At 68.8% G+C, this 55511-nt stretch carries 63 protein-coding genes and 1 pseudogene (1 of these 64 running past the window's edge); 31 read left to right on the forward strand and 33 right to left on the reverse strand.

Annotated elements, in window-relative coordinates; all coding sequences use genetic code 11:
* On the forward strand, positions 1-769 hold a 769-nt coding region (locus tag M7D61_RS07540), incomplete at its 5' end, for a ParA family protein (RefSeq protein WP_298229114.1).
* Positions 766-1701 (forward strand): ParB/RepB/Spo0J family partition protein, encoded by a 936-nt coding sequence (locus M7D61_RS07545; protein ID WP_298229258.1) that lies wholly within the window; start codon positions 766-768, stop codon positions 1699-1701. The genes M7D61_RS07540 and M7D61_RS07545, both read left to right, overlap by 4 nt.
* Positions 1702-1744: 43 nt before the next feature.
* On the opposite strand, the gene M7D61_RS07550 is transcribed toward M7D61_RS07545, so the two are convergent.
* The 6 genes from M7D61_RS07550 to M7D61_RS07575 all read right to left on the reverse strand — a co-directional run bounded on the left by M7D61_RS07550 (position 1745) and on the right by M7D61_RS07575 (position 8673).
* Entirely contained in the window at positions 1745-2722 is a 978-nt protein-coding gene (locus tag M7D61_RS07550; protein ID WP_298229116.1) for a D-alanine--D-alanine ligase, read from the reverse strand.
* Between the two features lie 11 nt (positions 2723-2733).
* Positions 2734-4032: a PLP-dependent aminotransferase family protein gene (locus M7D61_RS07555; protein ID WP_298229117.1), complete on the reverse strand. Its 1299-nt coding sequence runs from the start codon at positions 4030-4032 to the stop codon at positions 2734-2736.
* 16 nt (positions 4033-4048) lie between these two features.
* Positions 4049-4375 (reverse strand): thioredoxin, encoded by a 327-nt coding sequence (gene trxA, locus M7D61_RS07560; RefSeq protein ID WP_298229119.1) that lies wholly within the window; start codon positions 4373-4375, stop codon positions 4049-4051.
* Positions 4376-4401: 26 nt separating this feature from the next.
* Positions 4402-5364, reverse strand: coding sequence for a thioredoxin-disulfide reductase (gene trxB, locus M7D61_RS07565; RefSeq protein WP_298229120.1), 963 nt, complete (start codon positions 5362-5364; stop codon positions 4402-4404).
* Between the two features lie 86 nt (positions 5365-5450).
* A complete protein-coding gene (locus tag M7D61_RS07570; RefSeq protein WP_298229122.1) occupies positions 5451-7067 on the reverse strand; it encodes a lipid II flippase MurJ in 1617 nt (538 codons plus the stop codon).
* A complete protein-coding gene (locus M7D61_RS07575; RefSeq protein ID WP_298229125.1) occupies positions 7060-8673 on the reverse strand; it encodes a DUF6049 family protein in 1614 nt (537 codons plus the stop codon). Before M7D61_RS07575 ends, M7D61_RS07570 begins: the two co-directional genes overlap by 8 nt.
* 83 nt (positions 8674-8756) lie before the next feature.
* On the opposite strand from M7D61_RS07575, the gene M7D61_RS07580 reads away from it, so the two are divergent.
* Positions 8757-10184 carry a CCA tRNA nucleotidyltransferase gene (locus M7D61_RS07580; RefSeq protein ID WP_298229127.1) on the forward strand — a complete coding sequence of 476 codons (1428 nt, stop codon included), beginning with the start codon at positions 8757-8759 and terminating at the stop codon, positions 10182-10184.
* On the opposite strand, the gene M7D61_RS07585 is transcribed toward M7D61_RS07580, so the two are convergent.
* From M7D61_RS07585 to M7D61_RS07600, 4 genes are read right to left on the reverse strand one after another with little or no spacing between them, the layout of a single operon-like run.
* Positions 10171-11235 (reverse strand): inositol-3-phosphate synthase, encoded by a 1065-nt coding sequence (locus tag M7D61_RS07585; RefSeq protein WP_298229129.1) that lies wholly within the window; start codon positions 11233-11235, stop codon positions 10171-10173. The two genes, M7D61_RS07580 and M7D61_RS07585, sit on opposite strands and share 14 nt — an antisense overlap.
* A 4-nt stretch (positions 11236-11239) precedes the next feature.
* Positions 11240-11950, reverse strand: a complete 711-nt coding sequence (locus M7D61_RS07590) for a PIG-L family deacetylase (RefSeq protein WP_298229131.1) — start codon at positions 11948-11950, stop codon at positions 11240-11242.
* A complete protein-coding gene (locus tag M7D61_RS07595; RefSeq protein WP_298229133.1) occupies positions 11947-12771 on the reverse strand; it encodes an aldo/keto reductase in 825 nt (274 codons plus the stop codon). Before M7D61_RS07595 ends, M7D61_RS07590 begins: the two co-directional genes overlap by 4 nt.
* Positions 12768-13835, reverse strand: coding sequence for a glycosyltransferase (locus tag M7D61_RS07600; protein ID WP_298229135.1), 1068 nt, complete (start codon positions 13833-13835; stop codon positions 12768-12770). The genes M7D61_RS07595 and M7D61_RS07600 overlap by 4 nt, the downstream gene beginning before the upstream one ends.
* Before the next feature lie 150 nt (positions 13836-13985).
* Between M7D61_RS07600 and rpsF the strand changes: the two genes are divergently transcribed.
* The 7 genes from rpsF (at position 13986) to M7D61_RS07635 (ending at position 18403) form a co-directional block, all read left to right on the forward strand.
* Positions 13986-14354: a 30S ribosomal protein S6 gene (rpsF, locus tag M7D61_RS07605; RefSeq protein WP_298229137.1), complete on the forward strand. Its 369-nt coding sequence runs from the start codon at positions 13986-13988 to the stop codon at positions 14352-14354.
* A 4-nt stretch (positions 14355-14358) separates the two neighbouring features.
* Complete coding sequence (locus tag M7D61_RS07610; protein ID WP_298229139.1) at positions 14359-14853, forward strand: single-stranded DNA-binding protein; 495 nt, start codon at positions 14359-14361, stop codon at positions 14851-14853.
* Positions 14854-14882: 29 nt separating this feature from the next.
* A complete protein-coding gene (gene rpsR / locus M7D61_RS07615; RefSeq protein ID WP_298229141.1) occupies positions 14883-15146 on the forward strand; it encodes a 30S ribosomal protein S18 in 264 nt (87 codons plus the stop codon).
* 9 nt (positions 15147-15155) lie between these two features.
* Positions 15156-15608, forward strand: a complete 453-nt coding sequence (gene rplI / locus M7D61_RS07620) for a 50S ribosomal protein L9 (protein WP_298229143.1) — start codon at positions 15156-15158, stop codon at positions 15606-15608.
* A 480-nt stretch (positions 15609-16088) separates the two neighbouring features.
* Positions 16089-17465, forward strand: coding sequence for a replicative DNA helicase (gene dnaB / locus M7D61_RS07625; protein ID WP_298229146.1), 1377 nt, complete (start codon positions 16089-16091; stop codon positions 17463-17465).
* A gap of 72 nt (positions 17466-17537) precedes the next feature.
* Positions 17538-18095: a hypothetical protein gene (locus M7D61_RS07630; protein ID WP_298229148.1), complete on the forward strand. Its 558-nt coding sequence runs from the start codon at positions 17538-17540 to the stop codon at positions 18093-18095.
* Positions 18092-18403: a hypothetical protein gene (locus M7D61_RS07635; protein WP_298229150.1), complete on the forward strand. Its 312-nt coding sequence runs from the start codon at positions 18092-18094 to the stop codon at positions 18401-18403. The genes M7D61_RS07630 and M7D61_RS07635 overlap by 4 nt, the downstream gene beginning before the upstream one ends.
* On the opposite strand, the gene purB is transcribed toward M7D61_RS07635, so the two are convergent.
* On the reverse strand, positions 18391-19773 hold the full coding sequence (gene purB / locus M7D61_RS07640) for an adenylosuccinate lyase (RefSeq protein WP_298229260.1): 1383 nt from the start codon (positions 19771-19773) through the stop codon (positions 18391-18393). The two genes, M7D61_RS07635 and purB, sit on opposite strands and share 13 nt — an antisense overlap.
* A gap of 127 nt (positions 19774-19900) precedes the next feature.
* Here purB and M7D61_RS07645 point away from each other — a divergent pair, with 127 nt between their 5' ends.
* The 5 genes and pseudogenes from M7D61_RS07645 to M7D61_RS07665 all read left to right on the forward strand — a co-directional run bounded on the left by M7D61_RS07645 (position 19901) and on the right by M7D61_RS07665 (position 25123).
* Positions 19901-20119 carry a hypothetical protein gene (locus M7D61_RS07645; RefSeq protein WP_298229152.1) on the forward strand — a complete coding sequence of 73 codons (219 nt, stop codon included), beginning with the start codon at positions 19901-19903 and terminating at the stop codon, positions 20117-20119.
* Positions 20116-21294, forward strand: a complete 1179-nt coding sequence (locus M7D61_RS07650) for a hypothetical protein (RefSeq protein ID WP_298229154.1) — start codon at positions 20116-20118, stop codon at positions 21292-21294. The genes M7D61_RS07645 and M7D61_RS07650 overlap by 4 nt, the downstream gene beginning before the upstream one ends.
* 92 nt (positions 21295-21386) lie before the next feature.
* The gene (locus M7D61_RS07655) at positions 21387-21599 is read left to right on the forward strand and encodes a hypothetical protein (protein ID WP_298229156.1); all 213 of its coding nucleotides are present in this window, start codon (positions 21387-21389) and stop codon (positions 21597-21599) included.
* Positions 21600-21644: 45 nt separating this feature from the next.
* A pseudogene (locus M7D61_RS07660) lies at positions 21645-21833 on the forward strand (HAD family hydrolase); the annotation flags it as partial.
* Between the two features lie 107 nt (positions 21834-21940).
* Entirely contained in the window at positions 21941-25123 is a 3183-nt protein-coding gene (locus M7D61_RS07665) for a beta-phosphoglucomutase family hydrolase (RefSeq protein ID WP_298229158.1), read from the forward strand.
* Positions 25124-25174: 51 nt separating this feature from the next.
* Here M7D61_RS07665 and M7D61_RS07670 read toward each other — a convergent pair whose 3' ends face one another.
* On the reverse strand, positions 25175-25567 hold the full coding sequence (locus tag M7D61_RS07670) for a phage holin family protein (RefSeq protein ID WP_298229160.1): 393 nt from the start codon (positions 25565-25567) through the stop codon (positions 25175-25177).
* A gap of 18 nt (positions 25568-25585) precedes the next feature.
* Here M7D61_RS07670 and M7D61_RS07675 point away from each other — a divergent pair, with 18 nt between their 5' ends.
* From M7D61_RS07675 to M7D61_RS07695, 5 genes are read left to right on the forward strand one after another with little or no spacing between them, the layout of a single operon-like run.
* Positions 25586-26653, forward strand: a complete 1068-nt coding sequence (locus M7D61_RS07675; RefSeq protein ID WP_298229162.1) for a histidinol-phosphate transaminase — start codon at positions 25586-25588, stop codon at positions 26651-26653.
* Between the two features lie 33 nt (positions 26654-26686).
* Positions 26687-27616 (forward strand): zinc ABC transporter substrate-binding protein, encoded by a 930-nt coding sequence (locus M7D61_RS07680; protein WP_298229163.1) that lies wholly within the window; start codon positions 26687-26689, stop codon positions 27614-27616.
* Between the two features lie 10 nt (positions 27617-27626).
* Entirely contained in the window at positions 27627-28460 is an 834-nt protein-coding gene (locus M7D61_RS07685) for an ATP-binding cassette domain-containing protein (protein WP_298229165.1), read from the forward strand.
* Positions 28457-29311, forward strand: coding sequence for a metal ABC transporter permease (locus M7D61_RS07690; protein WP_298229167.1), 855 nt, complete (start codon positions 28457-28459; stop codon positions 29309-29311). The genes M7D61_RS07685 and M7D61_RS07690 overlap by 4 nt, the downstream gene beginning before the upstream one ends.
* Positions 29308-29706 (forward strand): transcriptional repressor, encoded by a 399-nt coding sequence (locus M7D61_RS07695; protein ID WP_298229169.1) that lies wholly within the window; start codon positions 29308-29310, stop codon positions 29704-29706. The genes M7D61_RS07690 and M7D61_RS07695 overlap by 4 nt, the downstream gene beginning before the upstream one ends.
* A gap of 10 nt (positions 29707-29716) precedes the next feature.
* Here M7D61_RS07695 and M7D61_RS07700 read toward each other — a convergent pair whose 3' ends face one another.
* Complete coding sequence (locus M7D61_RS07700) at positions 29717-30775, reverse strand: cation diffusion facilitator family transporter (RefSeq protein ID WP_298229171.1); 1059 nt, start codon at positions 30773-30775, stop codon at positions 29717-29719.
* Positions 30772-31140: a metalloregulator ArsR/SmtB family transcription factor gene (locus M7D61_RS07705; protein WP_298229173.1), complete on the reverse strand. Its 369-nt coding sequence runs from the start codon at positions 31138-31140 to the stop codon at positions 30772-30774. The genes M7D61_RS07700 and M7D61_RS07705 overlap by 4 nt, the downstream gene beginning before the upstream one ends.
* Before the next feature lie 261 nt (positions 31141-31401).
* Here M7D61_RS07705 and rpmB point away from each other — a divergent pair, with 261 nt between their 5' ends.
* The 11 genes from rpmB to csrA all read left to right on the forward strand — a co-directional run bounded on the left by rpmB (position 31402) and on the right by csrA (position 39741).
* Positions 31402-31638 (forward strand): 50S ribosomal protein L28, encoded by a 237-nt coding sequence (gene rpmB, locus M7D61_RS07710; RefSeq protein WP_298229175.1) that lies wholly within the window; start codon positions 31402-31404, stop codon positions 31636-31638.
* On the forward strand, positions 31638-31805 hold the full coding sequence (rpmG, locus tag M7D61_RS07715) for a 50S ribosomal protein L33 (protein WP_120789044.1): 168 nt from the start codon (positions 31638-31640) through the stop codon (positions 31803-31805). Before rpmB ends, rpmG begins: the two co-directional genes overlap by 1 nt.
* 2 nt (positions 31806-31807) lie before the next feature.
* A complete protein-coding gene (gene rpsN, locus M7D61_RS07720) occupies positions 31808-32113 on the forward strand; it encodes a 30S ribosomal protein S14 (protein WP_298229184.1) in 306 nt (101 codons plus the stop codon).
* 172 nt (positions 32114-32285) lie between these two features.
* Complete coding sequence (locus M7D61_RS07725; RefSeq protein WP_298229185.1) at positions 32286-32573, forward strand: HU family DNA-binding protein; 288 nt, start codon at positions 32286-32288, stop codon at positions 32571-32573.
* A 114-nt stretch (positions 32574-32687) separates the two neighbouring features.
* On the forward strand, positions 32688-34652 hold the full coding sequence (locus M7D61_RS07730; protein WP_298229187.1) for a cytochrome c oxidase assembly protein: 1965 nt from the start codon (positions 32688-32690) through the stop codon (positions 34650-34652).
* Positions 34653-34715: 63 nt separating this feature from the next.
* Positions 34716-35996 (forward strand): AAA family ATPase, encoded by a 1281-nt coding sequence (locus M7D61_RS07735; protein ID WP_298229189.1) that lies wholly within the window; start codon positions 34716-34718, stop codon positions 35994-35996.
* Positions 35997-36197: 201 nt separating this feature from the next.
* Positions 36198-36686, forward strand: a complete 489-nt coding sequence (gene flgN, locus M7D61_RS07740) for a flagellar protein FlgN (protein WP_298229191.1) — start codon at positions 36198-36200, stop codon at positions 36684-36686.
* Between the two features lie 5 nt (positions 36687-36691).
* Positions 36692-38119, forward strand: a complete 1428-nt coding sequence (gene flgK / locus M7D61_RS07745) for a flagellar hook-associated protein FlgK (protein WP_298229193.1) — start codon at positions 36692-36694, stop codon at positions 38117-38119.
* Positions 38116-39000 carry a flagellar hook-associated protein FlgL gene (flgL, locus tag M7D61_RS07750; protein ID WP_298229195.1) on the forward strand — a complete coding sequence of 295 codons (885 nt, stop codon included), beginning with the start codon at positions 38116-38118 and terminating at the stop codon, positions 38998-39000. Before flgK ends, flgL begins: the two co-directional genes overlap by 4 nt.
* The gene (locus M7D61_RS07755; protein ID WP_298229197.1) at positions 38997-39392 is read left to right on the forward strand and encodes a flagellar assembly protein FliW; all 396 of its coding nucleotides are present in this window, start codon (positions 38997-38999) and stop codon (positions 39390-39392) included. The genes flgL and M7D61_RS07755 overlap by 4 nt, the downstream gene beginning before the upstream one ends.
* 109 nt (positions 39393-39501) lie before the next feature.
* Positions 39502-39741: a carbon storage regulator CsrA gene (csrA, locus tag M7D61_RS07760; protein WP_298229199.1), complete on the forward strand. Its 240-nt coding sequence runs from the start codon at positions 39502-39504 to the stop codon at positions 39739-39741.
* A 94-nt stretch (positions 39742-39835) separates the two neighbouring features.
* Here the strand turns inward: csrA and M7D61_RS07765 are convergent, their stop codons facing one another.
* From M7D61_RS07765 to fliG, 19 genes are all read right to left on the reverse strand, one after another.
* A complete protein-coding gene (locus M7D61_RS07765; protein WP_298229201.1) occupies positions 39836-40012 on the reverse strand; it encodes a hypothetical protein in 177 nt (58 codons plus the stop codon).
* Positions 39990-42044 (reverse strand): flagellar biosynthesis protein FlhA, encoded by a 2055-nt coding sequence (locus M7D61_RS07770; RefSeq protein WP_298229262.1) that lies wholly within the window; start codon positions 42042-42044, stop codon positions 39990-39992. Before M7D61_RS07770 ends, M7D61_RS07765 begins: the two co-directional genes overlap by 23 nt.
* Complete coding sequence (locus M7D61_RS07775) at positions 42044-43120, reverse strand: EscU/YscU/HrcU family type III secretion system export apparatus switch protein (protein ID WP_298229264.1); 1077 nt, start codon at positions 43118-43120, stop codon at positions 42044-42046. Before M7D61_RS07775 ends, M7D61_RS07770 begins: the two co-directional genes overlap by 1 nt.
* A 2-nt stretch (positions 43121-43122) precedes the next feature.
* Positions 43123-43884 (reverse strand): flagellar biosynthetic protein FliR, encoded by a 762-nt coding sequence (locus M7D61_RS07780; protein WP_298229203.1) that lies wholly within the window; start codon positions 43882-43884, stop codon positions 43123-43125.
* A gap of 11 nt (positions 43885-43895) precedes the next feature.
* Positions 43896-44168 (reverse strand): flagellar biosynthesis protein FliQ, encoded by a 273-nt coding sequence (fliQ, locus tag M7D61_RS07785; protein WP_298229205.1) that lies wholly within the window; start codon positions 44166-44168, stop codon positions 43896-43898.
* Positions 44168-44833, reverse strand: a complete 666-nt coding sequence (fliP, locus tag M7D61_RS07790; protein WP_298229207.1) for a flagellar type III secretion system pore protein FliP — start codon at positions 44831-44833, stop codon at positions 44168-44170. Before fliP ends, fliQ begins: the two co-directional genes overlap by 1 nt.
* Entirely contained in the window at positions 44830-45381 is a 552-nt protein-coding gene (locus tag M7D61_RS07795; protein WP_298229209.1) for a flagellar biosynthetic protein FliO, read from the reverse strand. Before M7D61_RS07795 ends, fliP begins: the two co-directional genes overlap by 4 nt.
* A gap of 2 nt (positions 45382-45383) precedes the next feature.
* Positions 45384-46103, reverse strand: coding sequence for a flagellar motor switch protein FliN (gene fliN / locus M7D61_RS07800; RefSeq protein WP_298229211.1), 720 nt, complete (start codon positions 46101-46103; stop codon positions 45384-45386).
* Positions 46100-47014: a flagellar motor switch protein FliM gene (locus tag M7D61_RS07805; RefSeq protein ID WP_298229213.1), complete on the reverse strand. Its 915-nt coding sequence runs from the start codon at positions 47012-47014 to the stop codon at positions 46100-46102. Before M7D61_RS07805 ends, fliN begins: the two co-directional genes overlap by 4 nt.
* Complete coding sequence (locus M7D61_RS07810; RefSeq protein WP_298229215.1) at positions 47014-47808, reverse strand: flagellar motor protein MotB; 795 nt, start codon at positions 47806-47808, stop codon at positions 47014-47016. The genes M7D61_RS07805 and M7D61_RS07810 overlap by 1 nt, the downstream gene beginning before the upstream one ends.
* Entirely contained in the window at positions 47805-48587 is a 783-nt protein-coding gene (locus tag M7D61_RS07815; protein ID WP_298229217.1) for a MotA/TolQ/ExbB proton channel family protein, read from the reverse strand. Before M7D61_RS07815 ends, M7D61_RS07810 begins: the two co-directional genes overlap by 4 nt.
* Before the next feature lie 9 nt (positions 48588-48596).
* Entirely contained in the window at positions 48597-48860 is a 264-nt protein-coding gene (locus M7D61_RS07820) for a flagellar FlbD family protein (RefSeq protein WP_298229219.1), read from the reverse strand.
* 2 nt (positions 48861-48862) lie between these two features.
* Entirely contained in the window at positions 48863-50038 is a 1176-nt protein-coding gene (locus tag M7D61_RS07825; protein ID WP_298229221.1) for a flagellar hook protein FlgE, read from the reverse strand.
* A 20-nt stretch (positions 50039-50058) separates the two neighbouring features.
* Entirely contained in the window at positions 50059-50529 is a 471-nt protein-coding gene (locus M7D61_RS07830; RefSeq protein ID WP_298229223.1) for a flagellar hook capping FlgD N-terminal domain-containing protein, read from the reverse strand.
* Entirely contained in the window at positions 50526-52010 is a 1485-nt protein-coding gene (locus tag M7D61_RS07835; RefSeq protein ID WP_298229225.1) for an NlpC/P60 family protein, read from the reverse strand. The genes M7D61_RS07830 and M7D61_RS07835 overlap by 4 nt, the downstream gene beginning before the upstream one ends.
* A gap of 115 nt (positions 52011-52125) precedes the next feature.
* Entirely contained in the window at positions 52126-52545 is a 420-nt protein-coding gene (locus M7D61_RS07840) for a flagellar FliJ family protein (protein ID WP_298229228.1), read from the reverse strand.
* Entirely contained in the window at positions 52545-53876 is a 1332-nt protein-coding gene (locus M7D61_RS07845) for a FliI/YscN family ATPase (RefSeq protein ID WP_298229230.1), read from the reverse strand. Before M7D61_RS07845 ends, M7D61_RS07840 begins: the two co-directional genes overlap by 1 nt.
* Positions 53873-54523, reverse strand: a complete 651-nt coding sequence (locus M7D61_RS07850) for a FliH/SctL family protein (protein ID WP_298229231.1) — start codon at positions 54521-54523, stop codon at positions 53873-53875. Before M7D61_RS07850 ends, M7D61_RS07845 begins: the two co-directional genes overlap by 4 nt.
* A gap of 226 nt (positions 54524-54749) precedes the next feature.
* Positions 54750-55511 carry the 3' portion of a flagellar motor switch protein FliG gene (fliG, locus tag M7D61_RS07855; RefSeq protein ID WP_298229233.1) on the reverse strand. 258 nt of this gene lie beyond the right edge of the window, so only the last 762 of its 1020 coding nucleotides appear in the window; its start codon lies beyond the right edge, outside the window; the stop codon is at positions 54750-54752.

Consider the following 55511-nt stretch of genomic DNA (forward strand, 5'->3'; position numbering starts at 1 on the left):
CTTCACGATCTCCAACCAGAAGGGCGGGGTGGGAAAGACGACGACTGTCGTCAATCTGGCCGCGGCGCTCGCCCGGTACGGATCGAAGGTGCTCGTCATCGACCTCGATCCGCAGGGCAACGCGTCGACGGCGCTCGGCGCAGAGCACCGCGAGGGCACACCCAGCGTCTACGACGTCATCGTGGGCGACAGCGAGATCGCCGACGTCGTGCAGGCGAGCCCTGAGAGTCCGAGTCTGTTCTGCGTGCCCGCGACGATCGACCTCGCGGGCGCCGAGATCGAGCTCGTGTCGATGGTCGCCCGAGAACAGCGCCTCGCCCGGGCACTGGCCGCGTATCTCGAAGGGACCGCGTTCGACTACGTCCTCATCGACTGCCCGCCGTCACTGGGATTGCTCACCATCAACGCCTTCGTCGCGGCATCCGAGGTGCTCATCCCGATCCAGTGCGAGTACTACGCGCTGGAGGGCCTGAGTCAGCTCCTCAAGAACATCCAGCTCATCGAAAAGCACCTCAACCCGCGCCTCGCCGTGTCGACGATCCTGCTCACCATGTACGACAGCCGCACCAACCTGGCGCACCAGGTCGCGGCGGAGGTGCGCGAGCACTTCCCCGAGGAAACCCTGAAGGCCACGATCCCGCGCTCGGTACGGGTCTCCGAAGCGCCGAGCTACGGGCAGAGCGTCATCGCCTACGACTACAACTCATCGGGCTCGCTCGCCTATCTCGAGGCGGCAGTCGAGATCGCACAGAGGGGAGCACCGCGCTGATGGCAAAACGCACCGGCCTCGGTCGCGGAATCGGAGCGCTCATTCCCACCGGAGACACCGGCGAGCGTGCTGTGGACGTGTTCTTCCCCTCCGCGGCGAGCGAGCACGTCGGCGTGGATCTCGTCGCCGTCCCCGGCGCGCGGCTCGCGAGTCTGAATCCGGACGACATCGTCCCCAACGCGAAGCAGCCGCGCACGGAGTTCGATCAGGAGCAGCTCGACGAGCTCATCGCGAGCATCCGGGAGGTGGGCGTGCTGCAGCCGGTGGTCGTCCGCCCGATCGCGGGCGACAGCGGCAAGTACGAGCTCATCATGGGCGAGCGTCGCCTCCGCGCCACCAAGGCGCTCGGTCTCGACGCCATCCCGGCGGTCGTCAAGGACACCAAGGACGACGCCATGCTGCGCGACGCGCTGCTGGAGAACCTGCACCGTGCCCAGCTCAACCCGCTCGAGGAGGCGTCGGCATACCAGCAGCTGCTTCAGGACTTCGGCATCACCCAGGAAGCCCTCGCCGCGCGCATCGGGCGCTCGCGCCCGCAGATCAGCAACACCCTGCGTCTGCTGCGCCTGCCCGCGACCGTGCAGGCGAAGGTGGCCGCTGGCGTGCTCAGCGCCGGCCATGCCCGGGCGATCCTCGCCGCCGGCGACGTCGAGGCCATGCTGAGGCTCGCAGACAAGATCGTCAACGAGGACCTCTCGGTGCGGCAGGCCGAAGCGCATGCGAGTCGGTCGCCGAAGCCGACCAAGACGAAGCCGGTCGCCGGGAAGATCACGGCCCACCTCGACGAGCTCGCTCAGCGCATCGGTGACCGCCTCAACACGCGGGTCCGCATCACCCTGTCGAGCCGAAAAGGCCAGATCAACATCGATTTTGCGACGATCGAAGACCTTAATCGCATCACCGATCAACTCGGCATAGACCGAAACCCATAGGCCCGGCTCGCGGCGCATAAGGAAAGAGCCAGCCGTTGCAGTGCTAGCGCTCGAGCAGGGCCACGTCGAAGTCGCGGATGGCGAGCTCCGCCAGACCCACGTAGACCGCGCCGAGGTCGAATCCGGCTGTTTCGATCGCGAGGGGAACCGACGAGGTCTCCGTGAGGCCTGGAAGCACATTGGCCTCGAGGAACCACGGGATTCCGTCGTGATCGACGATGAGGTCGATGCGCGAGAGATGTCGCAGGCCTAGCGCATTGTGGGCCGCGACCGCGATCTCGGCCGCTCGCTGAGCGACGGGCGGATCGAGGCGGGCAGGCGTGTAGAAGCGGGTTTCACCGGCGTTGTAGCGGGCCTCGAAGCTGTAGACGCCATCATTGGGCGCGATCTCGACCGCGGGCAGCGCCTGGGGGCCATCCCCCGCGTCGAGCACCGTCACGGCGATCTCGACACCGTCGACCTTGCGCTCGAGCAGCGCGACGTCGCTATAGGTGTAGGCGTTCACCATGGCACGAGGCAGATCCTCGTCGGAGTCCACGATCGTGACCCCCTGCGCTGAGCCGCCCTGAGCGGGTTTGACGACAAGAGGGGCGCCGAGATAACCGCGCAGCGTACCGAGCACGGCATTCGCCCCGAGCTCGCGGAACGTCTCGCGGGGAAGGGTCACGGATTGCGGCGTCGGAACGCCGGCGCGTGCCACCACCGTCTTGGCGACCGGCTTGAGCCAGGCGAGCCGTGCGGCGTCGGGCTGGGCGCCGACGTACGGTACTCCCGCGGCCTCGAGGAGGGCCCGCAGGGCGCCGTTCTCGCCGCTGGCGCCGTGCAGGGCCGGCCATACGACGTCGGGGCGGGTCTCCCTGAGAGCGTCGAGCAGTGAAGCGTCGGGCTCGCGGACAGTCACCGTGTGGCCATGGGCGATCAGGCCGTCCGTGACACGGCGGCCGGAGCGCAGCGACACCTCGCGCTCGTGTGAGATGCCCCCGGCGAGCACCAAGACGTTGAGAGGCTCGAATTCCGTCACGAGCAGGCCTCTTAGCGCATATCCGTCGGGGGCAGGATGCTCTGCTCCTGATGGACCGGCGTAAGCGATCCGGTGCCTTCAAACGTGTCGAGGAGGTCGAGCTCGCCGTTGACGACGGTCGCAAGCCGCTTGATGCCGATCCGGATTTGCTCGGGCGTGGGATAGCAGAACGACAGCCGGATGTTGTTGGCGCCGTTGCCGTCGGCGTAGAAGGCGGTGCCCGGGGTGTAGGCGACGAGCTCTTTGACGGCGCGCGGCAGCATCGCCTTGGAATCCAGGCGATCCGGCAGCGTCAGCCAGACGTAGAAGCCGCCGTTGGGGTTCGTCCACGACAGGCTCGGCAGATTCTCCTGGAGCGCGGAGAGCATCGCCTCCTTGCGCTCGCGGTAGACGCCGCGGAAGGTGCCGATCTGGCTCTTCCAATCGGCGTCCGAGAGGTACTGCGATACCACGAGCTGCGTGAACGAGCTCGGACTCAGCACCGCGGCCTCGTTGGCGAGGATGAGCTTCTCGCGGATCGCGTGCGGCGCGAGGGCCCAGCCGAGCCGGAATCCCGGCGCGAGGGTCTTCGAGAAGGTGCCGAGATAGACGACGCCCTCGGTCTCGATGGAGCGCATCGCCACGGGCGGGCGCTCCCCGAAGTAGAGCAGCCCGTAGGGGTTGTCTTCGAGGACGAGGATGCCGTTCTCGCGGCAGATCTCGAGGACTTCGAGGCGGCGCTCCCAACTCAGCGTCACACCGGCCGGATTGTGGAACGTCGGCACCGTGTAGAGGAGCTTGATGGTGCGGCCCGCCGAGCGCAGGCGTGAGATGTGCTCGCGCAGTGCGCCGGGGATGAGGCCGTGCTCGTCCATCGGCACCTGGTCGACCTCGGCCTGGTACGACTTGAAGATCACGAGAGCCGTGACATAGCTCGGCCCCTCGGCGATGACGACATCGCCCGGGTCGAGGAAGATCTTGGCCATGAGCTCGAGTGCGTGCTGCGAGCCCGTCGTCACGACGACGTCGTCGGCGCTGCCGCTGATGCCCTCCAGTGCCATGACATCGAGGATCTGCTCGCGCAGGAGCGGCACCCCCTGACCGGAGCCGTACTGCAGCGCGACCGGGCCCTGCTCGCGCATGACCCGGCTCATCGCCCCGACGACGAGATCTTCGGGAAGGGCGCTGACGTACGGCATCCCGCCAGCGAGCGACACCACCTCGGGGCGCGAGGCCACGGCGAAGAGCGCGCGGACCTCGCTGGCCGCCAACCCGCCCGTGCGCTGGGCGTAGTTGTAATACCAGGGGTCGAGGTTTGTCCCGTTGGTCACCTGACCAGCGTAGGACTTACGCGATGAACTCGGCGAGATCGTGCTCGAGGGCCGGCTTCGGCTTGGCGCCGATGACGGTCTTGACGACCTTGCCGCCCTGGAACACCTTGAGCGCCGGAATAGAGGTGATCTGGTATTTCGCGGCGGTCGCCATGTTCTCGTCGACGTTGAGTTTGACGATCTCAAGCTTGTCGCTATGCTCGGCGGCGATCTGGTCGAGGATCGGGGCGACGGCGCGGCAGGGGCCGCACCACTCGGCCCAGAAGTCGACGAGAACGGTCTTTTCGCTGTTGATGACATCGGTCTCGAACGAGGCGTCAGTCACGGCCTTGGAAGCAGACATCGTGTTTCTCTCCTTGTGTATGCGGATCAGTGAGTGGAGGCGAGCCCGGCGCCGGCCGTCTGGCCTTGTGCGAGGGCGGCGAGGTAATGCTCGGCGTCGAGAGCGGCGACCGTGCCTGACGCCGCGGCAGTGATGGCCTGGCGGTAGGTCGGGTCGATGACGTCGCCGGCGGCGAAGACGCCGGGGACATTGGTGCGCGACGAGCGGCCGTCGACCTTGATCGTGCCCGCATCGGTGAGCTCGACCTGGCCGTGGAAGAGGTGCACGCGCGGCTCGTTGCCGATGGCGACGAAGAGGCCGTCGACATCGAGGTGGGACCGCGAGCCGTCCACCGTGCTTCGTAGGGTGACGCCGGTGACCGAGGAATCCCCATCGATGCCGTCGACGGCGCTGTTCCAGACGAAGTCGATCTTGTCGTTGCTGAAGGCGCGATCCTGCATGATCTTGGAGGCGCGCAAGGCGTCGCCGCGGTGGATGACGGTGACCTTGTTCGCGAATCGGGTGAGGAACGTCGCCTCTTCCATCGCCGAGTCGCCGCCGCCGACGACCGCGATGTTCTTCTGGCGGAAGAAGAAGCCGTCGCAGGTGGCGCACCATGAGACGCCGTGGCCGCTGAGGCGGTCTTCGTCGGCGAGGCCCAGGCGGCGGTATGCCGAGCCGGTGGCGATGATGACGGTTGTGGCCTCGACGACCTCGCCGGAGCCGAGGGTGACGGTCTTGACGTCGCCGGTGAGATCGACGGACGTGACATCGTCGAGGACGACCTCCGTGCCGAACTTCTCGGCCTGCTGCTGCAGCTTGAGCATGAGCTCGGGGCCCATGACGCCCTCGGGGAAACCCGGGAAGTTCTCGACCTCGGTGGTGTTCATGAGTTCGCCGCCGGCCTCGACGGACGAGGCGATCACGAGAGGTTCGAGTTCGGCGCGCGCGGCGTAGATCGCGGCGGTGTACCCGGCCGGACCCGATCCGATAATGACGATCTGACGCACCGTGAACTCCTGAGGCATCGGGCCGCGGAAACGCGGCACTGAGAGCTAGAACACATCTTAGGCGGGAGCTATTCCGGCCCGGGAGGTCAACCTCGAGCGCGTCGCGCGCCGGCGGTCCGATGGCGGATGCCCACGATGAGCGAACGCAGATCCGGGGTGCCGAGCAGCCAGAGCGCGAGCGTATAGACCACCGCGACGACCGCCACCACCGGCAGAACGCCGACCAGAGCCGTCGCCGCACCCGAGAGCGCGAAGCCGGCGTGGAACGGCGCGCCGCCGAGCGGGATGAGGACCAGTATGCCGACGGCCATGGCGATGATGGCGGCGGCCACGGCACGCCAGACGGCGGCGAGGATCGAGCGTGCGCCGATGAAGCCGATGCGGCGGCGCAGCAGGAATCCGGCGAGCATCATTCCGACGAGTTGGCCGACCGAGACCGTGACCGCGATGCCGACCGCGCGGTACTGCGCGGGCAGGAGCAGGCTGAGGAGGAATCCGGCGAGCTGGATGACGGAAAAGACGACCGTGAAGCGGAACGGCGTGCGGGTGTCGCCGAGCGCGTAGAAGGCGCGCTGGGTGACGAAGAGCAGCGAGAAGCCGACCAGGCCGACGAGGTAGGCGATGATGACGTTGCCGAAGGACTGGTAGTCCGGAGTGAAGACGCGCGCGATCGGGTAGGCGCAGACGATGATGGCGGCCGACGCGAAGCCGAGCAGCAGCGAGATGGCCCGTGCGGCGCTCGCATAGTCGGAGCGGAACTCGGCGATGCGGCCCGCATGGGCGTGCTCGGCCATCCGGGTGTAGTAGGCCGTCGCGACGGAGACGGTGATGACGGAGTGCGGGAGCATGAAGATGAGCCAGGCTGTCGCAAGCGTCTGCGTCGAGGCGGACGCGCCGGAGGCGCTGTTCGCGACGTTCGTCTGTACCACGCCGACGAGCTGGGTGCACACGATCATCGCGAAGGTCCATAGCGCGGCCCGGCCGGCGGCGCCCAGGTGCACCCCGCGCCAGCCGAAGTCGAGACGGAAGCGCAGGCCGACCCGCCGCCAGAAGAAGAACAGCACGATCGCCTGCGCGGCGATGCCGAGAGTCGCGCCGCCGGCGAGGAGGACGATCTTCCCCGTCGGCCAGCCGGCGAGGGTGAACTGGCCGCCGGGATGAGCGCCGAACTCCGCGATGAACCAGCCGAGCATCGCGATGCCGACGATGTTGTTGAGGACAGGCGCCCAGGTGAACGGGCCGAACGACTTGCGCGCGTTGAGCACCTCGCCGAGCAGCGTGTAGAGGCCGAGGAAGAAGATCTGCGGCATCGACCAGTAGGCGAAGGCGATGCCGAGGGTGAGCTGCTCGCCGCGCAGGCCGAATGCCTCCATGAGCGGCGGCGTGAGCAGGGTGGCGATGAGCGCGAGCGCGAGGAAGGCCGTGATGCCGAGGGTGACGAGCTTGTTGATGTAGGCGCGGCCGCCGTCGGCGTCAGCCACTGCCGCGCGCACGATCTGTGGGACGAGCACGGCGTTGAGCAGCCCAGCCGAGACGAGCGCATAGATACTGTTCGGCACCACCGTCGAGGTCGCGTAGGCGTCGGCCCCGAAGCCGATCGTGCCGATCGCCTGGACGAGCAGCCATGACTTCGCGAACCCGAGGATGCGCGAGACGACGGTACCCGAGGCGAGCAGAGTCGCGGAGCGGCCGATGCTAGCCATCCGCTCTCCGTTCGCGTCTGCGGCGCAGAATAGCCCGCACCACTCCGAAGATGAAGAAGCCCGCGATGGCCGCGCCGGTGATGGCGGCGCCGATGCCCTCCCAGTCGGCATGCACATTCAGGGCCGCGACCACGGGCGCGCCTATGGGCACTCCTGACTTGCTGAAGAGCTGCATGGTGAGGTGGACGGTGCCGTTGCTCAGCTGAGATTTCACAGGAATGAGAACATTAGCGCTGGTGGTCGCGTCGATGGTCTGGTCGGCGCTCGGATCGATCTCGATGCGCGGCGAGTCCGGCGAGACGCGCAGCACGACGTCGATCGGATAGTCGAGCCCGTTTGTCACTGCGAAAGGGATCTGGGCTTGGGCACTGAGTTGGGTGATCGGCGACGGCTTGGCGATCTTCACCGCGTCGAGGGTGGTGGTGATGGCCTGGGCGCGTGCGGCGACTGCGGCTTGCCACGCGTCCGTCTGGTCCAGCCACTCGGTGCCGAGCAGGGCGAGGTCGGCGTTGCGCGCCGGCGCGGTGAGGAGCTTCGGATCCGCGAGAACACTCGCGAAGGAGGTCAGATCGGAGACCGGCCCGTTCGCGATGGCGCCCTCGGCGCGGAGCAACGCACGGATCGGCGCGATGCGCGCGGCATCCTCCTGGCCGGCCCTGAAGGACAGACCGTCGGTGTGGGCGGTGGCGAGTGCGGCCGGAAGCGACGACGCGAACGAATAGGGCGAGCGCTGAGCGAGCGTGACGGCAGCCGCGAGCGCGTCCGGATCAGACAGGACCCGGCGCGAGAGTGCGACGACGACGACCGTGCCGTTGCGCGCACGCTCGGCCTCGGAGTGAAGCTCCGCGCCGAGCGCGATGCTGTCGGCGGCCGCGATCGCGGCGGAGAGTCCGGAGTCGATCACGAGCGCCGTTCCGGCGGGCGAGGTGATCGCGGCGTTCGGCGTCACGGCGAGCGCGTCCGCGGTGGAGTTCGCACTGTCGAGCAGCACGGTGGCGGCGGCGCTGCGGGCGAATACTGCGAAGTCCCGCGTCGCCACGGTACCCGGCGCCGGCCACACGATGCCGCCGAGCGAATGGGGCCACGCCGTTGCCGCGGCCGACGTGATCGGCTTCACGCTCGGCGCCGCGGCAGCGTAATCGAAGCCGATCGGGTTCAGCAGCCTGCCCAGCCCGGCCTGCGCCTCGGCCGACGGGTCGGCATCGCCGTACTGCAGTGCGAACGAGGGGTTGCTCAATGCGCCAAGCGCGCTCAGCCACTGCGCCGCGGTCGCCGGAGCCGCGTCCCCGAGCACGCGGATCGAGGCGAGCACCATCGGGTCTATCGCGAGGGTGACGGCGGGATTGCGCTGCGCGACCGTCAACCGCGCTGTGAGATCGCCGCCTGGCGCGGTCAGCGCAGCAAGGACGCCGGACGGGATGAGCCCCGCTGCCTGTCCCGCGGCGACGATCGGCAGCACCGCGGCGACCCCGATCCTGGGACCGGAATAGGTCGGCTGCGGTGTCGGCGAGACCGGGCTCGCAGCCGCATGCGCGGGGGCGACGGCGAACAGCGCGGCTGCGCTCACGAGTGCCGCGGCGAGCGACATTGCGACCTTGCCGGGCATGCGGTCACTCTAGCGGCGGCACCCTGGCCGACCCCGGGCGGCGCCCCCGGCCGCACCCGGCGCCGCACCTAGAATCGAGGCCTATGCAGAGCGTCGCCGAATCGCTTGCGCGGCTGCGCGCCATCGCGGAATCCCCCGTGGTCGCGAGGCTTGCGACGGCCTTCGCGAACGCCGGCCACGAGCTCTCGCTCGTCGGCGGCCCGGTGCGTGATGCGCTGCTCGACCGACCGGTGCACGACCTCGACTTCACGACGGACGCCCGGCCCGACGACATCCTGCGCCTTGTCGCGCCGGTGAGCGACGCGCACTGGGACATCGGGCGCGACTTCGGCACGATCGGCTGCCGTTTCGGAGACGCGACGGTGGAGATCACGACCTACCGCGCGGACAGCTACGACGGCGAGACGCGCAAGCCGTCAGTGGAGTTCGGCGACAGCCTCGACGGCGACCTGCTGCGGCGCGACTTCACGATCAACGCCCTGGCGCTCCGGGTCCCCCAGATCGTGCTCGTCGACCCCGCAGGCGGGGTCGACGATCTCATCGCCGGCGTGCTGCGCACCCCGATCGCCGCAGCTATCTCATTCGGCGACGATCCGCTGCGGATGATGCGCGCGGCGCGCTTCGCCGCGCAACTCGGCTTCGCCGTCGATGGCGAAGCGCGGCGCGCGATCGCAGCGCAGCGCGAGACGCTCGGCATCGTGAGCGCCGAGCGCATCCGCGACGAGTTCGTCAAGCTGCTCTCCGCAGCTGCCCCGCGGCCCGGGCTGGAGGTCCTCGTCAGCACCGGTCTCGCCGAGGAATTCCTGCCAGAGCTTCCTGCCCTCAAGCTCGAAATCGACGCCGAGCACCGCCACAAGGACGTCTATGAGCATTCCCTCACCGTGCTCGACCAGGCGATCGGATATGAGCATTCGCGCCATCCGGGCAGCGCGCCCGACGTCGTGCTGCGCCTCGCGGCGCTCCTCCACGACATCGGCAAGCCGGCCACGCGGAGCCTTGAGCCCGGCGGTGCGGTGAGCTTCTACAACCACGACCTCGTCGGCGCCCGGCTCGCGCGGCGCAGACTCAAGGCGCTGCGCTTCGACAATGACACCATCGAGTCGGTGGGATCGCTCATCGAGCTGCACCTGCGCTTCTTCGGCTACGCCGACACGGAGTGGACCGACGCGGCCGTGCGCCGCTATGTGCGCGACGCCGGCGACGAGCTGGAGCGCCTGCACATCCTCACCCGCTCCGACGTGACGACGCGCAACAAGCGCAAGGCGGACCTGCTCGGCTTCGCCTACGACGACCTCGAGACGCGTATCGCGGAACTCAAAGAGCAGGAGGAGCTCGACGCGATCCGCCCCGATCTTGACGGCGTGCAGGTCATGGCGCTGCTCGGTCTCGCACCGGGCCCCGAGGTCGGCAAGGCGATGAGGTTCCTCATGGAACTGCGGCTCGACGCGGGGCCGCTCGGGGAGCAGGAGGCTGCGAGGCGGCTTCGCGAGTGGTGGGCTAACCCGCTATGAACGCCTCGAGCATCGCCCGCGCCTCGTCGTCCGGGTGCTGCTCGGGCGGCGATTTCATGAAGTAGGCGCTGGCGGCGACGAGCGGCCCGCCGAGACCCCGGTCGAGGGCGAGCTTGGCCGCGCGCACGGCGTCGATGACGACGCCGGCGGAGTTCGGGGAATCCCACACCTCGAGCTTGTATTCCAGGCTCAGCGGTGCTCCGCCGAAGCCGCGCCCCTCGAGCCGGACGAAGGCGAACTTGCGGTCCTCGAGCCACGCCACGTGGTCGCTCGGGCCGATGTGCACGTCGCGCTCGGGCAGCGAGGCGGCGATGTTGCTCGTCACCGCGCGCGTCTTCGAGATCCTCTTCGACTCCAGCCGGGAGCGCTCCAGCATGTTCTTGAAGTCCATGTTGCCGCCGACGTTGAGCTGGTAGGTGCGATCGAGGGCGACACCGCGGCTCTCGAGCAAGTGGGCGAGGACCCGGTGCGTGATGGTCGCGCCGAACTGGCTTTTCACGTCGTCTCCGACGATCGGGACGCCAGCAGCCGCGAACTTCGCCGCCCACTCGGGGTCGCTGGCGATGAAGACGGGGATGGCGTTGACGAACGCGACCCCGGCGTCGAGAGCCGCCTGGGCGTAACATTTCGCCGCCTGCTCGCTGCCCACCGGCAGGTAGCACACGAGCACGTCGGCGCCGGATTCGCGCAGAGCGCGGGCCACATCGACGGGGGCGGCGGCGGATTCCTCGATCGCCTCGCGATAGTACGCGCCGAGTCCGTCGAGCGTCGGGCCCCGCAGCACCGCGACACCGGCGGGCGGCACCTCCGCGAAGCGGAACGTGTCGTTCTCGCTCGCCCAGATCGCGTCGGCGAGGTCGAGGCCGACCTTTGCCGCATCGACGTCGAACGCGGCGACGAAGCGGATGTCGCCGACGTGGTAGCCGCCGAGCCGCACGTGCATAAGGCCCGGCACGACCTCGTCGTCCGGTGCGTTCGCGTAGGCCGTCACGCCCTGGACGAGCGCGTTCGCGCAGTTGCCGACCCCGGCGATGGCGACGTTCAACTGCACGCTCTCACCCTACAAATCTCAGATGCTCGGTCGCCGAGATCGTGCGGTGCTGCCCGCCGGAGAGCGTGTACCCGGTCTCGTCGAGCGTCAGCTGCGATTCGTGGGCGGCCAGCGCACGGCGCTTGGCGGCGAGATCGATCGGCACCGCGACGGCCCCGGGAGCATCCGCCTCGACGATCTCGGCGAACCGGATGCCGCGTGCCGCGGCCGCGCCGCGTGCGATGAGGGTGGCGCGCACATGGTCCGGGTGTCCGTACCCGCCCGCCAGGTCGTAGCCCACCACGAGGTCGGGCTGAAATTCGGCGAACTCGCGTCCGAGCAGCCCCACGAGAAGCGCGGGCGGGGCGAGCGCGAGGGCGTTCGCCGGGGCGTCATCCGCCGCAGTCGCTCGCCCGTCGGCCCCCCAGCGCATCCCGGAATCGGAGAATGCCAGGCCCGCGGACTCCCCGAGAAACCGCGGCATCCCCGCGCCGAGCGCCGCGAGCGCCCGCGCGAGCTCTGCCTCGCGTAATCCGGCGAGCAGCGGGGTGCCCTGGTACGCCTTGAGGGGACCGGCCACGACCTCGCCAGCCTCGCCGCGGCTGCAGGTCACGACGAGCACGTCGGCGCCTCGCGCACGCAGCGCCGCGATGGTGCCGCCCGTCGCCAGCGATTCGTCGTCCGGGTGCGCGTGCACGAAGAGCACGCGGTGGAACCCGGCGAGGGGGTCGGTCACACCTCTCGCGGGTCGCGGCCGGTGCGGCCGGCAGCACCCTTGTCGATCTCAGCGATCGACGCCAGCTCGGCGGCGCTGAGCTCGAAGCCGAAGACGTCGAAGTTCTCGGCCATCCGCTCGCGGTGATTCGACTTGGGGATGACGATGTTGCCGAGCTGGAGGTGCCAGCGCACGATCGCCTGCGCGACCGTCACCCCGTGCGCCTGGGCGATCGCCGCGATGCGGGGATCGCTCGAGAGGCCGAGGCCATGGCCGAGCGGGCCCCATGCCTCGGTGAGGATGCCGTGCGCCGCGTGGTAGGCGCGCAGCTCCCTCTGCTGGAACTCGACGTGCAGCTCGATCTGGTTCACCGCCGGCACGAGGTCGGTGAACTCCGCAAGACGGTCGAGGTGCTCCGGGAGGAAGTTCGAGACACCCGCGGAGCGGATGAGGCCCTCTTCGCGAGCCGCGATGAGAGATTCCCATGCGGTGAGGTACTTGTCCTGCTTGGGGACCGGCCAGTGGATGAGGTAGAGATCGACGTAGTCGAGACCAAGTGCGTCGAGGCTCTCCTGCAGCGCGGCGGCTACGTCCTCATGGCGGTCGTTGCCCAGCTTCGTCGTGATGAAGAGCTCGTCGCGCGGGATCCCGGAGGCCTTGAGCGCCGCTCCGACACCGCCCTCGTTGTAATAGAGGGCCGCGGTGTCGATGTGGCGATAGCCGACCTCGAGCGCGTCGGCGACAACGCTCTCGGTCTGCTCCGGGTCGACCCGGAACACCCCGAAGCCGAGCTGGGGGATGGTGAGCCCGTCGTTCATCGTGAGTGCAGGGACCGTTGTCATACCACCAACCTATAGATCGATTCGAGACGGGCGGCCGTGAGTTTCCAGTCGAAGGATTCCGCGTGCACCGCGGCGTGCTCCGCCAGGCGTGTGCGCCCGGCGTCGTCGTCGAGAAGGGCGCCGATGGCGGCCGCCCAGACGCGCTCGTCGCGGCCGGGCACGAGGATTCCGGTGACGCCGTCGACGACGGAGTCCGCGAGGCCCGACGTGCGCGAGGCCACGACAGGCACCCCGCACGCCGCAGCTTCGAGCGCGACGAGGCCGAAGGTCTCCGAGGTGCTCGGAAGGAGGCAGAGGGCGCTCGACCGCAGCAGCGCGGCGACCTTGTCGCGCGCCAGTGCGCCGGCGAAATCGATCCGGCCGCCCAGGCCCCGCGCCGCCACGAGGTCGCGCAGGGACGCGAGATAGGCCGCGCCGGATCGCCCCGACGCCGCGCCCGCGACGGTGAGGTTGACCCCCGCCGGCAGCTCGGACAGCGCGCGAATGGCGAGGTCCTGGCCTTTGAGGGGCTGGATGCGGCCGATGACCGCCAACTGGGCCCGCTGGTCCCCACCGTCGGCTCTGTCAGCGGTCGATCGGCGGGCGGGGGCGGGGAAGAACACCGCGTGATCTACCCCCGGTGCGACGACGTGGACCTTCGCGGCATCCGCCCCATATGCCTCGACGAGCGCGCGGGCCTCGAACGGCCCCGAGGCGATGACGGCGTCGGCTGCGGCGACGAGTGCCTGCTCGGCTGCGAGCCGCTCGGCGCCCTCAGGCCGTTCCCCCGCGGGAAGGAGGGCGTTCTTCACTGCGGCGACGGTGTGGAGGCTCACGACGAATGCCGCCTCGACCTGTCGCGCGACCGGCAGCGCCGCGACTGCCGACGTCCAATAGTGTGCGTGGATCACGTCGACGGGGCCCAGTCGCGTGAGCGCCGACTCGGCCGTCACGATCTCGACGGAGTGGCCGAGCGCCCGCAACCGCGTCGCGGTCTCGGCCACGACGACGTTGAGACCGCCGGCGTCGCCCGACCCCGGGGCCAGGTGCGGCGAGGTGTGAGTGGAGACGAGAGCGATGCGCACCTCCCAAGAGTGCCAAGATTGGCGCGAAATCGAGGCATCGGGTACCGTTAACAGGTTGCTCACGCCCCCTCAGGGGCGTCAGCACTATGCACATACCCTCCTGCTGCGGAAATTCCGTAGCCGTTCTAGTCCAGAGGAGGTGGGTTAGTCATGCATCAGTACGAGTTGATGGTCATCCTCGATCCCGAGATCGACGAGCGCACCGTTGCTCCGAGCCTTGACAAGTTCCTCAACGTCATCCGCAACGATGGCGGCTCGATCGACAAGGTCGACATCTGGGGGCGCCGTCGCATGGCTTATGAGATCCAGAAGAAGGTCGAGGGCATCTACGCCGTCGTCGACTTCACCGCCAACGCCGCCGCGACCGCTGAGCTCGACCGCCAGTTGAAGCTGTCGGAGGCCGTGCTGCGCACCAAGGTCCTCCGTGCCGAGGAGGCCATCGCCCAGGTCGCTCACGCCGCGAAGCTTGCCGAGGCCAAGGCCGCGCGCAAGCCTGCAGCCGAAAAGGCAAGCGTCTAAGGCCATGGCCGGCGAGACCATCATCACCGTGGTCGGCAACCTGACCGCCGATCCCGAGCTGCGCTACACGCAGAACGGGCTGGCTGTCGCCAACTTCACCATCGCCTCCACCCCGCGCAGCTTCGATCGTGCGGCGAACGATTGGAAGGACGGCGAGGCGCTGTTCCTGCGAGCGAGCGTTTGGCGGGAATTCGCCGAGCATGTCGCAGGATCGCTGACCAAGGGTTCCCGGGTCATCGCTACCGGGCGCCTCAAGCAGCGCACCTATGAGACCAAGGAAGGCGAGCGCCGCACCTCGATCGAGCTTGAGATCGACGAGATCGGGCCGTCGCTGCGCTATGCCACCGCCGCCGTCACCCGTGCGCAGTCGTCGGGCGGCCCCCGCGGCTCCTCTTTCGGCGGTGCTGACGAGCCCTGGGCCGCGGCCGCGCCGACCGAGCCGACCGCGTCCAACCCGTGGGGCACCCCCGGCGCCTACGGCGACGACACGCCCTTCTGAACCGAATTCAACTGTCAAAGGAATAAACCATGGCTGGAAAGTCGAGCGGCGACCGCCGCAAGCCGATCCGCAAGGGCAAGGACGGCAAGAACGCCGCCCCGGCGAAGTCCATCACCGTCGGCGTGATCGACTACAAGGACGTCGCCACCCTGCGCAAGTTCATCTCGGAGCGCGGCAAGATCCGCGCCCGTCGCATCACCGGTGTCTCCGTGCAGGAGCAGCGCCTCATCGCCCGCGCCGTCAAGAACGCGCGCGAGATGGCTCTGCTGCCGTACGCGGGCTCGGGCCGCTAGGAGGTCACCGTGTCCAAAGTCATCCTCACCCACGAAGTGTCGGGCCTCGGCTCGGCCGGAGACGTCGTGGAGGTCAAGAACGGCTACGCCCGCAACTACCTCGTGCCGCAGGGCTTCGCCGTGGTCTGGTCTCGTGGCGGCGAGAAGCAAGTCGCGGCCATCAAGGCTGCGCGGATCGCTCGCGAGCTCGCCTCCGTCGAAGAGGCCCAAGGCCTCAAGCAGAAGCTCGAGGCTGCCGTCGTGACCCTCGCGGTCAAGGCGGGTTCCGAGGGTCGTCTGTTCGGTTCGGTGAAGCCGGCGGATGTCGCCGAGGCCGTCGCTGCGGCGGGCTTCGGCAGCATCGACAAGCGCAAGGTCGAACTCGGCACCCCGATCAAGTCGGTCGGGGCTCACGAGGCGACCGTCAAGCTGCGCGACGACATCGTCGCGACGATCGCGCTGAAGGTCGTTGCGGCGAAGTAAATTTCGTGCGGAAGGGCACCAATTGTGGCGGCGGGTATTGACCCTGCCGCCACAGTGCGTTACGGGCATGACCGGGGATGTTGCCCCCAAGTTTGTACACAGGTCGGGTTCGGGCCACTAAGCCTCAACCACAGGTCGAAGCAAGTTTCAGCAGACCGGCCGAGAATCGGGAAATCCCAGACCAAAGCCGGTAACTGCTTTCTAAGCAATCTGTAATTCACAGGGATGCCCACATCTTCCCCACACGGGGCGCGGCGTTTCGCTCACCGATTCCCCATGGTTATCCACAGCTCGGAAACAGGTCCGAAATGGTCGTCTTGACCGGTCAACCGGGCCTCCCTAGTGTTGGCGGGAGCCCTCGGCAGGACGCCAGCTGGAAACCCGGTCCGAGCGCCTCCCGCATCGATGTCGGAGGCCCGTGCGACGGTAGTCGAGACAGGGTTTCGCCGTGCTGCCCGAAAGGGCGAGAAAGGAACTGCCGTGACGCTTGCGCATCTCGACGACCGCCGAGAGGGCCGTCAGGGCGAAGGCTACGGCGGCAGCCGGACGCCCCCCAACGATGTCGACGCCGAGAAGAGCACCCTCGGCGGCATGCTGCTCAGCAAGGACGCAGTGGCCGATGTCTTCGAGATCGTCCGCGGCGAGGACTTCTACCTGCCGAAGCACGAGACCGTCTACGAGGCGATCCTCGGCCTCTACTCGAGGGGCGAGCCGACCGATGTCATCGCCGTCAGCGACGAGCTGCAGAAGCTCGGCGAACTGCAGCGCATCGGCGGGCCTGAATATCTCCACACCCTCGCCTCCTTCGTTCCGACGGCGGCGAACGCGGGCTACTACGCCGAGATCGTCAACGAGCACGCGGTGCGCCGTCGGGTCGTAGAGGCGGCCACGCGCATCGCCCAGCACGGCTACGCCGCCGACGGCGAGGTGACCGACCTCGTCAACTTCGCCGAGCGCGAGATCTTCGGCGTGATGCGCACCAGGGACTCCGACGACTACATCTCACTCGTCGACGCTATCGAGGCAGCCTCGCAGGAGATCGACGCAGCCTCGCGCCACGACGGCACGCTCACCGGCGTTCCGACCGGCTTCCGCGGGCTCGACGAGCTCACCAACGGCCTTCACGCCGGGCAGCTCGTCATCATCGCGGCACGCCCCGGTCTCGGCAAGTCGACGCTCGCGATGGACTTCGCGCGCAGCGCCGCCATCAAGCACCAGATGCCGACGATCTTCTTCAGCCTTGAGATGGGTCGCAGCGAGATCGCGATGCGTCTGCTGTCCGCCGAAGGCAACATACCCATGCACGTGCTGCGCAAGGGGCGCCTGGAACAGCAGGACTGGACGAAGCTGGCCTCCACGCGCGGTCGCGTCGCCGACGCCCCGCTCTATATCGACGACTCGCCCAATTTGACGCTGGTCGAGATCCGAGCGAAGTGCCGTCGGCTCAAGCAGAAGATCGGCCTCAAGATGGTCGTCATCGACTATTTGCAACTCATGACGAGCGGGAAGAAGGTCGAAAGCCGCCAGCAAGAGGTCAGCGAGTTCTCCCGCGCGCTCAAGCTCCTCGCCAAAGAACTGCAGGTGCCCGTCGTCGCGCTGTCGCAGCTCAACCGCGGCCCCGAGCAACGTTCCGACAAGCGGCCGGCGCTCAGTGATCTGCGCGAGTCGGGCTCGATCGAGCAGGATGCCGACATCGTCATCCTGCTCCACCGCGACGACGCCTATGAGCGCGACAGTCCGCGCGCAGGCGAAGCCGATCTCATCGTCGCCAAGCACCGCAACGGCCGCACTGACGAGGTGGCCGTCGCGTTCAACGGCGCGTTCTCGCGCTTCACCGATATGCCGCCGAGCGCCTAGCGCACAGTCCGGCCACAGCGAACCTCCGACTAGGCTGGACAGGTTCCCCGGATTTGTGAAACGAGGCTGTGCGTGCGTGCTCGGTACTGGCTCTTCGCGCTGGTCCGCGGCCTCGTCGCCGGCGTCTTCGGCTGCCTCATCGCGTTCGACCAGGACCACACCGCGCAGTACGGCCTCATCATGTTCGGCGTCTTCGGCGTCCTCACCGCGGCGACCCTCGTCCTCATCGCCTTCGCGGCGGCGGGTGTCGCGCGCGTGATCTTCCTCGTCGACGCGGCCGTAGGGCTAGTCGCCGGCGTCATCGCGATCGCCGTGCACACCGACGGGCTTGCCCTCCTGCTCTACCTCGTGAGCGTCTGGGCGACGATCACCGGGGTCACGGAGCTCTATCTCGGGCTCCGCGGACGCCGCACCAGGTCCGCCGCGGCCCGCGACTGTGTGCTCGCCGGTGCCATCACCGCCGTGCTCGCGCTCGTCTTCGTGTTCATTCCGGCGGATACGCGCCTCGCGGTCGGTCTGTTCGGCGCCTACGCGGTTGTCGTCGGGGTCTTCGTCGTGATCGGTGCGTTGTCGCTGCGATTCGCTCAGCGCGCTGTCGAACATTCCGACGAGAACGGCAGGCCGGCATGAGCAATGACGAGACCGACCGCCCGGAAAAGCCCATGCCGACGATCGCCGAGGTGCTGCGCCCGGTGCAGCTGCTCGCGTTCGCCGGAATCCTCGGTGTGTTCGTCGGCGTCGTCGTCGTCATCGCGACGCGCGACTGGCCGCTTGCGGGGATCGGCTTCGGAATCGCCTTCATCGTGGGGCTCGTGGGACTTGCGATGTTCGCCCTCGCCGTGAAGCCGAATGCCGATGAGCAGCACCAGCTCGACGCATCGGCTGGCCATCCGGCGGACAGGCCGGACGCAGGCGACGACCCGGATCAGCCCAAGTAGTCGACGAGCGCGCTCGCGAGGCCGGTGTAGCCGGCCGGAGTCAGCGCGAGCAGGCGCTGCTTCGCAGCATCGCCGATGTCGAGGTCTGCGATGAACGCGGCGAGTTCGTCGCTTCCGATGCGGTGGCCGCGGGTGAGCTCCTTGAGTGCGTCGTACGGATTGGCGATGTGCGAGCGCCCGGCGACGACCTCCGCGCGGATGACGGTCTGAACGGCCTCGGCGAGCACCTCCCAGTTCGCGTCGAGATCGCGCTCCAGCGCGGCGGGGTCGAGAGCGATGTCGCCGAGCCCGCGTTCGAGGTTGTCGAGAGCCAGCAGCGAGTGGCCGAGGCCGACTCCGATGTTGCGCTGCGTCGTGGAATCCGTGAGGTCGCGCTGCAGGCGCGAGGTCACCAGGGTCGCCGCGAGGGTTTCGAGCAGCGCGCTGGAGATCTCAAGGTTGGCCTCGGCGTTCTCGAAGCGGATGGGATTGATCTTGTGCGGCATCGTCGACGAGCCGACTTCGCCGGCGCGGGGGATCTGGCGGAAGTAGCCGAGCGAGATGTACGTCCAGACGTCGGTGGCGAGGTTGTGGAGGATGCGATTCGCGTGGCTGATGCGGGAGTACAACTCAGCCTGCCAGTCGTGCGACTCGATCTGGGTCGTCAGCGGGTTCCAGGTGAGGCCGAGTCCCTCGACGAATTCGCGGGACAGCGCGGGCCAGTCGGCAGTGGGGTCGGCCGCGAGATGCGCCGCGAAGGTGCCGGTCGCGCCACTGAACTTGCCGAGGTACTCGGTGTGTTCGATCTGGGCCACGACGCGCTGCAGGCGATGCACGAACACCGCGAGCTCCTTCCCCATCGTCGTGGGGGTCGCCGGCTGGCCGTGGGTGCGCGCGAGCATCGCGGCGTCGCGGTGCAGGGCGGCGAGCGCCGCGAGCTTCTCGATGACGAGGCGCAGCTTCGGCAGCCACACCTGCTTCACGGCGGCCGAGACGGTGAGCGCGTAGGAGAGATTGTTGATGTCCTCGCTGGTCGCGGCGAAGTGGGTGAGCTCGGCGATGGCATCGAGATCGAGGCGGTGGAGCTCGCCGCGGACGAGGTACTCGACGGCTTTGACGTCGTGGCGGGTGGCTGCCTCGATCTGGGCGAGGGCATCGATCTCGAGCTGGTCGAAGCCTGCGGCGAAGGCGTGCAGCGCCTGGATCTGGGAAGCCTCGAGCGGCGCAGAGCCGAACATTGCGCGGTCGGTGAGGAAGAGGAGCCACTCGATCTCGACGTGGACGCGGGCGCGGTTGAGGCCCGCCTCGGAGAGGTGGTCGCCGAGCGCACCCACCACGGCGCGATAGCGACCGTCCAGCGGGCTGAGCGGTTGCGGCGGCAGGGGCGGCAGCGCGTCGGACGTCATGCCGCCATTCTCCCAGACCCGCTTGTCCTCCACAGGTATGGGTGCAACGCGCAGCGCCGCGCGACAGCCGGGCCGCCGCGGGCGGGCGCGAGGCGCCCGCCACCGTCGAGCGATGGATGTCGACGAGTACGCGCGCCTCATGCTGCTGCACGAGATCGCCGAGGCGGCCGACGCCGCCTCGTATCTGAGCTACCGGCTGCCGGAGGCGGGAGCCTGGCGGGGATTCGCCGCCGAGCTGTTCCGCCAGCGCGTCGAGGCCTTCCGGGGCGACATCCAGCGCATCGTCGAGGCCATCGGCTACGCGGAATCCGAAGCGGCGGCCGAGCGGTGACGGACATCAGCATCGGGCACGGTGGCCTCGGATTCGACTCGCTCGAGTTCCACGACACGCTGGTCGGGCTCGACACATTGCGCGCCGAGACGGAGGCGCTCGCCGAACGGCTGGGGCATCTCGCCGCCGACGCCGAGATCGCGGGGAGCGCGAGCGCGCATCGACTTCGCGTCGCGCAGTTCGCCGCCTATCAGCTCGCCGACGCGGTGCGGGATCTTCGCGCGAGGGCGTCCGAGGCCGCCCTCCACTACGGCGACGTCGAGTACGACATCGCCCAGGAGTTCGACGACCTGGGTCACGACCCCGGCCGTTTCATCGTCACCGGGATCATCGAGAGGACACTGCTCGCGGACCCGCGCGTGCTCGTTCTCGCCGAGGTGGTCGGCGGCATCACCGCGCTCATCGAGCAGGCCGTGGACATCGAGGTCGCGCTCATCGAGCAGGGCTGGATCGCCGCGCCCACCGGGGCCGGCGATCTGCAGGGGCGGATTCCGCCGGGCGGCAGGGGTGCGCCGCAGTTTCGCATCGAGGAGTACGACGTCGACGGCGAGAAGCACTGGGTCATCTACGTCGCCGGCACGGCCGACCCCGGATTCGGCAGCGAACCGGAGGACATGGCGGCGAACCTCGCCCTCTACGCGGGCCTCGACGCGAAATCACTCCAGGGCCTTCGGAAGGCGATGACCGCCGCCGGCGTCAAACCGGGAGACAAGGTCGGCCTCGTCGGCTACTCGCAGGGCGCGCTCATCATCCATCGCCTCATCGACGAGGGCAGGTATCAGGTGCCGTTCGCCCTGACCGTGGGCGACCCACAGCTCGACTGGCTGCCGCCGAACGGCACGACGTCGCTGCGCTTCTTCCACGGCGGCGACCCTGTCGCCGGACTCAGCAAGAAGGTCGCGCAGAACGGCGACACCGTCACGGTCACCAGCAGCTCCTACGGCAGCGGCGGTGATCTCGTCGCACCGCACGCGCTGAACGGCTATGCGGCGGATGCCTCGGCCTTCGACGCGAGCACGGGTGTGGAGTCCACCGCGTTCCGCGCCACGGTCACCGCGTTCACCGGCGGAGTCGCCGCCTCGGCCACGACATGGCGGGCCGCCGAAGGGCCGCGCCCGACACCGATCTCCGAGCACCGGCAGCGCGCGTCGAGTACGTCGCCTACCGGCCGCTAGGTATAACCCGGTCAGCACGTTGGTGACACGGTGGTAGGGAAAAGGCCTTCATTCTGGGTGGTGTTCTCCGTCACTCGAAGGAAGGCCTTCTCGTGGTTCACCGTAACGCCAGGCTCGCGCCCGCGGGCCGTCTTATCCTCGTCAGCCGGGTGCTGCCCGAGCACCCCCTCGCGAAGGCGATCGTCGCCTATGCTGACACCCGGAAGATCCCACGGCGCACCGCGTCCGCGTTCCGCAACATCGCCGGGAAGGGCGCGATCGCCCCGTCGACGGCCGGGAGGTGGTCCTGGACAACACACGCCTGATGGCGCAGGAGGGCAGATGTCACCCCGGTCGAGACCGCCCAGAAGTTCCTCGCGGAAAGCGGACGCGCGGCGATCATGCTCGCCGGCGACAACAAGCCCGCCGCCGAACGCGTCGCCTCCCTGCTGGGCATCGACGCGGTGATCGCCGAGGTGCTGCCCGAGGACAAGAACGCCAGGATCGCCGAGTTGCAGCAGGCCGGGAAGAAGGTGGCGATGGTCGGCGACGGCGTCAACGCTCTGTTGCTCACGCGACTCCGGCTGCCCGCCCAGGCAGCCCCGGCGGAGGCGAGCAGTTCCGAACCGGGGCCTGCCCTCAGCGGTGTCCGGTAGACCCTGCCCAGATGAACAGAAGGCCTAGCATCACAGCTGCTCGCGACGTTGACGCCGTCTATGACGCGGTCCTGTTCGACATGGACGGGGTGGTCACTGACACCGCCGCGATCCATGCCGCCGCCTGGAAGCAGTTGTTCGATCAGGTGCTCCATGACCCGCGGGCACATGTGGAGGATCCCGAGCAGGCCTTTGACGCTGTCGCCGACTACCGCCGCTACGTCGACGGTCGAAGCCGCGAAGACGGTGTTTCCGCCTATCTGCGCGCCCGGGGGATCACCCTGGAGCCCGGGAGACCCGATGATTCCGCCGAGGCATGGACGGTCGCCGGGCTCGCCGCTCGCAAGAACGAGCTGTTCCTGGCGGAGTTGGGCGTGCGCGGCGTGCGCTCCTACCCGGGGACGACGGCGTTGCTCAGCCGGCTACGCGACGCCGGTGTTCCGGTCGGCCTGGTCACCGCAAGCCGCAATGCCCAGCAGATGCTCGCGGCTGCCCGGCTTGCGGGGCTGTTCGACACCGTTGTGGATGGTCAGATCGCCCTGGAGCAGCGGCTTCCCGGCAAGCCCGACCCTGCCATGTTCCTGGAGGCAGCCCAACGTCTCGGTGTCCGGCCGGAGGGCGTGGCGGTCGTCGAGGATGCCGTCTCCGGGATCGAAGCCGCCCGTCGAGGCGGATTCGGCCTCGTCGTCGGGATCGCCCGTCACGGACACCGTGAAGAGCTCTGGGCGGCCGGGGCGGACATCGTCCTCAACGACGTGGGCGAACTCGACCTGGGAGCCGTCACTGCCGATCCGTGGGTCCTCGTCTACCACGGGTTCGACCCGGCCCACGAGGGGCACCGTGAGGCGCTGACGGCACTCGGCAACGGGTACCTGGTTACTCGTGGTGCCCGCCCGGAGCACAGCGACGACGGAACCCACTACCCAGGCACCTACTTGGCCGGGGTCTACGACCGTCTCATTAGCAGCATCCACGACCGGAGCCTCGAGGAGGAGCACCTCGTCAATGTGCCCAACTGGCTCCCGCTGGATATTCGGATCGGCGGCGGTTCGTGGTGGTCGAGCGGGAAAGTCGAAACGCACGACGAACGGCGCGAGGTGAACCTGCGTCGGGGGGTGTCGACCCGGCAAGCGACCCTTGTGGGTCCGCGCGGCAAGCAGTTGAAGGTAGTGCAGCGATCGTTCGTCTCGATGGATGACCCGCACCTGGCCGTCCTGGAGACCACGGTCGTCGCATTCGGATGGGACGGCAAGGTCACCCTGCGGGCCGGAATCGACGCCGGCATCCGCAACACCAACGTCCCCGCCTACCTCGGGTCCGATGCGACGCACCTCTCCCCGCCGACATTCACGCAACTCGGCGACACCCTCCTCTGCGAGGTGGAGACCCGGCACAGCGCGGTACGGCTTGCCACCGCCGTCCGACTGCGCCTGTCCGGCGCGGAGGGCGCCTGGAAGGAACTGGGCACGAGAGCTGGACGCCGCTACAGCAGGGAGGTCGAGCTCGCACTCGTGGACGGAAGGCCGGCGACGCTCACGAAGACGGCCGCGATCTTCAGCTCCCGCGACGTTGCGATCGCTTCACCGGGGATCGCCGCTGTCAAGCGACTTGACGACCATGCCGAGGACACGGCCGGCGCGCTCGATCGTCACCAGGCGGCCTGGGAGCGACTCTGGCAGCGCTTCGCCACCACCATCGAGGCCGACCCGCGCAGTCAACTCGTGCTGAACCTCCACATCTTCCATATGCTGCAGACCCTCTCCCCGCACACCGCTGACCTGGACGCCGGCGTGCCGGCCCGCGGCTTGCACGGCGAGGGCTACCGGGGGCACGTCTTCTGGGACGAGCTGTTCGTGCTTCCGGTGCTCGGGCAGAGACTGCCGCAGGTCGCCCGCTCCCTGCTGGACTACCGGTGGCATCGGCTGGACGCCGCCCGGACAGCGGCACGAGCGGCGGGTCTGCCGGGAGCGCTGTTCCCGTGGCAGAGCGGCAGCGACGGCCGGGAGGAGACGCCGGATGCGTTGTACAACCCTCTCTCCGCGCGCTGGATGCCGGACCACTCCCGCCGTCAACGGCACGTGGGATTGGCGGTCGCCTACAATTCCTGGCAGCACTACCAGGTCACCGCGGACCGCGACTGGCTGGCCGACCGCGGGGCGGAACTCATCATCGAGGTCGCCCGTTCCTTCGCCGCCTCCGCCGTGCCTGACCTGGTCACCGACCGCTTCCACATCGCGGGGGTGATGGGACCCGACGAATACCACGACGGCTACCCGGACGCTCCCGGTGAAGGGGTCCGCGACAACAGCTATACGAACATCATGGTCGCCTGGGTCTGCGAGCGCGCCGGTGAGGCTCTCGATGAGCTGGCCGGTCACGCCCGCGACGAGGTCATCGATCGTCTGCGAATCGACCCCGACGAGATCGCTCACTGGGCACGGCTGAGTCGACGGCTCGCCGTACCCTTCCATGCCGACGGCATCCTCAGCCAGTTCGAGGGGTACGAGCACCTTCTCGAACTCGACTGGGCCGGGTACCGGGCCCGATACGGGAACACCGGCCGCCTCGACCTCATCCTCGAATCCGAGAACGACAGCACCAACCGGTACAAGCTGGCCAAGCAGCCCGATGTCGTCATGCTCGTCTACCTGCTCGGCCAGGATGGACTGAAGCAACAGCTCGCGAAGCTCGGCTACCGCTTCTCCCAGGACGACCTCGTCCGCACCGTCGCCTACTACCTCGACCGCACGTCGAACGGGTCAACGCTCAGCCGAGTCGTAAGCGCCTCGGTTCTCGCCGGCCTCGACGAGTCCCGGTCGTGGGCCCTCTTCCGCGAAGCGCTCATCGCCGACCTGGATGACACCCAAGGAGGAACGACCCGCGAAGGCATCCACCTCGGGGCGATGGCCGGCACCGTCGACCTCATCGCCCGATCCTTCGCTGGCCTGCACTTCGGCTCGAAGCAGATCAGCTTCGTGCCGCGGTTGCCGCGACGATTGGCGAGAGTCCGTTTTCAATTCGCCTATCGGGGGCACCGGGTCGACGTGGATCTGGATCACGAAGCCCTGCACCTCCACCTGCTGCCCAGTCCTGCGCCCCCGATCCGGTTCAGGGTAGGAGCCGCCTGGGCGTCGCTGGCTGGGGACGAATCTCAGGACTTCCCGCTGACCGATGAGGCACTGCCGTCGGCCTAGACGATTTGAGTGTTCGATCCGCTTTTGTTTGATTCTCCTTGAGGCTCACGTCTAGCGCTTCAGCGTGAGCGGCCGCACGATGAGGCCGGCGAGCCAGGTGACGACGCCGAGCACGAGGGCGCCGAGCACGCCCCACCAGAAGCCGGCGATGTGCAATCCGAAGCCCCACCAGTTGCTGAGCCACATGACGATGAAGAGCAGGAAGGCGTTGACGAAGAACGAGACGAGGCCGAGGGTCAGCAGGTAGAGCGGCAGCAGCGCGATCTTGATGACGGTGCCGGCGACGGCGTTGACGATGCCGAAGATCGCGGCGAGCAGCAGGTAGGTCCAGAACATGGGCCAGCCGCCGCGGCCGGTCCAGTCGGTCACGCTGATGCCGCCGACGATGACCGTGGTGAGCCAGAGCGCGAAGGCGCCGACGAGCAGTTTCACGACGAATCGCATGCCACTACCGTAGGTGGGGTGAGCGAGAACGTGAAGCTTCGCCCCGAGATCGCGGCGCTCGGCGCGTACCAGCAGGGGCGGACTCCTTCCCCTCACGGCTTCAAGCTCTCGAGCAACGAGAACCCCTTCGATCCGCTGCTCGGTGTGCTCGAGGCCGCCCGCTCGGTCACCGCGATCAATCGGTATCCCGAGCAGGCCGCCGTCGCGCTGCGCAGCCGTCTCGCCGACAAATTCGACGTCGAATTCGCCGAGACGCTCGTCGGCGCCGGGTCGGCGTCGCTGCTCCAGCAGTTCTTCCTCGCCGCGTGTTCGGCGGGCGACGAGATCGTCTACGCCTGGCGGTCCTTCGAGGCGTATCCGATCATGGTGACGATTGCGGGCGCAGTGAGTGTGCGCGTGCCGCTCACCGATTCGGCGGAACACGATCTCGATGCCCTCGCCGCCGCCGTCACCGAGCGCACCCGCGTGGTGGTTGTCTGTTCGCCCAACAATCCGACCGGTCCCGCGGTGTCGCAGGCGGCGTTCGAGGCCTTCCTCGCGCAGGTGCCCGCCGACGTGCTCGTGCTGCTCGACGAGGCGTACCGCGAGTTCGCCACCGATCCGGATGCCGTCGACGGGGCATCCCTCATCGGCCGCTACCCCAACCTCGTGCTGCTGCGCACCTTCTCGAAGGCGTACGGACTCGCGGGCTTGCGCGTCGGCTACGCGATCGGCCCGGCCCGGCTGCTCGCGGCGGCACACGCGACGGCCGTGCCGTTCGGCTACACCGATCTCGGTCTCGCCGCCGCGCTCGCCTCGCTGGATCGCGAGGCGGAGCTCTTCGAACGGGTGGCGACCCTGGTCGCTCGCCGTGGGCGGCTGCGCGCCGGACTGCTCGCACAGGGCTGGACCGTGCCCGACGCACAGGCGAACTTCGTCTGGCTTCCGCTCGGCGAGCGCACTCCCGAGGCCGCCGACGTGTTCTTCGACGGGGATGCCGCGGTGCGCTCGTTCGGGCACGAGGGCGTCCGGATCTCGGTCGGCGAGGAGGAGTCCGTCGACCGGGTTCTCGATCTCGCGCAGTCCGTCCGCTCTACCTGGTTTTGACAATCATTATCAATAAGTACTAGCGTCAGCCTGGTGAAGATCCGAGCCCTCGTCGCGCCGATCGCGGTGGCGATCGCCGTCTCGGCACTTGCCGGCTGTTCGGCTGGACCGACGGGCGGTGTGACCTTCGCCACCGACGCTCCCGGCACCGCCAACGTGCGGATCGTTGCCTCGACGGACGTCTGGGGGAGCATCGCTGCCGCCGTCGGAGGCACCGATGTCGCCGTGACCTCGATCATCAACAGCCCGGCGCAGGACCCGCACGAGTACGAGGCCGATGCGCGCGATCAGCTCGCGGTCTCGAAGGCGCAGCTCATCGTCGAGAACGGCGGCGGCTACGACGACTTCATGGACCGCATGACGAGCGCGGTGGGCACGGGTGCGACGATCCTCAACGCCGCCGACCTCTCGGGCTACGACCAGCACCCGGCATCCGGCGGCTTCAACGAGCACCTCTGGTACGACTTCCCGACCGTCGGCAAGGTCGCCGATGCGATCGCGAACGCGCTTGCGAGGCTCGACCCGGGCCGGGCCGCCGACTACGCGGCGAACGCGGCGGCGTTCGACACCGCGCTGGGCAGGCTCGAAGCGACAGCGGCCCAGCTCAAGGCCCAGTACGCGGGCACCCCTGCGGCGATCACCGAATCGGTGCCGCTCTACCTCTTCGGTGCGATCGGCCTCGTCAACAAGACCCCGGCCGAGTTCAGCGCGGCGGTCGAGCAGGGCTCCGGCGTGGCTCCGAGCGTGCTGCAGCAGACCCTCGCCCTCTTCGACCAGAGGAAGGTCAAGCTCCTCGCCTACAACGAGCAGACAACCGGGCCGGAGACCCAGGCGGTGCTCGCGGCGGCGAGCCGGGACGGCATTCCGATCGTGGCGGTGCGCGAGACGCTGCCCAGCGGCAAGGACTACCTCGCCTGGATGACCGGCGATCTCGCCGCGATCGGAACCGCGCTTGGCCAGTAGTCTCGATCCTGTGTCGGAATCGAGAATCGTTCTCAGCGTGCGCGATGCCACGCTGCGATTCGACACCCGCACGATCTGGGAAGGCCTCGACCTCGACGTCCGCGCCGGCGAGTTCATCGCGGTCCTCGGTGCCAATGGCTCGGGGAAGACGAGCCTGCTGCGCGCCATCCTCGGTCAGCGTCCGCTCGAGCGCGGCACCATCGAGCTGCTCGGTGAGCCGATCGCGCGCGGCGATCGCCGCATCGGGTACGTGCCGCAGCAGAAGCTTGCCGACCAGGGCACCCCGCTGCGCGCCCGCGACCTTGTCGCCCTTGGCGTCGACGGCGACAACTGGGGCATCCGGCTGCCGTCGCGCGCTCGGCGCGCCGCGGTCGACGCGCTGCTCGCCGCGGTGGGCGCGACGGCCTACGCCGCGGTCCCGATCGCCACGCTGTCGGGCGGCGAGCAGCAGCGGCTGCGCATCGGCCAGGCGCTCGCCGGCGACCCGGTGCTGCTGCTCTGCGACGAGCCGCTCGCGTCCCTGGACCTCGCCCACCAGCAGGGCGTGAGCGAGCTCATCGACCAGCAGCGGCACGAGCGCGGATTCGGCGTGCTCTTCGTCACTCACGACATCAATCCGGTGCTGCCCATGGTCGACCGAGTGCTCTACCTCGCCGGGGGCGGCTTCCGCATCGGCGCCCCCGACGAGGTGCTGCGCTCCGAGGTGCTCACCGAGCTGTACGGGGCGCCGGTCGACGTGCTGCGGGTCCGCGACCGCATCCTCGTCGTCGGCACACCGGATGAGGCTCACCACGACCCCGAGCCGGCGTCAGTGGGCACGTTGTACGAGGAGGGGGTGCCGTGAATTCGCTCTTCGACTTCACCGACTTCGGTGCGCTCGTCGCGCTCGAGCAGAACTCGATCATCGCCGGCGCGGTGCTCGGCCTCATCGGCGGCCTCATCGGTGTCTTCGTCATGACCCGGGACATGGCCTTCGCCGTCCACGGCATCAGCGAGCTCACCTTCGCCGGCGCCTCGGCCGGACTGCTGCTCGGTGTCGGGGTCACGACGGGCTCGCTGGTGGGCTCGCTCGTCGCGGCCCTGATCGTCGGGGTGCTCGGCGTGCGCGCTCGCGACCGGAACTCCATCACGGCGGTGCTCATGCCGTTCGGGCTCGGCCTCGGCATCCTGTGCCTCGCGCTCTACAGCGGTCGCGCGGCGAACAAGTTCGGCCTGCTCACCGGGCAGATCGTCGCGATCGACGCGCCGCAGCTCGGCTCGCTGCTCGTCATCGCCGGCATCGTGCTCGTCGGGCTCGGCGTGGTGTGGCGGCCGCTGATGTTCGCGAGCGTGGATGCCGACGTCGCCATCGCCCGCGGGGTGCCGGCGCGCACGCTGTCGATCGTGTTCATGCTGCTGCTCGGACTCACCGTCGCGGTCTCGGTGCAGATCGTGGGGGCGCTGCTCGTGCTCTCGATCCTGGTGACACCGGCCGCGGCGGCCCTGCAGCTGTCGTCGTCGCCGGTGGTGGTGCCGGTGCTCGGAGTCGTGTTCGGCGTGGTGTCGATGGTCGGCGGAATCCTGCTCGCCCTCGGCGGTTCGGTGCCGATCAGCCCCTATGTCACGACGATCTCGTTCCTCATCTACCTGGTGTGCCGGGTCGTCGGCTGGGCGCGCTCGCGCCGCGGCCGCGACGGGCGGATAGTGGAAGCGTGAAGCGGAACACCTGGCAGCGCGACGCGGTGCGCGAGGCCCTGGCCGACGCGCCGGGGTTCGTCAGCGCCCAGTCGCTCTACGGCAGCCTGCGCGAGGGCGGCTCGCCGATCGGCCTTGCCACCGTCTACCGCACGCTCTCGAGCCTCGCCACCGACGGCGAGGCCGACTCGTTGCAGTCGCCGGAGGGCGAGAGTCTCTACCGGGCGTGCACGTTGGGCCAGCACCACCACCACCTCATCTGCACGGAGTGCGGGCTCACCATCGAGATCTCGGCCGAGCCGATCGAGCAGTGGGCGCACGATGTGGCGGCATCCCACGGATTCACTCAGCCGCGGCACGTCGTCGACGTGTTCGGCCTCTGCGCCGACTGCATGAAGGGCGCGCGCGCACGCTGAGGCGCCGACGTCAGGCGCGCTGATGCGCGATCGGCGTGATGGTGAAGTCGTCGAGGTTCCGCACGTCGTCGCGGAGGTGGCCCAGGGCATGGTCGGCGATGCGGTGCGCCTCGTCGAGCTCCGCCGTCTCGACCTCGACGGTCGCCGATCCGGTGAGCCGGTGCCCGATCCAGCGCAGCCGGATGGCCGTCACCTCTGCGATGCCCGGGGTGTGCTCGAGGGCGTGCTCGACCCGCTCGACGAGGGCCGGGTCGATCGCGTCCATGAGGCGTGCGCCGATCGACTTCACGGTGCCCCACAGCAGCACGAGGATCGAGATCGCGATGAGCAGGCCGACGATCGGGTCGGCGAGGGGGAATCCGAGCAGCACTCCGATCGTTCCCAGCACGACGGACAGCGACGTGAAGCCGTCGATCCGGGCGTGGACGCCGTCGGCGACGAGTGCAGCGGAGCCGATCCGCTGGCCGATGCGGATGCGGTAGATCGCCACGAGCTCGTTGCCGATGAAGCCGATGAACCCTGCGGCCATCAGCCACCACGGATTCTGGATCGCATGCGGGTGGGCGAACCGGTCGATGGCCTCCCAGCCGGCGACGACGGCCGACAGTGCGACGACGAAGACGATGAACATGCCGGCGATGTCCTCGGCGCGACCGTACCCGTAGGAGTACCGCCGGGTCGCCAGGCGGCGGCCGAGCACGAAGGCGATCCAGAGCGGCACGGCGGTGAGGGCGTCGGCGAAATTGTGGATCGTGTCGGCGAGCAGGGCGACCGAGCTCGTGAGCAGGACGGCGGCGACCTGCAGGACGGCCGTCGCGAGCAATCCGAACATGCTGATCTTCAGCGCCCGGACGCCGACGACGCTGGCCTCCAGCGCGTCGTCGATCGAGTCGGCCGAGTCGTGAGTGTGGGGCACGAACAGGTCGTAGAGGAAGCCCTTCGCGCCGCCGTGCGGATGAGAATGGTCGTGGTCGTGGTCGTGGTCGTGGTCGTGGTCGTGGTCGTGCGGATGCGTGTGACCGTGCTCATGAGAGTGGTCGTGCGAGTCGTGCCGATGGTCGTCGCTCATGCGCGCTCCTCGATCAGCGTCGGTGCCTGGTGGTGTCGCGGGGTGGCGCCGCCTGCGATCGAGTGCTCGGCCTGCTTGATGGCATCCGTCACGAGGTCGGAGACGTGCTCGTCGGCGAGCCGGTAGAAGATCCGGGTGCCGTCCTGCCGAGTGGTGACCATCCGGCCCATGCGCAGCTTGGCGAGGTGCTGCGACACGGCCGCCGGTGACTTACCGACGACGTTCGCGAGGTGGTTCACCGAGAGCTCCTCTGCATTCCGAAGCGCGAGGACGATTCGCACTCGGGTCGCGTCGGCGAGCATCGCGAACACTTCGACCGCCAATTCGACGTACTCGGAATCGGGATCGAGCCCGCATGTCCGCATATCTGCATCCACACGCAGATTATGGCATGGCATGGACAGCTGAGGTACGCAGAATCCGGCGTCCGGGCTCTCCGCTGGAGTCCGCCGGCGCTGATTTGGGGAAGACCCGAGTCCAGGCTAGACTGGCTCCTCGGCTGAGCGGGGTTCCCCTCCGTTCAGTTCGTACCCGCCAATCCCCCTCTGAGAAGATCGGCGATCGGCGGGTGCAGACAAGAGATCTTGGGGTGGCCCGTCCGGGCCATCGGTACTGAAGGAGGAGTCATGGCCGCTGTGTGCCAGGTGACCGGAGCCACTCCCGGCTTCGGCATGAACGTCTCGCACTCGCACCGGCGTACCCACCGCCGGTTCGACCCGAACGTGCAGAAGAAGACGTACTACGTCCCGTCGCTGAAGCGGAAGGTCACGCTGACCGTTTCGGCCAAGGGCATCAAGGTGATCGACGCCCGCGGCATCGAGGCCGTCGTCAAGGACATCATCGCGCGCGGGGTGAAGCTCTAGTGGCCAAGCAGCAGGACATCCGCCCGATCATCAAACTCCGTTCGACGGCAGGCACCGGTTACACCTACGTGACGAAGAAGAACCGCCGCAACGACCCCGACCGTCTCGTGCTCAAGAAGTACGACCCCATCATTCGGAAGCACGTCGACTTCCGCGAGGAGCGCTAACCATGGCTAAGAAGAGCAAGATCGCGAAGAACAACCAGCGGGCGGTCGTCGTCGCCCGCTACGCGGCGAAGCGTGCCGAGCTGAAGAAGGCCCTGGTCAGCCCGACCTCGACCGACGAAGAGCGCGAAGCCGCGCGCGTCGGCCTGCAGAAGCTGCCGCGCGACGCGTCGCCGGTGCGCCTGCGCCACCGCGATGCCATCGACGGCCGCCCCCGCGGTGTCCTCGCCAAGTTCGGCATTTCGCGCATCCGCTTCCGCGACATGGCCCACCGCGGCGAGCTGCCCGGCATCACCAAGTCGAGCTGGTAGTTCGACGGCGCGGCATCTCACGAAATCGGCTCCCGTTTCCGGGGGCCGATTTCTTTGCGTCGAGCGTCGAAAAGGCCCGGAATTCCGCGTGTTTCCGCGGAAACACTGCTAGTTTGTGGCGTGGCCAACCGGCCAGACACATCGGGCCATCGGCCCACAGAAAGGACCATCAATGGCTGACAAGTCCCTCAACAAGACCGAGCTCGTCGCCGCCGTCGCGGGATCGACCGGTCTGAGCCAGGCCGCCGTCGGCGGTGTCATCGACACTTTCTTCGAGACCATCGCATCGACCGTCTCCAAGGGCGGCAAGGTCACCATCCCGGGCTGGCTCGCCGCCGAGCGCACCGCCACTGCTGCGCGCACCGGCCGCAACCCGCAGACGGGCGCCGAGATCAAGATCGCCGCTGGCCACCGCGTCAAGCTGACCGCCGGCAGCAAGCTCAAGGCTGCTGTCAAGTAGCTCCAGCTGCTCTCCGGTGGGGCTCCCCGTTCGGGAGCCCCACTTTTTTCGCCATGGCCGTCCTCGGCGGTTTCGGCGTCAGTCGGCCAACGGCGAGCGAAATAGGCTGAGTCGGTGATCAGGGTGCAGCGCGTCGCCGGCCCGGTCGCGCTGGTCGTAGCCGCGCTCGCCGCGATCCTCGCCGCCCTCGCCATCGGCGGTGCGGCGGCCCCGCTCGCGCTCGGCGACCCCGGCCCGCTCGTGCGCTGGGGACTGCCGGTCGCCCGCATGCTCGTCGACCTCTCGGCGGCGGGCATGATCGGCTCGCTCGGGCTCGTCGTCTTCGCGCTCAGCCCCGCCAAGCCCGAATTCGGGAAGGCGCTCGACGTCACCGCGGCCTCAGCCGCGATCATGACGGTGGCATCCGGCGTCGTCACCGTGCTCACCTTCCTCGACGCATCCGGCACGGCGTTCTCGGCTGGGGAGGCCTTCACCCAGCAGTTCCTGCAGTTCATCACCCAGGTGCAGCTGGGCCAGGCGTGGCTCATCACCACGGCGACGGCCGCGGTCGTCACCGTGCTCGCCTTCGCCGTGCGCAACCACATCGCCCTCGTCTTCGTCACGGCGCTCGCCGTGTTCGCGCTCGTGCCCATCGCGCTGCAGGGACACGCGGCCGGCACCAGCGGCCACAACCTCGCCATCACCGCCCTCGGCCTGCACATCGTCGGCGCCGCGGTGTGGATCGGCGGGCTGCTCACGCTCGTCCTCATCCGCCGCACGATCGCGGGCGACCGGCTCGTCATCGTGCTGCGGCGGTACTCGAGCTTCGCGCTGCTGTGCTTCGTCGTCGTCGCATTCTCCGGCTACCTCAGCGCGCAGCTCAGGGTCGGCACGCTGGCCAACCTGCTCACGCCGTACGGCGTGCTCGTGCTCGCCAAGGTCGGGGCGCTCGTCGCGCTCGGCGTGGGCGGCGCGATGCAGCGCACCCGGCTCATCCGGCGGCTGGATGCCGGCGGCAAGCCGACTTCGTTCTGGTGGCTCGTCGTCGTCGAGCTCGCCGTCATGGGCATCGCCTCGGGTGTCGCGGCCGCCCTCGCGCGCACCGCACCGCCCGTGGATCAGACGGCCATCGGCACGTCGCCCGCCGAGATCCTCACCGGGCAGCCGCTGCCGCCGCCGGTCTCACTGCAGACGCTGCTCTTCGGCTTCAACATCGACCCGCTCTGGCTCGTCGCCGCCGGTCTCGCGCTGTTCTTCTACCTCGCGGGCGTCCGGCGGCTCGTGAGACGCGGCGACCGGTGGCCGATCCTCCGCACGGTGAGCTGGGTCGCCGGAATCCTCGTGCTCGCCTATGTCACCAACGGCGGCATCAACATGTACGAGACGTACTTGTTCTCGGCGCATATGACGATCCACATGCTGCTCGCCATGGCGGTGCCGCTGCTGCTCGTGCCCGGTGCTCCCGTCACCCTCGCGATGCGCGCCATCGACAAGCGCGACGACGGTTCGCGCGGCGGCCGCGAGTGGCTGCTGCTCGGCGTGCACTCCTGGTACGGCCGCCTGCTCGCCAACCCCGTCGTCTCGGCGGTGCTCTTCGTCGGCAGCCTCTGGGTGTTCTACTACTCGCCGCTGTTCCGGTGGGCGACGACGAACCACATCGGGCACGAGTGGATGGTCGTCCACTTCCTCATCACCGGATACCTCTTCGTGCAGTCTCTCGTCGGCATCGACCCGGTGCCGTACCGGCTGCCGTCGCCGATGCGCCTGCTGCTGCTGCTCGGCACGATGGTGTTCCATGCCTTCTTCGGCCTCTCCATCATCGAGAGCACCGGGATGTTCCTTCCCGACTGGTTCGGCGCGATGGGCCGCACCTGGGGCGACACCCCCATGGCCGACCAGCAACTTGCGGGCGGGATCGCCTGGAGCATCGGCGAGATCCCCACCGTTGTCCTCGCCATCACCGTCGCCATCCAGTGGAGCCGACTCGACGCCAAGGAGAGCAAACGCAAGGACCGCGCCTCCGACCGGTCGGGCGGCGCCGATGTCGAGGAGTACAACCGGATGCTGCAGCACCTGGCCGAGCGCGACAAGCCGCTCTAAGCGATGATCCAGCGGATCGTCACGCGGCGGCGTCGCCACCGATAGGCGGGTTACGCTCGGCCAGTGGGTTCTGTCCTCACTCCCGAACAGCAGGCGGTCTTCGACCGCATCGAGAAGACCCGTGACCACGTGTTCGTCACCGGCCGCGCCGGCACCGGCAAGTCGACCCTGCTGAACCACCTCGCATTCCACACCGAGAAGCAGATCGTGGTGTGCGCGCCCACCGGGGTCGCCGCCCTCAACGTCGGCGGCCAGACGATCCATTCGCTGTTCCGCCTGCCGATCGGGGTCATCGCGGGCCACCCTCTGGAGCAGCCCGACGAGCTCAAGAAGCTGCTCAACACCATCGACACCGTCGTCATCGACGAAGTCTCGATGGTCAACGCCGATCTCATGGACGCCATCGACCGGGCGCTTCGTCAGGCCCGCAAGCGGGACACCCCGTTTGGCGGCGTGCAGCTCGTGCTCTTCGGCGACCCGTACCAGCTCTCGCCCGTGCCCGGCTTGTCGCCGGAGGAGCGCCAGTACTACGCCGACACCTACGCCTCGATGTGGTTCTTCGACGCGAAGGTGTGGCGGGATGCCGAGATCACCGTCGTCGAGCTCATCGAGGTGCACCGTCAGAAGGACTCCGAGTTCCGCTTCATGCTCAATGCCGTGCGCTACGGGCAGGTCACTCAGGAGATCGCCGACCGGTTCAACGAGGCCGGCGCGCGCCCCGCGCCGACGGACGGGGTCATCACGCTCGCGAGCCGCAACGATGCCGTGAACCTCATCAACGCGGCGCGCCTGAAGCGCCTGCCCGGCGCCGTCAACCTCGCTCGGGCCGAGATCTCGGGCGACTTCGGGGGGCGCAACTTCCCCGCTGACGAGAACCTCGAGCTCAAGGCCGGGGCGCAGGTGATGTTCCTCCGCAACGACACCGGCGGGCAGGGTGCCCCGCGCTGGGTCAACGGCACGATCGGCACCGTCACCCGGATCACGGGCGGCGCCGTCAGGGTCGAGATCGACGGGCAGGACGTCGAGGTCGAACCGGCGACGTGGGAGCGCCACAAGTACAGCTACGACCCGGTGGCGAAATCCCTCAGCAAAGACGTCGTCGCCGAGTTCACGCAGTTCCCGCTGCGGCTCGCCTGGGCCGTCACCATCCACAAATCGCAGGGCAAGACCTACGACCGCGCCGTCGTCGACCTCGGCGCACGCGCATTCAGCCCGGGCCAGACCTATGTCGCTCTCAGTCGCGTCACCGACCTCGACGGCCTCTACCTCACTCGGCCGCTGAGGCCTCGTGACATCTGGGTGGATGACGACGTGGTTCGGTTCATGCGCGGAGCTTCCGGATAGGACGATGGTCCCGCGGACTCGTGCGCGGGGCCGGCGCCGCCGCGGGAACTCCCACGCGGATTCCGGCGCGGTCGAAGGCGGATTACCTAACATGAGGTTGGCGCGCACCGATAGCTCGTTGTGCATAGGCGTGCCGTGCACGCGAATCACCCCTTGAGCGGCGACGAACGGCCGCGCCTATGAACAGGTTGGAGGACTGCTGTGGGAGCAAGCGAGCTTTCCGCTCTGCTGTGGCAGGAACGCGAATTGCTGGACGTGCTCGAATTCCGCCTCGAGGCGGAGCAGGCGCTTCTCGCCGTGGGCAAGACCCGGTGGATCCAGCGCGCCAGCGATGAGATCGCCTCGATCACCGCACAGCTGCGCAAGCTCAACCTCGTGCGCGACGTCGAGGTGGCGCAGCTCGCCGACGAGTGGGGAATCGCCGCCGAGCTGCCGTCGCTGCGCCAGATCGTGGGAGCCGCGCCCGAGCTCGTCTGGCACGACATCTTCACCGCGCACCTCACTGCGCTGCTGACCTCCGTCGACCGCATCTCAACGCTGCGGGACGCCAACGACCATATGCTTCGCGCCGCGATCCGCTCCACCCAGGAGACCCTCATCGGTCCGGCCGAGGCCGCAGCCACCTACACGCCCCGAGGCACCACTGCGTCCGCCCAGCCGGACGCGCGCCTCATCGACAGGGATGCCTAGGGACCGTGTCCACCTTCGGCGGCCTCGACACTGCGTACACCGGCCTGACGGCAGCGCAGCAGGCGCTCGACGTCACCGGGCAGAACATCACCAACGCCGGCACCCAGGGCTACACCCGCCAGCGGCTCCAGGTCACCTCCGCACCCGCACCCGCACTCGTCGGCCCCGCCACACTCGGTTCGGCGCAGCCCGGCCAGGGCGTCATCGTCACGGGCGTCGAACGGCTGACAGACGAGCTCGTCAACGCCCGGGTCCGCTCGGCGACGGCGGCATCCGCCTCGGCGACAACCCAGTCGGCCACACTGACCACACTCGAGGACTCCTTCAACGAACCGAGCAACAACGGGCTCTCCGCCCAGTTCCAGAAGTTCTGGTCGTCGTGGCAGGACCTCTCGAACACGCCTTCGGACGCCTCGGCCGGGCAATCCGTCATCGCCACCGGGCAGGCGCTCGTGCAGCAGATCGCAACCGGCTACTCGAATGCCGCCGACCAGTGGTCGCAGCTGCGCGGTCAGGTCGACTCGTTCGCCGACCAGGTCAACATCGCCGCCGACCAGATTGCCAAGCTCAACTCGGTCATCCAGCAGACGATCGCCTCGGGCGGCTCTGCCAACGAGCTCAAAGACCAGCGCGACCTGCTCACCACTCAGGTGGCACAACTCGCCGGCGGCACCGTGACGCCGAACGCGGATGGCACCGTCAACGTACTGCTCGACGGCAACCTGCTCGTCGACTCGGTCACGGCGAACCACGTCCAGGCCATCGGAGCCAGCGACGTCAGCGGTGCATCGGGCAGCCCTGTGCAGCTGCAGTGGGCATCGAGCGGCCAGGTCATCGGCATCGACAGTGGCCAGATCGCCGGCGCGCTCGCGCTGCTCGCCCCCGCTAACGGCGCCGGAACAGGCGGGGCGCTCGCCGAGACGGCGGCGGGCTACAACAACCTCGCGAACCAGCTCGCCGGTCAGGTCAACGGCATCGTCACGACCGGTCAGACCAACACCGGCGCGCTGGCCGGTGCGTTCTTCGCCATCGATCCCACGCGGCCCGCCGCCGTCGGCCTCTCCGTCGCGATCACCTCGGGCACTCAGATCGGCACCGCCGCCGCCGGCGCGCTGAGCTACGACGGCAGCCTCGCCGACCGGGTGTCGCAGATCGGCGCCAGCGCCGCCTCGCCCGATGCGCAGTGGAGCCAGCTCGTCGCCAAGGTCGCCACCGCCTCGCAGAGCGCCTCGCGGCTCGAGACCCTCACCTCGTCGACGTTGACGAGCGCGACGGCGGTCCAGGCGTCGAACTCGTCGGTGTCCACCGACCAGGAGGGCATCGACATGGTCACCGAGCAGGCTGCCTACCAGGCGGCCGCCCGCGTCATGACGACCGTCGACCAACTCCTCGACACCCTCATCAACCACACCGGGGTGGTCGGCATCGCATGAGCATGCGCATCACGAACCAGACGATCTACGCGGCCCAGCAGTGGCGGGTGCAGTCGAGCCTGCAAGCACTCGCGAACGCGCAGCAGGCGGCCGCGAGCGGCAAGCGCATCACCCGCCCCTCGGATGACCCGGCTGGCACGTCGACGGCACTCGGTGTTCGGGCATCCATCGCTCAGAACGATCAATACTCGCGCAACATCACCGACGCGCAGTCCTGGACGACCACGACCGACAGCGCCTTGACCCAGACCGACACCCTGCTGCGCAAGGTGCGCGACCTCGTCGTGCAGGCCTCGAACGGCACCACGACCGCCGCCGCCAAGAGCGCGATCGCCGATCAGATCGACGCCATCAAGCAGCAGCTCCTGGTGCAGGCCAACGCCAAGGTCGGCGGACGCAACGCCTTCGCCGGCACCTCGTCGGCGAGCGGGGCGTACGACACGACCACCTATGCCTGGGCGGGCTCGTCGAGCGATTTGGTGCAGCGCCGGATCGGGCAGAACAATGTCGTCCAGGTCGACGTCAACGGGTCGAACGTGTTCGGCTCCGGTGCGTCCTCGGTGTTTGCCGATCTCGACGGCATCTCGACGACCCTGCGTGCGAACGGCAATCCGCAAGCCTCGCTCACCGCGATCGACACGCGGCTGCGCTCGGTGGAATCCGCCCAGGCGACCGTCGGTTCGGTCGAGAACGCGATTTCGGCGGCGAACAGCGTGCAGCAGTCGCGCGGCATCGCTCTCACCCAGCAGCAGAGCGATGTCGAGAACGTCGACACCGCGCAGGCGGCGATCAACCTCACGAACCAGAACAACGTCTACCAAGCCGCACTGCTCGTCTCGTCGAAGACGATGCAAACCAACCTCATGGACTTCCTGAAATGACGATCCCGACCGTGTCCGTGTACACCGAGCCCGTGCGCTTCCTCGCCGCGCCGATGGGTCTTGCCGAGTGCGACTTCAACCTCTTCCACGTCGAGAACGGCCTCTACGCGCTGCGCGCGGCGAACGACTCGGTGCGGCTCTTCATCGTGCACGGCTCGCTGCTGCCGAGCTATGCCCCGGTCATCGGTGACGAGGAGGCCGCGACACTGGGGTTGACGAGCGGTGAGGATGCCGAAGTCTACGTCGTGGTGAATCCGGCGGGCACCGAACCCGTCGTCAACCTCGTCGCGCCCATCGTCGTCAACCGCGTGACACGGGAGGCGCTGCAGGTCATCATCGACGACGACGCGCTCTCGGTGAGAGCGCCGCTCGGGGCGCTGCTCGCCGCGTAGCCGTTACTTGGGCGCCACCGGCCGGGATCTCCGCCTGCGCAAAGGCCGGATGTCCGCCTGACGGCAGGGTAATCTTGCGCCAAGACGCCCCGAGATCAGGAGGATCGCGATGCTGGTGCTCACCCGCAAGCTCGGCGAGAGCATCGTCATCGGCGATTCGATCACGATCACCGTCGTCGATATCAAGGGCGATGCGATCCGGCTCGGCATCGACGCCCCGCGCGAGGTGCGGGTCCAGCGCTCCGAGCTGCTCGAGGCGATCGCCGCCGAGACCGCGGCGGCCGCGCAGGCCGGCGAGACGGAGCAGGCGGCGCTGATCGACCTGCTCAAACCTGCACGGGACGCTTAGGCGATCGACCCGGCGGATCGATCGCCCATCTCGGCGAAGGGCGGCAGCCCAAGCGCCGCGGAGGACTCGAGAACCTGGCGCACCGTGAGAGCGCTCAGTCCTCGTCCTCGTCGTCGAGGAAGTTGTTGAGATCGTCGATGACCGCATCGAACGTCGCCGTCTGCTCGGCGGCGCGCTCGAACACGTGCGGATCGACCTCCTCGCCGTCGGTGAGGAGCTTGGCGATGGCCTCCTTGCGGGCGGCTTCGTCAGGCGAGGGAATGCTGGGCAAGTCGGATCACCCCGATCGTCTCGATGATGGTCGACGGCGATGCCGTCGCTTCGTTATAGGAAAGCACGGGCAATCCTCCCTGCTGTGCCGACACGAGGCGGCGCACCGCCGAGCGCAATTGCGGCGCACAGACGAGAACAGGCGACTGGCCCTCCGCGGCGGCCGCGGCGACGGTCTGCTTGACGGCATTGACGAGGCGCGAGTGCTGGCTGCCGTCGAGCAGAATCTGCGATCCGGCAGGGCCCTGGCGCAGACCCTCGAGCATGGTCTGCTCGAGCGACGGTTCGATCATGAGCACTCGGAGCGTGCCGTTCTCGAGGTACCGGGCGGCGATGGCCGGGCCGAGCGACTCGCGGGCGGCCTCGATGAGCGCCTCGGGGTCGGTCGAGATCTTCGCCGCGAGGGACAGCGCCTCGAACAGGCGCGGCAGATCGTTGATCGCGACCTGCTCGGCGAGCAGGCCCTGCAGCACCCGTTGCACCTCGGCGAGCGACAGCGGCGCCGGGATGAGCTCATCGACCGCGGCCGGGTTCGTCGCCTTCACCCCGTCGACGAGCACGCGCACGTCCTCGCGCGACAGCAGCTTCGCGGCGTTGTCGCTGATGATCGCCGAGAGGTGCGTGACGATGACGGAGACGCGGTCGATGACCGTCGCGCCCTGCATCTCGGCATTGTTGCGCAGTTCGGCGGGAATCCACTTGCCGGGCAGCCCGAAGACCGGTTCGACGACGGATTCCCCCGGCAGCGCATCGAGGAAGTCGCCGAGCGCGAGCAGCCGGCCCACCGGTGCCGTGCCCCGCGCGACCTCGACGCCGGCGAGGCGGATCGCGTAGGTCGAGTCGGGAAGGTCGACGCTGTCGCGCGTCCGCACCGGTGGGACGACGAATCCGAGGTCGAGCGCGACCTTGCGGCGCAGCGCCTTGATCCGGCCGAGGAGATCGTTCTGCGCGCCGTTGACAAGATCGACGAGGTCGTGCGAGAGCAGGATCTCGAGCACGTGCACGCGCATCTGCTCGAGGAGGTCCTCCGTCCTGCTCTCGCGTGGTCCGGTCGCGGCGATCGCGTCGCGTTCGGCGACCTTCTGCGCCTTCTTGGCGCCCGAGGCGATCCGACGGCTGACGACGATGAGGACGGTGCCGACCGCGGCGAAGGCGAGGAACGGCATCCCCGGGATGAGCCCGAGCAGGATCGCCGCGCCCCCCGCGATCATCAGCGCGATCTGCGACTGGCCGAGCTGCTTCGCCGCCGCGACGCCCATCTCGACCGAGGCGCTCGAGCGGGTCACGATCATGCCGGTCGACACCGCCATGAGGAGCGCCGGGATCTGCGCCGACAGGCCGTCGCCGATGGTGAGGAGCGTGTACTTGTTGAGGGCGGTGGTGAAGTCGAGGCCGTGCTGCAGCATCCCGATGACGAGACCGCCGATGATGTTGACGACGATGACGAGGATTCCGGCGATCGCGTCGCCCTTGACGAACTTCGATGCACCATCCATCGCGCCGTAGAAGTCGGCCTCGGCGGCGATCTCGGCGCGGCGCTCCTTCGCCTCGGCATCCGAGATGAGGCCGGCCGACAGGTCGGCGTCGATCGCCATCTGCTTGCCGGGCATCGCGTCGAGGGTGAAGCGCGCACCGACCTCGGCGACGCGCTCGGCGCCCTTGGTGACGACGATGAACTGGATGACGACGAGGATCGCGAACACGACCACGCCGATGACGACCGAACCACCCACCGCGACCTCGCCGAAGGTCTGGATGACCTGGCCGGCGAAGCCGTTCTCGAGGACGAGGCGGGTCGAGGCCACGCTGAGGCCGAGCCTCAGCAGGGTCGCCACGAGCAGCAGCGACGGAAAGACCGAGAAGTCCAGCGGTCGCTTGACGAACAGCGTCGTGAGCAGGATGAGCAGCACGAAGACCAGGTTGATGACGAGCAGCACGTCGAGGAGCCACGACGGCACCGGCAGCACGAGCAGCAGAACGATGCCGACAACGCCGAGCGGTACCCCGATCATCGAGAACTTCTTGTTCTTCATCATCGCGAGGCGCCTCCCGGGCGGTCGTGGACGCCGGAGAGGGCGCCGCGGCGTTTGAGCATCGCGACGAAGGTGAGGACCTGCGCGATGGCGGTGTAGAACTCGACGGTGATCTCGCCGCCGAGGGGGATCTGCGCGTGGAGTGCACGCGTGAGCGGGATGTCGCGGACCATCGGCACCTTGAGGCGGTCGGCCTCCTCGCGGATGCGCTGCGCGACGAACCCCTGACCCTTGGCCACGACGTACGGAGCCGATTTGCCCGGTTCGTACCGCAGCGCCACGGCGAAGTGGGTCGGGTTGATCATGACGACGCTGGCCTCACTGACGGCGAGGATCATGCGGTTCCGGGTGAGGGCGATGGCACGCGAGCGCCGCTGGCCGCGCAGCAGCGGGTCGCCGTCGTTCTGGCGGTGCTCCTGCTTCACCTCGTACTTCGTCATCATCGAGTGCTTGCGGTTGCGGCGCTGCGTGACGAAGACGTCGATGAGGGCGATCCCGACCCCGGCGGCGATCGCAACGATGAGCAGCCACATCACCGCGCCACTCGCCTGGTCGAGGAGCTGGCCGACGGAGTGCCCGCCGGACGACATCAGCGTCGGCAGGATCGACTGGATGATGAGGTAGAGCGCCACGGCGACGCCGCCGCTCTTGAGCAGCGACTTGAGAAGCTCCCACCAGGCCTGGCCGCTGAAGAACAGGCGCTTCGCACCGTTCACGACGTTGAAGCCGTCGAAGTGCGGCTTGAGTCGGCGGAATCGGATGCCGCCCTGCGCGGCGGCGGCCGTGAAGATCGCGCCGATCAGCGCGACGAAGATCGGAGTGAGCACCCCGAGCACCGAGCCGAGACCGTTCTCGAGCGCGATGAGCGCCTTCTGCGGGTCGGGGTCGGTCATGATCGAGCCCGCGGTGAAGAGTTGCGACACCGCGTTCGTCGACGCCGCCGTGATGACGACGGGCAGCAGCGCGCAGGCGAGACCGATGCCGAGCCAGCTCGAGAACTCCTGCGAACGGCCGAGCTTGCCGTCGCGGCGCAGTTCCTGCAGATGCTTCTGCGTCGCCTGCTCGGTGCGTTCCATGCTCACGGATGACCACCCCCGATGAGTGCGACGGCGGCGCCCGTCATCGATGCGATCGCCGCCGGGAGCGCCACGAACACGACGCCGCCGAGCGCGAGTGACAGCGTCATCTTGATCGGGTAGCTCATCGAGAAGGCGTTGAGGGCAGGAGCGACCTTGGTGAGGAGGCCCAGCCCGATGTCCGCCAGCACGAGCACGATGATGAGCGGCCCCGCGATCTGCACGGCAGCCACGAACATGCCGCTGAGTTCGGCCGCCACGTCGGCGGCGGTGATGGTGGCGGGGAATCCTGCGCCGACGGGGAGCGAGACGAAGGTGCGCGCGAGCCCTGCGAGCACGATCTGGTACGCGCCGGAGGAGAACATCAGCGCCACCGCCGCCATCTGGAAGAGCCGCGCGAAGGCCGCACCGTTGAGGGACAGCGTCGGGTCGAAAGCCTGCGAGATCTGGAATCCGCCGAAGAGGTCGATAAGAGAGCCGGCCGACTCGATCGCAGCGAAGACGAGGTAGACGAGGAAGCCGAGTGCCGCCCCGATCGTGAGTTGCTCGACGAGTGCGAGGTAGAAGGCGGCGTCGGTGAGACTCGGCAGGCTCTGCTCGACCGTGCCGGAGACCGCCACGCCGAGGCCGACCGAAAGGATCGCCTTGACCATGCCGGGGAAGGCGCGCGAGCTGAACGGCGGCGCGATGATGATGAACATCGCCATGCGCACGCTGGCGAGCAGTGTGCTCTCGAGCCACCGGGGGTCGATCGGGATGTTCATCGCTGCCGTCCTCAGCCGTTCAGGAGGGTCGGGATGCGGTCGAAGAGCTCCTGCGTGAACTGCACGAGCGACTGGATCATCCAGCCGCCGCACACCACCAGGGCGATGGCGACGCCGATGATCTTCGGCACGAACGAGAGGGTGACCTCCTGGATCTGCGTCACCGACTGGAAGAGCGCGATGGCGAAGCCGACCGCGAGCGCGGTGAGCACGATGGGGGCTGCGAGCTTCGCCGCCACGACGAGCGTCTGCACCCCGATGTCGAGGATCGCGGCGCTGTCCATCAGTGCAGCCCCGAATAGCTCTTGATGAGCGAGGTGATGATGAGGCCCCAGCCGTCGACGAGGACGAAGAGCAGCACCTTGAACGGCAGCGAGATCATCACGGGAGGCAGCATCATCATGCCGAGCGACTGCAGACCCGCGCCGACGACGATGTCGATGATGAGGAACGGGATGAAGATGACGAAGCCGATGATGAACGCACTGCGCAGCTCGGAGAGCATGAAGGCCGGGATGAGCGCCGACATCGGTGTCGCGTCGGGGCTGGCCGGGTTGGCGCGGTTCGCGACGCGGGTGATGAGGGCGATGTCGTCCTGACGCGTGAGAGGCAGCATCCAGTGCTTCAGCGGTGTCTCGGCGAGCGCGACCGCCTGGGTGAAGTCGATGTGGCCGTTCAGGTACGGCTGCACCGCTGCGGTGTTGATGTCGGTGAGGACCGGCCACATGATGAAGAACGTCAGGAAGACCGAGAGCCCTGCGATGACCTGGTTGGGCGGGATGTTGTTGAGCCCGAGCGCATTGCGTGTCATCGACAGCACGACGAAGACCTTGGTGAACGATGTCATCATGAGAAGCAGTGCGGGTGCCACCGACAGCAGCGTGATGCCGAGCAGAGTGAGGACGCCGGCGCCGGGACCGCCGTTCAAGCCGTTGATGCTGATGTTCACTTATTGATCAGGTCCTTGACCTCGGACAGCAGAGCCGACCGGAACGAGACGCGCTCCGCCGGATGCCAGGTGGGTTTGCCGACCTTGGGGAAGGTCGCCGGCCTGGCCTTCGGCGAGGGGGGCGTGTTCGGGGCAACCATATGCTCGGGCTGGGATTCGGGCGACGCGCCGTGTCTCGAGGCGGAATCCGTGCGCGTCGCGCCGTAACTCAGCCCGACGGCACCGCGCAACGCCTCGAGCGGAGCGGCCTTCTGGGCTTCGTGCAGCGCGGCCGAGAACTGGGGAGCCGGCGGTTCGACAGGGGCCTCAGTGTCGTGGAGCACGGTGACGCCGTGCTCGGTGACACCGAGCACGAGATGCCTGCCCAGGGCCTCGACCACGACGACCGACGCCTTTCCGGCGACGCTCGCGCGCCCGAGCACCTGGACGGCGGCGGTCTTGCGGGGATTCTTCACCGAGCGCTTGCGGACGCGCCGACTGATGAACCAGATGGCGCCGAACACGACGCCGAGCGAGACCACCACCCGCAGCAGAACGGTGACGTCCATGGCTAGGCCGCCGCATCCGCGACGTCGAGGATGCTCGTGATGCGCACCGCGTAATCCTGGTCGACGACGACGACCTCGCCGTGGGCGATGAGGCGGCCGTTGAGCAGGATGTCCGCCGGCGAGCCCGCCGAGCGGTCGAGCTCGACGATCGCGCCGGGCTCGAGCCCGAGCACATCGCGCACCGCCATGCGGGTGCGCCCGATCTGGACGGTGAGCGCCATCTCGACTCCGTTGATGCGGCCGAGCCGGTCGGCGAGGTCCTCGTCGCTGGCCGGGCGGCCGGCCACCGCGCGGTGGCGCACGGCGAAGAGCGCCTGCACGCCGTCGCTCGCGTGACGCAGCTCGACAATGATCGTGTCGGGATCGGCGAACAGCGCGGTGGCGTCGTCGAGGTGCAATCCTGACAGCACGCCGTCGCCGAAGCGGCCCACCGCGTCGGTGAGGGAGGTCTGCACGACGTCCTCGAGGGCGAGGTCGGCCACGCCGTCGCCGCCGGCGTCGGTCGGGACGACGCCCGGCTTCACCGCGAGAGCGACGTCGTAGGAGCGGCCGCCGACGAAGGTCGCGACGACGGCTGCGCGCAGCCAGGCGCCCTCACTCGGCGCGGTGCCGCCGGCGTCGCGCAGGCGCACGGTGAGGCTCTGGCTGGTCGGAAGGGCGTCGGCGAGCACGCCGGCCGCCGCGACCGCGGCATCCGTTGAGGCGGTGAGGTTGGCGTTCATCGGGCGGACTCCTCGGTGTCGACGATGACGCAGGCGACGCGGGAACCGGTCGATCCGACCGAGGCGCGGGCAATGGGCTGCCCTTCGACTGCGACATGCAGGGGTTTGTGGCTGGGATGGGGAAGTCGGATGATGTCGCCGACCGCCAGGTGGATGACACTCCGCGCGGTGACGATGCGGGGGCTGAGCTGCAGGCCGACCTCGACCGGCACGCTCGCGATCTGGGCGCGCACGAGCTCGAGGGCGTCGCCCCGGGCTGCGGCGACGGCCGCACCGGTGATGCCGGGCAGCACCGCGTCGGCGGGAAGTGCGACGCTCGCGGCGGCGATGCGCTCGGCGACGGCGACGGTGAACTCGGCGACGACCATGAGGTCGGCCGGCCCGTTCGCCTGGGCGAACTGCGAGTTGTGCTGGATGCTCTCGAAACCGATGTCGCCCTTGAGCTGTGCGCCGAAGGAGTACTTGAGGTCGTCGACCGTGTCCTCCATGAGGCGACGCATGATGGCCTGCTCGATGATCGTGAAGGGGCGCTCCTGGGGAATCCAGTCGTCCTCGAACTCGAGCGGGTCGTTTGCGCCGCCGAGCATGCGGGCGATCCACCCGAGCCCGCTGCGGGCCGGAAACTGGATGACCGCCTTGCCGCCGGACGGCGAGGCATCCACCCCGAAAAGCGCGAGCGCCGTCTGCGCGGGCAGCGTGGCCGAGTACTCGTCGTAGGTCTGCACGCTCACCGAGTCGAACGAGACCACCGCCCGGGTGCGGGTCTTCGTCGTCAGCTGCGTGCCCCACTGCCGGGTGAAGGTCTCGAACGCCAACTCGAGGCCGCGCGCCTGCGCGCGGGCGAGCGTCGTCGTCCGGCTGAAATCGTAGATCTCATAGTCGGCGAGGCCGAGCTCCTCGATCATGGTCATCACTGGGCTCCTTTCGCCTTGAGCAGCGCGGGGATCAGCGCGCGCACGTCCTCGGGGGCGCTCGAGAGCACGACAACGTCGACACGGCGGTTCTTTGCCAGCGCGTCCACGGTGCTGCCGGATGCCGCGGGCCGGGCATCCCCGTATCCGGTGGCGCCGACGCGCTGGCCCGCAATGTGGCCCTGCTCGACGAGCTCGCGCAGCACCGCGACAGCGCGGTCGGCCGAGAGCTCCCAGTTCGTCGGGAACGGCGGGTGCGCGGGCGTCCTATCGGCGTGGCCCTCGATGGAGATGCCGTTCGAGACACCGCGCAACGGGCCGGATGCCGCGGTGAGCACACGGGCCGCGACATCGGTGAGCTGCGTCGAATTCGACGCGAAATACGTCGAGCTCGAGAGGTGGACGGTGAGACCGCGCACGTCGATGTCGTAGGTGACGTCGTTCTGCAGGCCGATCCTCGCCTCCGCGGCGTTGATGGCCTTCTTGAGCTTCTCGAGGCGGTTGAGCTCAGCCAGGGCCTGCACGGTGAGTGTCGGCTCGCCGGGCTTCGCGGTCGCGGGGTTGTCTAGGGTGCCGGGGTCGACCTTCTGGCTGGTGACGACGCCGAAACCCGAGGCGAGGGAGTCCTTGAGCTTCTGGAACTTGCCCGCGTCCACGCTCGACATCGCGAAGAGCACGATGAACATGCACATGAGCACTGTCACCATGTCCATGTACGAGGCCATCCAGCGCTCGTCGACGTGGTGCTCGGCACTGGCATGGCCGCGCGGTTTGCGATGCTTGCGGGAGCTCATGCTGCCTTCGCCAGGTCCTTGTCCTTGGGTTTCGGCTGGTTCGGGATCATCGCCTGGAGGCGCTCGCTGAGCAGGCGCGGTCCGGCGCCGGCCTGGACGGCGAGCACCGCCTCGAGGATCATCTGGCGACGCTGCGTCTCGAGCTCGGTCACGCGCGAGAGCCGGTCGCCGATGGGCAGCCAGATGAAGTTCGCAGACAGCAGGCCCCAAAGGGTCGCGACGAACGCCGAGGCGATCATCGGGCCGAGGTGGCCGGGGTCCGACAGGTTCGCCAGCACGTGGGTGAGCGAGATGACCGTGCCGATGATGCCGATGGTCGGGGCATAGCCGCCCGCCATCTTGAACCACCGCGCGGAGGCCTTGCCGACCCGGTCCTTCGTCGCGATCTCGTCGTCGAGCAGCGTGCGCAATTCCTCCTCGCCGACGCCGTCGGCGACGTTCTGGAGCGCGTTCTTGAGGAACGGGTCCTTGGCCTCGGCGGCATCGCTCTCGAGCGAGAGCAATCCCTCGCGGCGCGCCTTCTCGGCGATGCCGACGAGCTGGTCTATGACGGCCGTCGGCTTCTCGACCTTGCCCCGGAACGCCGTGGAGATCGACTTCATCGCGACGAGGAAGTCGCTCAGCGTCCCGGACCCGAACGACACCGCGATCGTCGCGCCGAGCACCATGATCATCGGCGCGGGCAGGATGATCGAGGTGACGCTCGACCCTTCGAGGGTGAGCATGGCGACGACGGAGCCGAAGGCTCCGATGAGACCGACGAGGAGTGCGATGTCCATGCGCTCGGGCTACTCGGTGACCACGCGGGTGCGTTCGAGCGTCTCGGCGGCCGCGACGGCGAGCAGTTCGTCGTCGCGGCGCTTCGCCGCACGGGCGAGCACGTCGGCGCGGGCGTCGTGGATCCGCTCGACGACCTCGTCCATCGGCTCGAGCACGATGATGCTCGACCCGTCGACGAGGTAGATCGTCGTGTCGGGGTTCTCGCTCATCCGTTCGATGAGGTCGGGATTCATCGAAACGGCTTGGCCGCCGAGACGGGTGATGGTGATCATGGCTAGCTCCGCTTGAGGTCGACGAGCTCCTGCAGAACGGAGTCGCTCGTGGTGATGACGCGTGCGTTGGCCTGGAAGCCGCGCTGCGCGACGATGAGGTTGGTGAACTCCTGCGAGAGGTCGACGTTCGACGCCTCGAGGTAGCCCGCGGAGATCGTGCCGAAGCCCGGGGCGCCCGCCGTGCCGACGGCGAGTGTGCCCGAATTGGCGCTCACACCCCACTTGGAGTCGCCCTGCTTCTCCAATCCCGAAGGATTGGAGAAGTTCGCGATGGCGATCTGGGCGATGGCCTGGGTGACCCCGTTGCTGAAGGTTCCGGTGATGGTGCCGTCGGTGCCGATCGTGTACGAGTTCAGCGTGCCCGCCGCGTGGCCGTTCTGGCTGTCGAGGGCGAGCGTCGAGATGCCGGCGTAGCCGCTGAGCTTCGAGAAGTCGTAGCTGATGCCGTTGCTCGTCGTCGTGGTCGGCACCGAGGTGAGGGCGCCTGCAGTGAACTGCAGGTCGGGGAAGACCGTGGGGGTGCCGTCGGACACCGACCAGCTGCCGCCGCCCAGCGGGGTGAAGGTGAGTGTCGCGGTGGATGCCGTACCGTCCGGGGCGTAGACCGGCACCTGACGGACGAGCGGGGTCGTGCCGTCCGAGGGAAGATTGCCGACGAAGCCGGCCGACGTCGTCGCCTGTGCCGCCGCCGTCGCGGCCGCGGGCAGGGTCACCGCGCCGAGCGGGCCGCCGGTGTTGACGGTGCCTGCCGCGTTCGCCGTCCAGCCCTGCACGACCGAGCCGTCGGGCGTGACGAGCTGCCCCGAGGAGTCGAAGGTGAAGTCGCCGGCGCGGGTGTACGACTGCTGGCCGCCGGCTGCGATGACGAAGTAGCCGTCGCCGTTGAGCATGAGGTCGGTGGCCTTGCCGGTCGCCTCGGAGGTGCCCTGCGTGAGGTTCGTCGAAACGCCCGCGACCTTGACACCGAGGCCGACCGCGGCGGGGTTGGTGCCGCCCTGGCCGGTGGTCTGATTGGGTGCGGTGGCGCCCTGCGTGAGCTGCGAGAGGGTGTCTTGGAATTCGACGGCCGACGACTTGAAGCCCACGGTGTTGACGTTGGCGATGTTGTTGCCGGTGACGTCGAGCATCGTCTGGTGGGCTTGCAGGCCCGAGATGCCGGAGTAGAGCGAGCGGAGCATCGGATTCCTTTCGAAGGGTGTTACGCGATGGGGGCGGTGCTCGCGGTCGCGGCCGCGGCGACGCCCGAGATGGAGTCGAGAGGAACGCTCGTGCCGCCGATGGTGACGGTCGGCGTGGTGCCCGCGAAGCTCACGGCGGTGGCTGTGCCGGCGACGGTCGCACCGGTGGAGTCGGTGTAGCTCACCCGCTGGCCGACGAGCGCGGCCGCCGAGGTCTTCATCTGCAGGTCGTAGCCGCTCGACGAGGTGCCGGCGAGCGTCGTGAGCTCCTGCATCATCGAGAGCTGGGTCGTCTGCGAGATCATCTGGTTGGTGTCCATCGGCGACGAGGGGTCCTGATTCTTCAGCTGCGTGACGAGCAGCTTGAGGAACATCTGCGAGTCCATCGTGTTGCTGGGTGCGCTCGTCGTCGCCGCGGCGTTGTGGAGGCCGGTGCCGGCCGCGGCGGGTGCGGCGGCCGTGGTGGAGGCCACGCTCGAGATATCGGTCATGCGATCACGTCCAATCCGGTGGATTCCCCGGCCGCGGCCGACGAGGCGAGCACAGCCGTGGTGGTCGATGGGGTGGTCGGCGCGGCCGGGACGACCGCGGAGTACAGGCTCCGGCCGCTCTCGCCGCGCTGTCCGCCTTGCTGGGCCTGGCCGGCGAGATCGCTGAAGGACGTGCTCGCGCCAAGGCTGAGATCGGCGGAGATGCCGGAGCCGGCGAGGTCGCGGCGCAGGTCGCCGAGCATTCCGTTCAGCGCGTCGCGGGCGGAATCGGTGGGAGCGGCGAGCCCGATGCTGAGCTGGCCGCCGGCCAGGTGGGCGTTCACCGTCACCGGCCCGAGCTGCTCGGGGACGATCTTGACGATGACACTGTGGTTGCCGTTGCCCTGTTGAACGAGCGTGATGATCTGCGAGGTGAGCTGCTGCGGAACCGTCTGAGTCGTCGTGGCGGGGATGGTCACCACGTTCGGCGCAGCCGGGGTCACCGCTGGGGTCGCTGGTGTCGCACCGAGGGCGCTGAGCATGCCGGCGAGGTCGCTGATGGTCGATGCCGCCGTCCCCGTCGAACCCGCGGCACCCGCTGCGGACCCGGCGCCGAGGATCTGTGAGAGCACGTCCGTGCTCGCCGAGCCCGCGAGGCCCGACGAAGAGCCGCCCCCCAGCAGACCGCTCAGCGCGCTCTGCTGGGCGGAGAGCGCGAAGGCCTGTGCCAGGGTCGAGGTCGAAATCGCGCCGGAACTCAGCGCCTGCTGGATGCTGGCGGCGAGGTTGGCGGCGCCGGCGGCCGAGACGGCCGACGACGTCGGGCTCGCCGACGTCGTCGAGCCGGTGAGGCTCTGGGCGAGCGAGCCGAACTGCGCGAGCTGGGCGGCGGGCAATCCGCTCGAGGCGAGCAGCGCGCTGAGGTCGGTGGCGGAGGAATCCGTCGTCGACGCGGTCGTGACCCGACGGATGGTCTGGATCCGGCTGGGATCGAGCCATTCGGCGCGTTCGACGACGTTCTCGCCGGGCCGGGGCGCCTCTATGACCTTGCCGTTGCCGGCATAGATCTGGATGTGCTGGTTGCCGTTCTCGACGATGAGGTCGCCGGGCTGCGCCTGGGCGAGCGAGGGCACCGCCGTGCCGAGGCCGGACTGCGCGCTGACGAGGTGCCCGGTCTGCATGCCGAGCCGGCCGAGGACGGTCTTGACGAGGCCCGAGCAGTCCATGCCGCTCGTCGAATCGCCCCCGAAGACGTACGGGGTGCCGAGGTACTGCTGGGCCGCCGCGACGATGTCGTCGCCGGTCACCCCCTGCGGAAGGGTGGCGCCCGCGGCGCCCGTCATGGTCGACCCCGTCGATCCGGCCGAGACGGAGGCGAGGGTGTCGCTGAAGCGGCTGCCGTCGGCCGAGCCCGTCGACGTCGCTGTGGACGGCATGCCCGAATGCTCGGCGACGCGGGCCAGGACCTGGTCGGAGCGCGAAGTCGCATCGACGATGGTCACGGCACACCCCCCACTCAAGAGGAATCGGGCGGGCCTGGTCCGTGGCCGGGATGATGAGCTGATCCGTGCTCGTCACCCGTGGCTATCGGACGGACGGGGACCCGCGTTAGGTGCGCTATGCAACACCACGGCGAGCGCGGGCGATGGTGATCTCGTCGAGGGCGTTCTGCTCCGCGGATGCCTCGTGGCGGGCCGCCTCGTCGCGCCAGCGCGATTCGAGCTTGCCGAGGGTGCGATTGCGCACCTCGGCATCCCGGTAGTCCGCCTGGGCGCGCGCCGCCGCGCTGTCGTCGTCGGTGAGTTTCTGGCGCAGCTCGTCGAGCATGCTCGCCGTCGCCTGCCGCGTTGCGGCGATCGCCCTGAGGTTTTCGACGTCCATCGCCTCATCGCTGTACTGCGCGAGGTGGCGGTAGGTGCGACTCACCGCCGCCTCGGTCTCGCGGGCGCGGAGGTTGGCGCCGGCGAGACCGGCCGCCGCCTGATCGCTTTCGAGCTTGCGCAGCCGCAGCAGATTGGACAGGCGGAATTCGGCCATTACGGTCTCCCGATCTCGGTGGTGAGTGCGACGAGCCTGCTCCAGGCCTCGTCCGCGGCGGTGTGCTCGTCGGAGTCCTGCCTGAGGAAGTCCTCGATCGCGCCGAGGTGCGCGATCGCCCGGTCGACCAGCGGGTTCGCCCCGGCCTGGTAGGCGCCGACGTCGATGAGGTCCTTCGCCGCCTGGTGCGCAGCGAGCACCGCGCGCAGCTCCGACGCCGCGCGCTGGTGCTCCTTGTCGTTGACCTTGGCGGCGAGACGGCTTATCGAGGCGAGCGTGTCGACGGCGGGGTAGTGGCCCGCGATGGCGAGCTCGCGACGCAGCACGACGTGACCGTCGAGCATCGAGCGGGCGGCGTCGGCGATGGGCTCGTTGTGGTCGTCGCCATCGACGAGCACCGTGTAGATGCCGGTGACCGTGCCGGATGCCCCGGTGCCGGCGCGCTCGAGCAGCTGCGCCAGCGTCGAGAACGTCGACGGCGGGTAGCCGCGGGTGGCCGGCGGCTCGCCGGCTGACAGCCCGATCTCGCGCTGCGCCATGGCCACGCGAGTCAGGGAGTCCATCATGAGGATGACGTCGCGTCCGGCATCCCGGAACGACTCGGAGATACGGGTGGCGACGAACGCCGCGCGGCGGCGCATGAGCGCGGGCTCGTCGGCCGTCGCCACGACGACGACCGATCGAGCCAGGCCGGCAGGCCCCAGGTCATCCTCGATGAACTCGCGCACCTCGCGACCGCGCTCGCCGACGAGGGCGATGACGGTGATGTCGGCGTCGGTGCCACGGGTGATCATCGACAGCAGCGACGACTTGCCGACGCCCGAGCCCGCGAAGAGGCCCATGCGCTGGCCGCGCGCGAAGGTGGTGAGGGTGTCGAGCACGCGAACGCCGGTCTGCAGCGGCTCCGAGATCCGGATGCGCTCCATCGCGTTCGGGCTCGGGGCGTACATGCCGACCCGGGTGTCGGCGTCGAGCGGCCCCCGGCCGTCGATGGGGCGTCCCATGCCGTCGATGACGCGGCCGAGCAGCCCCGTGCCGATGGGGACGAAGGCGGGGTGCGGCAGGCGTCGCACCTGCGTCCCGACGCCGACGCCGACGAGCGTTGTGAGCGGCATGAGGCGGGCGGATTCCCCGCTCACCGCGACGACCTCGGCGAGCGCGCCGTCGCGCGGGCCTGCCGGGTCGTCGCCGATCTGCACGATGTCGCCGATGACGAGCAGCAGCCCACGCACGTCGAGGGCGAGCCCGACGATGCTCGAGACGCGTCCGACGCGCTGGGTGCGGGCGGCGAGCACCGCCCCCTCGAGAGTCGGGATGGGCTGCAGCGTCATGGGGTGCCGCCCTCGCGGTGGTGGAGTCCCTTGAGACCGCCGACCCCGTCGAGCAGGGCTCCTCGCGCCCGGGCGAGCGCGGCGGTGACACGCAGGTCGATGAAGCCCTCGGCGAGTTCGGCGACGACGTCGCCGCGCCCGAGTGAGGCGTCGGCGACGACGACGTAGGCCCGGATGTCCCGCAGTTCGGCCTCGACGAGCGCCGCGTCGCCGGGGGGGACACGGAGACGGGTGACGATGTCGGAGGCGTCGATCTGGGCGAGGACGCGAGTCGTGATGGAGCGCGCCGAGTCGGCGGCATCCCGCAGCTCGTGCCCGACGACGGCTTCGGCGAGCTCGATGGCCGCGAGGGCGAGGGCGTCCTGGGCCTCGGCGAGGACCGGGGTGGTACGGGCGTCGACGGCGACGATGACCCGCTCGAGGGTGCTGATGCGCTGCTGCAACCGTGCGTCGAGCGCCGCCGACTGCTCCCGGTACTGCGCGTCGAGCGCCTCGCGTCGGTGGGCGAGCTCGGCTTCGGCGGCCCTGGCACCCTCGGCGTACCCGGCGGTGTAGCCGCTCACTCGGGCGGCGGCCTCGGCACGGGCGTGGGCTTCGCTGCCGAGTCGGGTGTAGGCGATTCGCTCGAAGGTCTGCGCGTCGGTCACGGCACCTCTTCATCGGTCGTCGCCGGTCCGTGGCGCCAGATGAGCGGGTCCATGCTCACCGTGGCCTATCGGTGCGCCAGCACGCCCCGGTTAGCCGCGCGCCGCGCCCGGTGACGTCGAAGCGTGCCGCTGCCCGCGATTCCGGCCCGCGCCGCTGGACGGCCGGAGGCGAAGGCCCGGCTCGAAGCGCGCCTGGTGCGCAGGCTCGTGCGGCAGTGCACTCCGATCAGTCGACGAACTGGTCCTCGTCGGCACTGCGGTACACCGTGATGCCGCCCGCCGCCTCGAGTTCGCGGATGGCGCGCACGACCGTCGCCCGCGCCTCGTCCACCTGTGAGGCGCGCACCGGCCCGAGCGCGGCGAGCTCCTCGTCGAGCACCTCGCGATTGTGCTCGGAGAGGTTGTTGCGGATGGTGTTGACGACGGCTTCGGAGGCGCCCTTCATGGCGATCGCGAGCACGTTGGTGTCGGTGCCGCGCAGCACTTGCTGCACGTCGCGCGGATCGAACTTCACGATGTCGGCGAAGGTCAGCATGCGGGCGCGCACCTCCTCGGCGAGCTGCGGGTCCTTGGTCTCGAGACCGGTGAGCACGGAGCGCTCGGTCTTGACGTCGGTGCGATTGATGATGTCGACGACGGATTGCACGCCGCCGAGCGTGTCGGCGACCTGGTGCAGTTTGAGTACGGCGTGTGCCCGCTGCTTCAGCGCCGACGCGACGAGCGCGACCGCCTCGGGCGTTGCCGCGGTCATCACGGCGATGCGGCGGGCGATCTCGGTGCGGGTCTCGTCGTCGAGGCCCATGAGCACCTTCGACGCGAGCGTCGGGTTGAGGTGGGCGAGCACCAGCGCCGAGGTCTGCGGCAGCTCAGCGTCGAGCAGTGCGACGATCTGGCCGGGGTCGACGTCGCCGAGGAACTCGAAGTCCTTGCCGGCGAGCGAGTTGGCGACGCGGCCGAGCAGGCCCTGGGCGCCCTCGGCGCCGAACGC

This window comes from Gryllotalpicola sp. (assembly GCF_027352875.1).
Classification (GTDB): Bacteria; Actinomycetota; Actinomycetes; order Actinomycetales; family Microbacteriaceae; genus Gryllotalpicola.

Excerpts from the sequence above, each read along its gene's own strand:
- M7D61_RS07795 (WP_298229209.1), bottom strand. The coding sequence starts at position 45,381 with ATGGACGTCACCGTTCTGCTGCGGGTGGTGGTCTCGCTCGGCGTCGTG.
- M7D61_RS07845 (WP_298229230.1), bottom strand. The coding sequence starts at position 53,876 with ATGACGCTGCAGCCCATCCCGACTCTCGAGGGGGCGGTGCTCGCCGCC.
- M7D61_RS07665 (WP_298229158.1), top strand. The coding sequence starts at position 21,941 with ATGAACAGAAGGCCTAGCATCACAGCTGCTCGCGACGTTGACGCCGTC.
- fliN (WP_298229211.1), bottom strand. The coding sequence starts at position 46,103 with ATGAACGCCAACCTCACCGCCTCAACGGATGCCGCGGTCGCGGCGGCC.
- rpsN (WP_298229184.1), top strand. The coding sequence starts at position 31,808 with ATGGCTAAGAAGAGCAAGATCGCGAAGAACAACCAGCGGGCGGTCGTC.
- M7D61_RS07805 (WP_298229213.1), bottom strand. The coding sequence starts at position 47,014 with ATGACCATGATCGAGGAGCTCGGCCTCGCCGACTATGAGATCTACGAT.
- rpmB (WP_298229175.1), top strand. The coding sequence starts at position 31,402 with ATGGCCGCTGTGTGCCAGGTGACCGGAGCCACTCCCGGCTTCGGCATG.
- M7D61_RS07830 (WP_298229223.1), bottom strand. The coding sequence starts at position 50,529 with ATGACCGATATCTCGAGCGTGGCCTCCACCACGGCCGCCGCACCCGCC.
- M7D61_RS07770 (WP_298229262.1), bottom strand. The coding sequence starts at position 42,044 with ATGAAGAACAAGAAGTTCTCGATGATCGGGGTACCGCTCGGCGTTGTC.
- flgL (WP_298229195.1), top strand. The coding sequence starts at position 38,116 with ATGAGCATGCGCATCACGAACCAGACGATCTACGCGGCCCAGCAGTGG.
- fliQ (WP_298229205.1), bottom strand. The coding sequence starts at position 44,168 with ATGGACAGCGCCGCGATCCTCGACATCGGGGTGCAGACGCTCGTCGTG.
- M7D61_RS07580 (WP_298229127.1), top strand. The coding sequence starts at position 8,757 with ATGCAGAGCGTCGCCGAATCGCTTGCGCGGCTGCGCGCCATCGCGGAA.
- M7D61_RS07810 (WP_298229215.1), bottom strand. The coding sequence starts at position 47,808 with ATGAGCTCCCGCAAGCATCGCAAACCGCGCGGCCATGCCAGTGCCGAG.
- M7D61_RS07635 (WP_298229150.1), top strand. The coding sequence starts at position 18,092 with ATGAGCAATGACGAGACCGACCGCCCGGAAAAGCCCATGCCGACGATC.
- M7D61_RS07775 (WP_298229264.1), bottom strand. The coding sequence starts at position 43,120 with ATGGAACGCACCGAGCAGGCGACGCAGAAGCATCTGCAGGAACTGCGC.
- M7D61_RS07570 (WP_298229122.1), bottom strand. The coding sequence starts at position 7,067 with ATGGCTAGCATCGGCCGCTCCGCGACTCTGCTCGCCTCGGGTACCGTC.
- rpsR (WP_298229141.1), top strand. The coding sequence starts at position 14,883 with ATGGCTGGAAAGTCGAGCGGCGACCGCCGCAAGCCGATCCGCAAGGGC.
- M7D61_RS07700 (WP_298229171.1), bottom strand. The coding sequence starts at position 30,775 with ATGAGCGACGACCATCGGCACGACTCGCACGACCACTCTCATGAGCAC.
- M7D61_RS07575 (WP_298229125.1), bottom strand. The coding sequence starts at position 8,673 with ATGCCCGGCAAGGTCGCAATGTCGCTCGCCGCGGCACTCGTGAGCGCA.
- trxA (WP_298229119.1), bottom strand. The coding sequence starts at position 4,375 with ATGTCTGCTTCCAAGGCCGTGACTGACGCCTCGTTCGAGACCGATGTC.
- M7D61_RS07725 (WP_298229185.1), top strand. The coding sequence starts at position 32,286 with ATGGCTGACAAGTCCCTCAACAAGACCGAGCTCGTCGCCGCCGTCGCG.
- M7D61_RS07645 (WP_298229152.1), top strand. The coding sequence starts at position 19,901 with ATGGATGTCGACGAGTACGCGCGCCTCATGCTGCTGCACGAGATCGCC.
- M7D61_RS07755 (WP_298229197.1), top strand. The coding sequence starts at position 38,997 with ATGACGATCCCGACCGTGTCCGTGTACACCGAGCCCGTGCGCTTCCTC.
- rpsF (WP_298229137.1), top strand. The coding sequence starts at position 13,986 with ATGCATCAGTACGAGTTGATGGTCATCCTCGATCCCGAGATCGACGAG.
- M7D61_RS07610 (WP_298229139.1), top strand. The coding sequence starts at position 14,359 with ATGGCCGGCGAGACCATCATCACCGTGGTCGGCAACCTGACCGCCGAT.
- M7D61_RS07670 (WP_298229160.1), bottom strand. The coding sequence starts at position 25,567 with ATGCGATTCGTCGTGAAACTGCTCGTCGGCGCCTTCGCGCTCTGGCTC.
- M7D61_RS07820 (WP_298229219.1), bottom strand. The coding sequence starts at position 48,860 with ATGATCACCATCACCCGTCTCGGCGGCCAAGCCGTTTCGATGAATCCC.
- M7D61_RS07815 (WP_298229217.1), bottom strand. The coding sequence starts at position 48,587 with ATGGACATCGCACTCCTCGTCGGTCTCATCGGAGCCTTCGGCTCCGTC.
- M7D61_RS07705 (WP_298229173.1), bottom strand. The coding sequence starts at position 31,140 with ATGCGGACATGCGGGCTCGATCCCGATTCCGAGTACGTCGAATTGGCG.
- M7D61_RS07840 (WP_298229228.1), bottom strand. The coding sequence starts at position 52,545 with ATGGCCGAATTCCGCCTGTCCAATCTGCTGCGGCTGCGCAAGCTCGAA.
- M7D61_RS07825 (WP_298229221.1), bottom strand. The coding sequence starts at position 50,038 with ATGCTCCGCTCGCTCTACTCCGGCATCTCGGGCCTGCAAGCCCACCAG.
- M7D61_RS07595 (WP_298229133.1), bottom strand. The coding sequence starts at position 12,771 with ATGACAACGGTCCCTGCACTCACGATGAACGACGGGCTCACCATCCCC.
- M7D61_RS07780 (WP_298229203.1), bottom strand. The coding sequence starts at position 43,884 with ATGAACATCCCGATCGACCCCCGGTGGCTCGAGAGCACACTGCTCGCC.
- csrA (WP_298229199.1), top strand. The coding sequence starts at position 39,502 with ATGCTGGTGCTCACCCGCAAGCTCGGCGAGAGCATCGTCATCGGCGAT.